The organism is Pelagibacterium flavum, assembly GCF_025854335.1.
Lineage (GTDB): Bacteria > Pseudomonadota > Alphaproteobacteria > Rhizobiales > Devosiaceae > Pelagibacterium > Pelagibacterium flavum.
Window position 1 is genome coordinate 2106146 of record NZ_CP107716.1, and the last position, 56288, is coordinate 2162433.

Annotated in this window: 54 protein-coding genes and 2 tRNA genes (2 of these 56 running past the window's edge); 19 read left to right on the forward strand and 37 right to left on the reverse strand. The window is 61.3% G+C overall.

The features are described from left to right. The 4 genes from pgi to OF122_RS10525 form a co-directional block, all read left to right on the forward strand. Nucleotides 1-1195: the 3' portion of a glucose-6-phosphate isomerase gene (pgi, locus tag OF122_RS10510; protein WP_264224207.1), read on the forward strand. The gene continues 446 nt to the left of window position 1, outside the view; 1195 of the gene's 1641 nt are visible here — the last part of the coding sequence; the start codon falls outside the window, past its left edge; its stop codon occupies nt 1193-1195. 3 nt (nt 1196-1198) lie between these two features. Next, complete coding sequence (gene map / locus OF122_RS10515; protein WP_264224208.1) at nt 1199-1957, forward strand: type I methionyl aminopeptidase; 759 nt, start codon at nt 1199-1201, stop codon at nt 1955-1957. Nucleotides 1958-1976: 19 nt separating this feature from the next. Beyond that, complete coding sequence (locus OF122_RS10520; protein ID WP_264224209.1) at nt 1977-2786, forward strand: helix-turn-helix domain-containing protein; 810 nt, start codon at nt 1977-1979, stop codon at nt 2784-2786. Nucleotides 2787-2860: 74 nt separating this feature from the next. Further along, on the forward strand, nt 2861-3202 hold the full coding sequence (locus OF122_RS10525; RefSeq protein WP_264224210.1) for a VOC family protein: 342 nt from the start codon (nt 2861-2863) through the stop codon (nt 3200-3202). 21 nt (nt 3203-3223) lie between these two features. On the opposite strand, the gene OF122_RS10530 is transcribed toward OF122_RS10525, so the two are convergent. From OF122_RS10530 to motA, 5 genes are all read right to left on the reverse strand, one after another. Further along, nucleotides 3224-3754, reverse strand: coding sequence for a hypothetical protein (locus OF122_RS10530; protein ID WP_264224211.1), 531 nt, complete (start codon nt 3752-3754; stop codon nt 3224-3226). A gap of 110 nt (nt 3755-3864) precedes the next feature. Beyond that, nucleotides 3865-4392, reverse strand: coding sequence for a hypothetical protein (locus tag OF122_RS10535; RefSeq protein WP_264224212.1), 528 nt, complete (start codon nt 4390-4392; stop codon nt 3865-3867). A gap of 3 nt (nt 4393-4395) precedes the next feature. Continuing rightward, entirely contained in the window at nt 4396-4845 is a 450-nt protein-coding gene (locus OF122_RS10540) for a hypothetical protein (protein WP_264224213.1), read from the reverse strand. Nucleotides 4846-5097: 252 nt separating this feature from the next. After that, complete coding sequence (locus OF122_RS10545) at nt 5098-5994, reverse strand: flagellar motor protein MotB (protein WP_264224214.1); 897 nt, start codon at nt 5992-5994, stop codon at nt 5098-5100. 38 nt (nt 5995-6032) lie between these two features. Further along, nucleotides 6033-6896: a flagellar motor stator protein MotA gene (motA, locus tag OF122_RS10550; protein ID WP_264224215.1), complete on the reverse strand. Its 864-nt coding sequence runs from the start codon at nt 6894-6896 to the stop codon at nt 6033-6035. A 266-nt stretch (nt 6897-7162) separates the two neighbouring features. Between motA and OF122_RS10555 the strand changes: the two genes are divergently transcribed. Further along, nucleotides 7163-7459 carry an EF-hand domain-containing protein gene (locus OF122_RS10555; RefSeq protein WP_264224216.1) on the forward strand — a complete coding sequence of 99 codons (297 nt, stop codon included), beginning with the start codon at nt 7163-7165 and terminating at the stop codon, nt 7457-7459. 118 nt (nt 7460-7577) lie between these two features. Here the strand turns inward: OF122_RS10555 and OF122_RS10560 are convergent, their stop codons facing one another. From OF122_RS10560 to OF122_RS10570, 3 genes are all read right to left on the reverse strand, one after another. Further along, nucleotides 7578-7778 (reverse strand): hypothetical protein, encoded by a 201-nt coding sequence (locus OF122_RS10560; protein WP_264224217.1) that lies wholly within the window; start codon nt 7776-7778, stop codon nt 7578-7580. Nucleotides 7779-8023: 245 nt separating this feature from the next. After that, nucleotides 8024-8099 (reverse strand) — tRNA-Lys (locus OF122_RS10565). A gap of 88 nt (nt 8100-8187) precedes the next feature. Continuing rightward, nucleotides 8188-9003 (reverse strand): hypothetical protein, encoded by an 816-nt coding sequence (locus OF122_RS10570; RefSeq protein WP_264224218.1) that lies wholly within the window; start codon nt 9001-9003, stop codon nt 8188-8190. A 158-nt stretch (nt 9004-9161) separates the two neighbouring features. On the opposite strand from OF122_RS10570, the gene glmU reads away from it, so the two are divergent. The 4 genes from glmU to OF122_RS10590 all read left to right on the forward strand — a co-directional run bounded on the left by glmU (nt 9162) and on the right by OF122_RS10590 (nt 13640). Then, nucleotides 9162-10508: a bifunctional UDP-N-acetylglucosamine diphosphorylase/glucosamine-1-phosphate N-acetyltransferase GlmU gene (gene glmU / locus OF122_RS10575; RefSeq protein WP_264224219.1), complete on the forward strand. Its 1347-nt coding sequence runs from the start codon at nt 9162-9164 to the stop codon at nt 10506-10508. A gap of 11 nt (nt 10509-10519) precedes the next feature. Next, nucleotides 10520-12346, forward strand: coding sequence for a glutamine--fructose-6-phosphate transaminase (isomerizing) (gene glmS / locus OF122_RS10580; RefSeq protein ID WP_264224220.1), 1827 nt, complete (start codon nt 10520-10522; stop codon nt 12344-12346). 33 nt (nt 12347-12379) lie between these two features. Next, entirely contained in the window at nt 12380-13009 is a 630-nt protein-coding gene (locus tag OF122_RS10585) for a nucleotidyltransferase family protein (RefSeq protein WP_264224221.1), read from the forward strand. A 268-nt stretch (nt 13010-13277) separates the two neighbouring features. Next, nucleotides 13278-13640 (forward strand): DUF4180 domain-containing protein, encoded by a 363-nt coding sequence (locus OF122_RS10590; RefSeq protein WP_264224222.1) that lies wholly within the window; start codon nt 13278-13280, stop codon nt 13638-13640. 24 nt (nt 13641-13664) lie between these two features. Here OF122_RS10590 and OF122_RS10595 read toward each other — a convergent pair whose 3' ends face one another. The 11 genes from OF122_RS10595 to OF122_RS10645 all read right to left on the reverse strand — a co-directional run bounded on the left by OF122_RS10595 (nt 13665) and on the right by OF122_RS10645 (nt 24783). After that, nucleotides 13665-15080, reverse strand: coding sequence for an MFS transporter (locus OF122_RS10595; RefSeq protein ID WP_264224223.1), 1416 nt, complete (start codon nt 15078-15080; stop codon nt 13665-13667). A gap of 36 nt (nt 15081-15116) precedes the next feature. Continuing rightward, nucleotides 15117-15941: an MBL fold metallo-hydrolase gene (locus OF122_RS10600; protein ID WP_264224224.1), complete on the reverse strand. Its 825-nt coding sequence runs from the start codon at nt 15939-15941 to the stop codon at nt 15117-15119. Further along, entirely contained in the window at nt 15938-16720 is a 783-nt protein-coding gene (locus tag OF122_RS10605; protein ID WP_264224225.1) for a TatD family hydrolase, read from the reverse strand. The genes OF122_RS10600 and OF122_RS10605 overlap by 4 nt, the downstream gene beginning before the upstream one ends. Next, entirely contained in the window at nt 16720-18273 is a 1554-nt protein-coding gene (gene metG, locus OF122_RS10610; RefSeq protein ID WP_264224226.1) for a methionine--tRNA ligase, read from the reverse strand. The genes OF122_RS10605 and metG overlap by 1 nt, the downstream gene beginning before the upstream one ends. 7 nt (nt 18274-18280) lie before the next feature. Then, on the reverse strand, nt 18281-19312 hold the full coding sequence (locus OF122_RS10615) for an AAA family ATPase (RefSeq protein ID WP_264224227.1): 1032 nt from the start codon (nt 19310-19312) through the stop codon (nt 18281-18283). Continuing rightward, nucleotides 19309-20055, reverse strand: coding sequence for a dTMP kinase (gene tmk / locus OF122_RS10620; protein ID WP_264224228.1), 747 nt, complete (start codon nt 20053-20055; stop codon nt 19309-19311). The genes OF122_RS10615 and tmk overlap by 4 nt, the downstream gene beginning before the upstream one ends. Next, a complete protein-coding gene (locus OF122_RS10625) occupies nt 20055-21221 on the reverse strand; it encodes a D-alanyl-D-alanine carboxypeptidase family protein (RefSeq protein ID WP_264224229.1) in 1167 nt (388 codons plus the stop codon). Before OF122_RS10625 ends, tmk begins: the two co-directional genes overlap by 1 nt. Before the next feature lie 49 nt (nt 21222-21270). Next, nucleotides 21271-22329: a septal ring lytic transglycosylase RlpA family protein gene (locus OF122_RS19675; protein WP_319019359.1), complete on the reverse strand. Its 1059-nt coding sequence runs from the start codon at nt 22327-22329 to the stop codon at nt 21271-21273. Nucleotides 22330-22502: 173 nt separating this feature from the next. Next, a complete protein-coding gene (locus OF122_RS10635; protein WP_264224230.1) occupies nt 22503-23234 on the reverse strand; it encodes a 5-oxoprolinase subunit PxpA in 732 nt (243 codons plus the stop codon). Next, nucleotides 23222-24124: a 5-oxoprolinase subunit C family protein gene (locus OF122_RS10640; RefSeq protein ID WP_264224231.1), complete on the reverse strand. Its 903-nt coding sequence runs from the start codon at nt 24122-24124 to the stop codon at nt 23222-23224. The genes OF122_RS10635 and OF122_RS10640 overlap by 13 nt, the downstream gene beginning before the upstream one ends. After that, nucleotides 24121-24783 (reverse strand): 5-oxoprolinase subunit B family protein, encoded by a 663-nt coding sequence (locus OF122_RS10645; RefSeq protein WP_264224232.1) that lies wholly within the window; start codon nt 24781-24783, stop codon nt 24121-24123. The genes OF122_RS10640 and OF122_RS10645 overlap by 4 nt, the downstream gene beginning before the upstream one ends. 99 nt (nt 24784-24882) lie before the next feature. Between OF122_RS10645 and OF122_RS10650 the strand changes: the two genes are divergently transcribed. The 4 genes from OF122_RS10650 (at nt 24883) to OF122_RS10665 (ending at nt 26626) form a co-directional block, all read left to right on the forward strand. Beyond that, the gene (locus tag OF122_RS10650) at nt 24883-25086 is read left to right on the forward strand and encodes a hypothetical protein (protein WP_264224233.1); all 204 of its coding nucleotides are present in this window, start codon (nt 24883-24885) and stop codon (nt 25084-25086) included. A gap of 16 nt (nt 25087-25102) precedes the next feature. Continuing rightward, on the forward strand, nt 25103-25411 hold the full coding sequence (locus OF122_RS10655) for a hypothetical protein (protein WP_264224234.1): 309 nt from the start codon (nt 25103-25105) through the stop codon (nt 25409-25411). Between the two features lie 61 nt (nt 25412-25472). Further along, a complete protein-coding gene (locus tag OF122_RS10660; RefSeq protein WP_264224235.1) occupies nt 25473-26354 on the forward strand; it encodes a patatin-like phospholipase family protein in 882 nt (293 codons plus the stop codon). Between the two features lie 26 nt (nt 26355-26380). Further along, a complete protein-coding gene (locus OF122_RS10665; RefSeq protein WP_264224236.1) occupies nt 26381-26626 on the forward strand; it encodes a hypothetical protein in 246 nt (81 codons plus the stop codon). A gap of 16 nt (nt 26627-26642) precedes the next feature. Here OF122_RS10665 and OF122_RS10670 read toward each other — a convergent pair whose 3' ends face one another. After that, nucleotides 26643-27548, reverse strand: a complete 906-nt coding sequence (locus OF122_RS10670) for a LysR family transcriptional regulator (protein WP_264224237.1) — start codon at nt 27546-27548, stop codon at nt 26643-26645. 102 nt (nt 27549-27650) lie between these two features. Between OF122_RS10670 and OF122_RS10675 the strand changes: the two genes are divergently transcribed. Then, nucleotides 27651-28832: an MFS transporter gene (locus OF122_RS10675; protein WP_264224238.1), complete on the forward strand. Its 1182-nt coding sequence runs from the start codon at nt 27651-27653 to the stop codon at nt 28830-28832. Nucleotides 28833-28843: 11 nt separating this feature from the next. Further along, nucleotides 28844-29878 carry an aldo/keto reductase gene (locus OF122_RS10680; RefSeq protein ID WP_264224239.1) on the forward strand — a complete coding sequence of 345 codons (1035 nt, stop codon included), beginning with the start codon at nt 28844-28846 and terminating at the stop codon, nt 29876-29878. Between the two features lie 22 nt (nt 29879-29900). On the opposite strand, the gene OF122_RS10685 is transcribed toward OF122_RS10680, so the two are convergent. The 5 genes from OF122_RS10685 to OF122_RS10705 all read right to left on the reverse strand — a co-directional run bounded on the left by OF122_RS10685 (nt 29901) and on the right by OF122_RS10705 (nt 33852). Then, nucleotides 29901-30587, reverse strand: coding sequence for a CPBP family glutamic-type intramembrane protease (locus tag OF122_RS10685; RefSeq protein ID WP_264224240.1), 687 nt, complete (start codon nt 30585-30587; stop codon nt 29901-29903). A gap of 101 nt (nt 30588-30688) precedes the next feature. Beyond that, a tRNA-Ser gene (locus OF122_RS10690) sits at nt 30689-30778 on the reverse strand. 45 nt (nt 30779-30823) lie between these two features. Beyond that, nucleotides 30824-31747 (reverse strand): aromatic amino acid exporter YddG, encoded by a 924-nt coding sequence (gene yddG, locus OF122_RS10695; protein WP_264224241.1) that lies wholly within the window; start codon nt 31745-31747, stop codon nt 30824-30826. 69 nt (nt 31748-31816) lie between these two features. Further along, a complete protein-coding gene (locus OF122_RS10700; protein WP_264224242.1) occupies nt 31817-32785 on the reverse strand; it encodes a quinone oxidoreductase family protein in 969 nt (322 codons plus the stop codon). An 8-nt stretch (nt 32786-32793) separates the two neighbouring features. Next, nucleotides 32794-33852, reverse strand: coding sequence for a TerC family protein (locus tag OF122_RS10705; RefSeq protein WP_264224243.1), 1059 nt, complete (start codon nt 33850-33852; stop codon nt 32794-32796). A 156-nt stretch (nt 33853-34008) separates the two neighbouring features. Here OF122_RS10705 and OF122_RS10710 point away from each other — a divergent pair, with 156 nt between their 5' ends. Then, a complete protein-coding gene (locus OF122_RS10710) occupies nt 34009-35163 on the forward strand; it encodes an FAD-dependent monooxygenase (RefSeq protein ID WP_264224244.1) in 1155 nt (384 codons plus the stop codon). A gap of 51 nt (nt 35164-35214) precedes the next feature. Here OF122_RS10710 and OF122_RS10715 read toward each other — a convergent pair whose 3' ends face one another. The 3 genes from OF122_RS10715 to OF122_RS10725 all read right to left on the reverse strand — a co-directional run bounded on the left by OF122_RS10715 (nt 35215) and on the right by OF122_RS10725 (nt 39791). Then, nucleotides 35215-35892 (reverse strand): invasion associated locus B family protein, encoded by a 678-nt coding sequence (locus tag OF122_RS10715; RefSeq protein WP_264224245.1) that lies wholly within the window; start codon nt 35890-35892, stop codon nt 35215-35217. Nucleotides 35893-36031: 139 nt separating this feature from the next. Beyond that, nucleotides 36032-39514, reverse strand: a complete 3483-nt coding sequence (gene mfd, locus OF122_RS10720; protein ID WP_264224246.1) for a transcription-repair coupling factor — start codon at nt 39512-39514, stop codon at nt 36032-36034. A 4-nt stretch (nt 39515-39518) separates the two neighbouring features. Next, the gene (locus OF122_RS10725) at nt 39519-39791 is read right to left on the reverse strand and encodes an FAD assembly factor SdhE (protein WP_264224247.1); all 273 of its coding nucleotides are present in this window, start codon (nt 39789-39791) and stop codon (nt 39519-39521) included. Between the two features lie 127 nt (nt 39792-39918). Here OF122_RS10725 and recG point away from each other — a divergent pair, with 127 nt between their 5' ends. Together recG and mazG are read left to right on the forward strand one after the other, a co-directional pair. Next, nucleotides 39919-42024: an ATP-dependent DNA helicase RecG gene (gene recG / locus OF122_RS10730; RefSeq protein ID WP_264224248.1), complete on the forward strand. Its 2106-nt coding sequence runs from the start codon at nt 39919-39921 to the stop codon at nt 42022-42024. A 69-nt stretch (nt 42025-42093) separates the two neighbouring features. Then, a complete protein-coding gene (gene mazG, locus OF122_RS10735) occupies nt 42094-42909 on the forward strand; it encodes a nucleoside triphosphate pyrophosphohydrolase (protein WP_264224249.1) in 816 nt (271 codons plus the stop codon). On the opposite strand, the gene hflX is transcribed toward mazG, so the two are convergent. The 9 genes from hflX to dusB form a co-directional block, all read right to left on the reverse strand. After that, nucleotides 42901-44256, reverse strand: a complete 1356-nt coding sequence (hflX, locus tag OF122_RS10740; protein WP_264224250.1) for a GTPase HflX — start codon at nt 44254-44256, stop codon at nt 42901-42903. The two genes, mazG and hflX, sit on opposite strands and share 9 nt — an antisense overlap. After that, nucleotides 44253-44498 (reverse strand): RNA chaperone Hfq, encoded by a 246-nt coding sequence (hfq, locus tag OF122_RS10745; RefSeq protein ID WP_014130571.1) that lies wholly within the window; start codon nt 44496-44498, stop codon nt 44253-44255. Before hfq ends, hflX begins: the two co-directional genes overlap by 4 nt. Nucleotides 44499-44656: 158 nt before the next feature. Next, nucleotides 44657-46096 carry a potassium transporter TrkG gene (locus tag OF122_RS10750; RefSeq protein WP_264224251.1) on the reverse strand — a complete coding sequence of 480 codons (1440 nt, stop codon included), beginning with the start codon at nt 46094-46096 and terminating at the stop codon, nt 44657-44659. Nucleotides 46097-46213: 117 nt separating this feature from the next. Next, nucleotides 46214-47590: a Trk system potassium transporter TrkA gene (gene trkA / locus OF122_RS10755; protein WP_264224252.1), complete on the reverse strand. Its 1377-nt coding sequence runs from the start codon at nt 47588-47590 to the stop codon at nt 46214-46216. Nucleotides 47591-47645: 55 nt separating this feature from the next. Then, nucleotides 47646-49022 carry a nitrogen assimilation response regulator NtrX gene (gene ntrX, locus OF122_RS10760; RefSeq protein ID WP_264224253.1) on the reverse strand — a complete coding sequence of 459 codons (1377 nt, stop codon included), beginning with the start codon at nt 49020-49022 and terminating at the stop codon, nt 47646-47648. Next, nucleotides 49023-51338, reverse strand: coding sequence for a sensor histidine kinase NtrY-like (locus OF122_RS10765; RefSeq protein ID WP_264224254.1), 2316 nt, complete (start codon nt 51336-51338; stop codon nt 49023-49025). Between the two features lie 354 nt (nt 51339-51692). Beyond that, nucleotides 51693-53141, reverse strand: a complete 1449-nt coding sequence (gene ntrC / locus OF122_RS10770; protein ID WP_264224255.1) for a nitrogen regulation protein NR(I) — start codon at nt 53139-53141, stop codon at nt 51693-51695. Nucleotides 53142-53145: 4 nt separating this feature from the next. Continuing rightward, the gene (locus tag OF122_RS10775; RefSeq protein WP_264224256.1) at nt 53146-54261 is read right to left on the reverse strand and encodes a two-component system sensor histidine kinase NtrB; all 1116 of its coding nucleotides are present in this window, start codon (nt 54259-54261) and stop codon (nt 53146-53148) included. After that, nucleotides 54258-55187, reverse strand: coding sequence for a tRNA dihydrouridine synthase DusB (gene dusB, locus OF122_RS10780; protein ID WP_408636222.1), 930 nt, complete (start codon nt 55185-55187; stop codon nt 54258-54260). Before dusB ends, OF122_RS10775 begins: the two co-directional genes overlap by 4 nt. A 255-nt stretch (nt 55188-55442) precedes the next feature. On the opposite strand from dusB, the gene OF122_RS10785 reads away from it, so the two are divergent. After that, nucleotides 55443-56288, forward strand: the 5' portion of a protein-coding gene (locus OF122_RS10785) for a bifunctional 2-C-methyl-D-erythritol 4-phosphate cytidylyltransferase/2-C-methyl-D-erythritol 2,4-cyclodiphosphate synthase (RefSeq protein WP_264224257.1). It continues 339 nt past the right edge of the window; the window shows 846 of its 1185 coding nt (coding positions 1-846); it begins with the start codon at nt 55443-55445; its stop codon lies beyond the right edge, outside the window.

Sequence of the window (56288 nt, forward strand, 5' to 3'; positions counted from 1 at the left end):
TATCGGGATCGGCGGGTCCGATCTCGGGCCGGCGATGGTGACGCTGGCGCTGGAGCCCTATACACGGGCCAATCTGCGGGCGCACTACGTTTCCAATGTCGATGGCGCGCATATGCACGACACGCTCAAGGGGCTCGATCCGGCGCGGACGCTGTTCATCGTCGCGTCCAAGACCTTCACCACTGACGAAACCATGACCAACGCCCACACCGCCCGCAAGTGGCTGGCCGATGCGCTGGGCGAGCAGGCCGTCAACGACCATTTCGCAGCGGTTTCGACCAATATCGAGGGCTGCCAGGCGTTCAGCATACGCGAAGATCGCATCTTCGGGTTCTGGGACTGGGTTGGCGGGCGTTATTCGGTGTGGTCGGCCATCGGCTTGCCGGTGGCGATTGCCGTAGGATACGACAATTTCGAGGCGTTCCTGCGCGGCGCCTATGAGATGGACCAGCATTTTCTCACTGCGCCGCTGGAAGAAAACCTGCCGGTCATCATGGGCCTTTTGGGCGTTTGGTATCGCAATGCCTGGGGTTTTGCGACCCATGCGGTATTGCCCTATGACCAGCGGCTCTCGCGCTTTCCGGCCTATCTTCAGCAGCAGGATATGGAATCGAACGGCAAGTCGATGACGCTAAACGGCAAGGCCGTGCCGTGGGAAACTGGACCTGTCATCTGGGGTGAGCCGGGGACGAATGGGCAGCACGCCTTTTACCAACTGATCCATCAGGGGACCTCGGTCATCCCGTGCGATTTTCTCGTGGCGGCCAATCCGCAGGAGGATCTGCCGCCTCATCACGCCAAGCTGGTCGCCAATTGTCTTGCGCAATCGGAGGCGCTGATGCTGGGCAAGACCGAGGATGAGGTGATAAACGAGCTCAAGGGTACCGGGCTTTCGAAAGACCAGATCAAAGCGTTGACCCCGCACAAGGTGTTTCCCGGAAATCGGCCCTCCAACACCATCATGTATTCCAGGCTCGATCCGGCGACGCTGGGTAAGCTGGTGGCGCTTTATGAGCACAAGGTGTTCGTTCAGGGCACGATCTGGAACGTCAATTCCTATGACCAGTGGGGCGTGGAACTGGGCAAGCAACTGGCCAAGGCCCTATTGCCCAAGGTGGAGGGTGCCGAAACGGCCGAGAGCCATGACAGTTCGACCCGCGGCCTGCTTGATCACTTCCGTGCCCTGAAAGGCTGAGCGATGACGATTACCTCCGAGGAAGAACTCGAGCGGCTCAAGGTAATCGGCCGTATCTGTGCGATTGCACGCGATACGATGGCAACGGCGCTCGAGCCGGGCATGACGACCAAGGAACTCGATGATATTGGGCGCAAGGTGCTGGACGATCACGGCGCGCGTTCGGCGCCTGAGGTGACGTACCAGTTTCCAGGTGCGACCTGCATTTCGGTCAATGAAGAGGTTGCGCACGGGATTCCGAGCAACCGTGTCATCAAGGCGGGTGATCTGGTCAATATCGACGTTTCGGCGGAAAAGGACGGGATATTCGCCGATACGGGTGCGTCCTATATTGTACCACCGGGCTCTGTGCGCCGGCTCGAGAAGCTTTGCAGCGATGGCAAGAAGGCCATGTGGGCCGGCATCAGGTCCGTGCGGTCTGGAGGCAGGATTGCAGACATTGGCGACGCTATCGGCAAGTTTGCGGGGACGAATGGCTATACGCTGATCCGCAATCTCGCCAGCCACGGCATTGGCTATGGTCTGCATGACGAGCCCGGGGAAATCCCGACCTGGCCGGATCGGTCGGAGCGCCGGCGGATCGAGGATGGGCTGGTGTTCACCGTCGAACCGTTCCTCTCGATGGGCGGGCAGATGGCCGAGGAAAAATCCATGGACGACCCGTGGACGCTGGTGAGCGTACCTTCGGCGCCTTGCGTGCAATATGAGCATACGATCGTCGCCACGCGGCGTGGGGCAGTCGTTGTAACGCTGGCGGCCTGAGAGCGAATGGTACCCGGCTATGCGGTACGAGACCTTCAAGCCGGCTCCCGATCTTGCTGATATCGTTGAGCATTTCTGGGCTGTGGAAAATCGGATCGCGCTCGACCGGCACCGAGAAATCCTGATCCCCAACGGGCGTCCCACTGTGCTTGTTTGCCTTGGCGAGGCGGGCATTAGAATTTTGCCTGATGGATCATCGTTTCGTAATGAAAGCAACATCGCCGGTCCTCTGACACGCCCTATCGTGCTCGAACAGAGCGGCGTTTCGAGCTATGCAGCGGCGCAATTGCAGCCCTGGGGGTTGGCAGCACTTTTGCGTGAGCGTTTGCTGGATGCGGTCCTGCCGCTGGACAATCTCGGAAAATCAAAAAGAATATCGCAGCTCGCGACCGAATGTGCCGATGCCCCGTTTGGGTCGGCTCGCGTGGCTCCCATCGCCGACTGGCTGGTTGGGCTGCGGCGAGACGTTCATCAGGAGCGATTGGAGCGCATTCGCAGCGCAGTGGCGCTTGTCGATGCGGCTCGCGGGCAAATCGATGTGGCTGATCTGACCGGGAGCATGGCGATCGGTTATGACGCACTTTACCGGCTGTTCAAGGCGATGACTGGGCTATCACCGAAGCAGTATATCGGGATCATCCGCCACTATCATTTTACGGGCGAGTTGCTGAAGGGCGAATTCGGTTCGCTGGCCCTGCTGGCCAATATGCAAGGCTATTACGATCAGGCGCATGCCTCAAAGGAATTCAAGCGCTTCACCGGTATCGGACAAGCCGAATTCAAGAGGCGACTCAATGGGATAGCGAGACTCATGCACAAAGGTCGATGACTGCCAGATTTATACAATACGGCGGTCTGGCGGCTCTCTAGGCTTTGTTTATTGTCAAACAAAGGAGCTGCACCATGTCTCGTCTGGTTCATTTTGAAATTACGGGAAATGATCCCGAAAAACTGGCGGAATTTTACGCTCGAGCGTTGGAAGTGCGATCTGAGCCGTCGCCATTTCTGCAACAATATCATATGCTTGTCGGTGATACGCAACTCGGCGCAGTGATGGGCCGGAACTATAAGGATCAGGTGGCGATCGCGTGGTTCGAGGTGGGGGATCTCGAGGCGGCGGTTGGACGGGTCGTTGCCGGAGGCGGAGCGGTTGCGGGAGACAAAAACACCATACCCGGTGAGGGTTTGGTGCAGTACGTCGCCGACCCCGAAGGTACTATCTTTGGACTCAAACAGCCGGTGTGACGCCCAGTGGACCCCCGGTGATCACAGCCCGTCACGCCCACTGGACAGGTGCTGGGCGCGGATATCGTCGGCGTTTTCCGCGATATGGGCCTGCAACTGGTTCAGGCCGGCAAGGACATCGGTGCGGACGGCAGAGCAGTCGGCGTCAGGTGCGTAGCCATTCGGCGTCGACTGGTCCCACTCGATGACGGCGTCGATTGTGTCGAGGAGCCGGTCAAGATCGCCAAAGGCATAGTAGTTGATCTCGGATCCGATGACCTCGCTCAGCGCGCTGAACAAGGCGGGGTCGCCGTCGGGTGGGAGATCGGGATTGCAGGCGAGGTGGGTGCGATAGCGGAGCTGGCCCGCGTAGAACCAGAAGACCGCCTCGTCCTTATCGCCTCGGTCGTACAGCCGTGAGGCGAGGACGTAGTAGGCGGATGGGTGGGCATTGGGCGCTTCGGCCCTGAGCTGGTCGACCGGCATGGAATGGAAATCCTGCGCGACGGCAGGGACGGTGGACAGCAGAAAGAAAAAGACAAAGGGAGAAAGGGCGCGATAGAGGGCGGCCATGATGGTGCTCCTTGAACTGGCGCCATTGGCAACCTGCAATGCGACGCAAGTTTGGCGGCAGGCCGGGCTGCGTCAGGATGTGACAAACACCAGCGACCTTGTTTGTCACGTCAGGGCAGATGGACCAGCATAAGAGGCGCGGCAATCAGGAGCGCCAGGATGGCGACGATGCGAAAGGCCCATGAAGAGCGCAGCCGGGTGGGTGAGAGCAGGGAGACGCCGAACACGACAAGCGGAGCGATAAGGGCGGATTGAAGGAAATCGAGCCGGAGGAAGTTCTCGTAGCCTGCAAGGCGGAGCAGGATCCAATAGCCCGCAACAAAGCCGGCCAGCGCTGCCATGAGCATGAGAAGGACGTCGGCGAAGATGGCGATCATCTTGTCGAGATAGTTGCTCGAGAACACAAGCACGATGGCCGAGGCGACCAGGAAGGCCGCGGTGAGCGCGACAGGCAGGCGAAGATCGGACAGAACCGATATCGTATCGTGCGGGTGATAGGCCGTGAGTGCGAGACCGCCGGGCACAGTGAAGGGCAGGGCGGCAAGACCCCAGATCACCCCCAGCAGAGCCAACCCGCTCAGGGCGAAAAAGGCAGCGGTGACGGCGATCGCCTTGAGCCTGCTTGCAACAGGATTCATGGCCTACTCGGTCCCTTCCACGAATACCGAATAGGCGGTGTAGCAATAGGCTGCATCGCAATCGACCAGATCGAGCTCCAGCGCGATGCGGCCATCCTCCTCGGAAACAAAGGACACAATGGGGTAGTAATCCTCGAGGCGATCTTCGCCGAGCAGCTTGCCGGCGCCGTTATAGATGCCGAGATCGAGGTCGATGCAATCCTCGTCGCAATCGCCCATGATTTCGACTGCAGTGTTGGTGGGAACATCGAGTTCGATGCGCGTTTTCCCGCCCTCGTTGAGGCGGATAACGCCAAAGGAATCGAGATAAAATCCCGGCTTGGTGTATTCGATGTTTTCCAGAACCTGCTCGTAAAGACGCGAGATATGGACGTTCTGGCCCATGGCCGGAAGCGCAGCCAGCGACAGGCCGGCGGCGGAAAGCGCTGCGATGACGGGCTTTGAATTCAACATGGATTGGGCGTCCCTCGTCCTCTTTTGAGCCCGTCGCGCGGGGGGTGGTAGAATCCAGCAATAATGGGCCCTTGCGGTAACGGCAAGCCTGTGGAGGCTGGAATGGTGGCCAGATCATTTCACCGTTTCACGGAAACGAAGCGGCGCCTGTAGATATTTCTTTGACCCCAAGTGTACTGGATCCCGGCTCAGGGCCGGGATGACAAGTGGTGGGTCTGGCAAGGCCGGGGCCCCGCCCGATCTCGATTCGGCCTAGGGCACCATGTTGAGGGGGATGGGGGAGGGTTCGTTGATGACGGTGATCCTGATGCGCTCATTTGCGGCAAGATAGGGGTCGTTGGCAAAGAACGGCTCGCTGGTGGCCCGGCCGACGACCGAGTGGATGTGTTCATCGGACAAGCCGAATTCGCCCAGCAGGGAACGTACGGTGTTGGCGCGGTCGCTGGAGAGCTCCCATGCGCCATAGGCCGGATTGGAATAGACGACGCCGGCAGCGGTGTGGCCGGACACGCGGACCTGGTTTGGCAGGCGCTGGAGGGTAGGCGCAACCGCTGCGATGGCGCCGCGCATCCACTCATAGGGATATTTCGAGCCTTCCTGGAACATGGGCCGGCCGCGCTGCTCGACGATCTGGATGTCGAGCCCGTTTTCGGTCACCTCGACGATCAGATTGTCGGAGATCTCGGTGATATCGGGGAGGGCTTCCCACGCCTGACGGATGCTGGCGGCAGCGCTATGGAACATTTGCGGGTCGGAGGCGGAAAGATCGAAGGCCGAATCTTTCTCGGCGGCATCGCCTTCACGCACGTTGCCGGCTGCCGGATCGGTCGAGGCGTAGTTTTCCACGCCTATGCTCGCAATGCCGTTGGCTTCGATATTGGAGGTTAGCGAACCCTGATCGTCCATCGCGCGGCCGCCCATTGCTCCACCCGACCCCGAAGTGCTTTCGCTGATGTTGGGGGGCGCAAAATAGTTGGCGAGGCCCTCTTTTTGCTCGGGCGTGGTCATGTTGATGAGCCAGAGGAGCAAGAAGAAGGCCATCATGGCCGTCACGAAATCGGCATAGGCGATTTTCCAGGCACCGCCATGATGGGCGTGTCCGGCTTTTTTGACCTTCTTGACGATGATCGAGCCCTGCTGACGCGACATGGCAAATGCTCCGGAGAATAAAGGTTAGGGTCCAGCCCCTAGATGGCAGCCTTGAGATCGGCCGTTGCGCGATCGACTTCGGCGAAGCTGGGGCGATCTTCGGACATGACCGCCTTGCGGGCGAATTCGACGGCGATAACCGGCGGGTAGCCCGATACGTGAGCGAGGAGGCCGGCCTTCATCGAGAGGAAATATTTGGACTCTGCTTCATTGGTGTTGCGCAGGGCCTGGGCCATCGGGCCAAAGAAGCCGTAGGCGACGAAAACCCCAAGGAACGTACCCACAAGCGCACCACCGATCAGGTGGCCGAGGACTTCGGGCGGTTCGGAAATGGCGCCCATGGTCTTGATGACGCCCAGCACGGCGGCCACGATACCCAGCGCTGGTGTGGCATCCGCCAGAGACTGGACGGCGGTTACGACACGCTCGGTTTCCTGGTGGTGGGTCTCAAGTTCTTCGTCCATCAGCGCTTCGAGTTCATGGACCGCGTAGGTGCCCAGCGTGATCATGCGCAGGTAGTCGCACATGAATTCAACCGCGTGATGGTTCTTGGCAAAGGTGGGGAAGCGCTTAAAGAGATCGGACTGCTCTGGATTTTCAATGTGCTGTTCGAGGACCAGAAGTCCCTTGGACTGAACGAGCTTGAAGATCGAAAACTGCAGCCCCAAAAGTTCGACATAGGACTGCTTGTTGTAGCGCGGTCCCTTGAACAGAGTGCCGAAAACTCCAAGGCTTTGCTTGAGAATGGCTTTTGGATTGCCGATGATGAAGGCGCCGACGGCAGCGCCCAGGATGATGACGGCTTCAAAGGGTTGCCAAAGGACTTCCAGATGGCCGCCCATGGCGGCATAGCCCCCAAGAACCGAGACAAAAACTATTACGGCTCCGGCAATCAATCGCATGCGTTCTGCACTCCCGAGGTATCGGCACCATTCTGCACCGCATCCCTCTATACCGGGGCAAGGTTACCGAACTCTAAGCCGATCCCGATTGCGAGTAATTTCCGGGGCATGGGCCGTGGGAGTGCCTGCCCTCAAAATGCCGCTGCTTTTCCACGCTTCGGACCTATTGCCGCCTTGGTAACGAGTAGGCTCTTCACAGTCTCGTGAACGACGGGACACGGGTCGCAGGCTCCGCGTGCGGCCCTTACCGAAAACGGAGAACACACATGAAAAAGACCATTTTTGCTATTGCTTCCGTCATTGGCCTCTCGATTTCGGGCGCCGCTCTCGCTCAGGATCTCGACTTTGCAACGCTTGACGCCGACGCCAGTGGCGGCGTGAGCCTTGAAGAGCTGCAGGTTGCCTTGCCCGAGCTCACCGAGGAAGAGTTCGCTTCCTATGACCTCGATGCCAGCGGCGAGCTTTCGGAAGACGAACTGGCGGCAGTGGCCGATGCTGAAGCCGACGCCGACGCGATGACCATGGAAGGTGACGTGGACGCCGAGGCACCCGCCGCGCAGTAACGAGCCTCTGAAAAGGTTTCATCGTTGGGCCGCTTCTCCGAAAGGAGAGGCGGCCTTTTGTTGCGGATGGACGAGCCCCCGGCTTTCAAAAAGCCGGGGGCTTAGTCATGGAACCGCTCTATCGCCGGGGGCGGAGAGGCACGACGTTCGATACGGGCCTGGTGGCTCTTGCCAGTTCGGCAATGCGCCATTGGGTCAGCAAAAAGAGCTGGTCGAGCTGATGATCGTAGTCAGTGCTTTGCTGGATTTGCTGCTGGAGTTCGGCAAGACGCCAACCGGCGTCGAGAAGCATGTCTCGCTGGGGATTCTGATTCATCATACGCAATACCGATTCGATTTTGGCCCGAGAGGTTCTTCTCGCGATCGATGGGCTTCCTGCGCATCGGCAAATGTGGGGGAGGGGATCGTTTGGCATGGGGGCTCGCTGACCCGCCTCCCATCGGTTTCGCACCGATGGTCCAAGAATACGGCAGGCCGCCTGTCCGGAACAAGCGGAGTTTTTTGCCCGAAATTGATTCGGGGCCAGACTGTGGGCCGAGTGTTGGCGGGGTCATCTGGTGAATTTGGTAGGCTCGCCGGGATTCGAACCCGGGACAACTCGATTAAAAGTCGAGTGCTCTACCAGCTGAGCTACGAGCCCTTACCGAAGCGGTCCATATCGACCGGCTGGAGACGCGCGGAACATAGTGCGTGGCCCCGCCGAGTCAACCCGTTTATTGGCCGCGCTTTCAAAGGGGCAGCGGTTCGCCAGCATATGGGGCCGGTTCGCAGGGCAGATCAAGCCGTTCAATGCGATCACACAGGGCCTCGGCCGACGAGAGATTGGGCAGTGGGCCGAGGACAATCCGGCTCTGATCGGTTCCTTCCGACATCGCCGCGAGAGGAGACGTGCCAAGCAAGAGCATGCCGGCCGCCTGGGTTATTTCGGCATAGAGAGCGCCAGATTCAGCAAGTGGAACGCTGCGGCCGATTGCGACGCCCTGGAGGGCGAGATCAATTGCCGGCATCGATGAGGCTGGTGTTGGCGGTTCGGCGGCAAGCGGCGGCGGCATGGGCTGATCCGCGGCTGGCGCGGGTGCCGCGCCGTCGAACAGCGGGCTGTAGCGCACGACCATCGTGCCGTCGTCGAGCTCATAAATTTCTTCTGCGGATTCGGTGATCGATGCCGTGAGCAACGAGCGATCGATGTCGCTGGAGAGGGGAAGGGATTCGATCAGAAGTGGAAGGCTCTTTTCGAGGGCGCCCAGGCGACTGATGGTTTCTCCGCTGTCGTCGTCGAGCAGGTTGAAGCGGGCCTGCAGGGCACGGTATTGCTCCATGATGCGGTTTCGATCCTCGGCCAGTTCGGCCAGTTGGCTGCGCATCTGATAATAGTTGGCGCCATCCCGGTAGGGCATGTGCAGACCACTCAGGACATTGGCTGGCAGCAGGGCCGAGATATTGACCGCAACGACGGCCAGCGCGCCGCAAACAAGCGCAGCGATGCCCCAGGGAGCAGCGTCGGCCTGGTCAGTCGGCAGAGAAAACCGTTTTGGCTTTTGCACCTAAATATGTCCCGCTTTACAGGCGAATCAGATCAAAGCAGATTTTAGGCATGCAAATGTAAACGGAGCGGTTACGCGGGTCTGTTAGGGGTTCTGCCAACACCGTGCTGCCATAAAGATGCGCGAGAGGGGCGGCAACCACAGGCTGGGGGAATTTCATGACCGATCTTATGGCAATCGTTCTGGCGGCGGGTGAGGGAACGCGGATGAAGTCCGCACACCCCAAGGTGCTGCACAAGGTTGGCGGCCGGCCGATTGCCGGACACGTTCTGGCGGCGGCGCGCGAGGCGGGTGCGAGCACAATCGCCATGATCACCGGGCCTGGACATGACGCCGTGCGCAAGGCGATGGCCGGTATCGACCCCGATGTGGCATTCTTCGAACAGACCGAACGCAAAGGCACGGCGCATGCCGCTTCCATGGCGCGACCGGTGTTCGCTGAGGCCAAAGGGTATGTGGCCGTGGTCTATGGTGACCATCCCTTGCTGCGCGGCGCGGATTTTTCGCGGGTGACCGAGCGGCTCGATGCGGGGCTGGATGCGGCGATCCTGGGATTTGAGCCCAAGGACCCCACCGGATATGGCCGGTTCATTACCGATGGTGAAAAGCTGCTGGCCATTCGCGAGCACAAGGATGCAAGCGAAAGCGAGCGGGCCATTGGGCTCTGCAACGCGTGCATTCTGGCGTTTCGGGCCGAAGTTTTCACCGCGCTTATCGACAAGGTGGGCAGCGACAATGCGCAGGGCGAATATTACCTGACCGATCTTGTGGAACTGGCCAATGCCGCCGGGCATAAGGTGGGCTATGCCGTGGCGCCGGAAGACAATGTCATGGGCGTCAATGACCGAGCGCAATTGGCGCGGGCAGAAGCGGTATTCCAGCAATTGCGGCGCGAGGATTTCATGGCGGCGGGGGTGACGCTGCACGATCCGGCAAGCGTCTATTTTTCGTTCGATACGAAAATCGCGCCGGACGTGGAAATCGAGCCCAATGTGGTGTTCGGGCCGGGTGTCGAAATCGAGCGCGGGGCGGTAATTCACGCGTTTTCCCATATCGAGGGCGCGCATATCGGCGCTGGCGCCAATGTGGGGCCTTTCGCGCGGCTGCGGCCGGGCGCGAATCTGGGCGAAGGGGCCAAGGTGGGCAATTTCGTCGAGGTGAAAAACGCCGGTATCGGGCAGGGGGCCAAGGTAAGCCATCTGACCTATATCGGGGACGCGGACATCGGGGCGGGCGCCAACATCGGCGCGGGAACCGTGACGTGCAATTACGACGGCTACAACAAGGCCAGGACGATCATTGGCGAGCATGCCTTTATCGGGTCGAATTCGGCGCTGGTGGCGCCGGTGGAGATCGGGGACGGGGCGTATGTGGCGTCGGGATCGGTGATTACCGAGCCTGTGCCGGCGGACGCGTTGGGCATCGGGCGCTCGCGGCAGATCAACAAGCCCGGTTATGGCAAGGCGCTGAACGCGCGGTTCAAGGCCATCAAGGACAACAAGTAAGGGGCGGCGGCATGTGCGGCATCGTTGGAATCATCGGAGTCGAGCCGGTCGCCGACCGGCTCGTGGACGCGCTGCGGCGGCTCGAATATCGGGGCTATGACAGTGCGGGTATCGCTACGCTGACCGGGGGCGGTCTCGACCGGCGGCGGGCAGAGGGCAAGCTCAATAACCTTGCGGCGAAACTGGCTGCCGAGCCGCTCGAGGGGATCATCGGGATCGGGCATACGCGCTGGGCGACGCATGGCGGGGCGACGGAGGGCAATGCCCATCCGCATTTGGCGGGGAAGGTCGCGGTTGTCCACAATGGGATCATCGAGAACTTCAAGGACTTGCTGGAAGATCTTGCCCGAGATGGATATTTTCCTCAGAGCGAGACAGATACTGAATCCGTGGCGCTGTGGGTGACGCGGGAGATCGAGCGGGGGGCAACGCCGCGCGAGGCGGTTGCGAACACGCTGCCGAAGTTGCGTGGTACGTTCGGGCTGGTGTTCATGTTCGCGGGCGAAGACAAGCTACTGATTGCGGCACGGCAGGGTTCGCCGCTGGCGGTCGGACATGGCAAGGACGAGATGTATCTGGGGTCGGACGCCTTTGCCCTGGCGCCGTTCACCAACCAGATAACCTATCTCGAAGAGGGTGACTGGGCGGTGATTACGCCGGGAAAGGTCGAGATTTTCGATTTCGACGGCAATGCGGTCGAGCGGGCACGGCAGGTGTCTTCGGCATCGGCGGCACTGGCCGACAAGGGCAATCATCGCCATTTCATGGCCAAGGAAATTTACGAACAGCCCGAGACGGTGTCGCACACGCTGGCCCATTATCTCGATCTGGCCGGCGAAACGGTCAAGCTACGGGAGCAATTGCCGTTCGATTTCGCAAAGCTGTCGCGGCTGACGATCACGGCGTGCGGGACGGCCTTTTATGCGGGGCTGGTGGCAAAATACTGGTTCGAGCGTTACGCGCGGCTGCCGGTGGATGTCGATGTGGCGTCGGAATTCCGCTATCGCGAGCCGCCGTTGCCCGAGAACGGGCTGACGCTGGTGATTTCCCAATCGGGCGAGACGGCAGATACGCTGGCGGCGCTGCGCTATGCGGCGAAAGAGGGCCAGCACATAGCGGCGCTGGTCAATGTGCAGGAATCGACCATTGCCAGGGAAAGTCATGTGATTTTTCCCACGCTGTGCGGACCGGAAATCGCCGTGGCTTCGACCAAGGCGACGACGGCCCAACTCTCGATCCTGGCGAGCCTGGCGATTGCCGCCGGGCAGGCGCGCGGGGTGCTCAGCCCGTCTGACGCGCATGCGCTCGTGCGGGCGCTGATCGAATTGCCACGCAATATCTCGGAAATGCTGCGATCTGAAGGGCGTATCGAAGAAATTTCACGTAACCTGGCAAGAGCCAAGGACGTGCTTTATCTGGGGCGCGGGCAGCTATATCCGATCGCGCTCGAGGGCGCACTCAAACTCAAGGAAATCTCCTATATCCATGCCGAGGGCTATGCGGCGGGCGAACTCAAGCACGGGCCGATAGCGCTGGTGAATGAGGAGATGCCGGTGATCGTGGTGGCGCCATCTGACGAGCTGATGGAAAAGACGCTCTCGAACATGCACGAGGTTGCGGCGCGCGGCGGCAAGATCATCCTGATTACCGATGCCGAGGGAAAGGCGGAGGCCGGGGGCGGCATACAGGACATCATCGAGATGCCGCGCGTTCATCCGTTCGTCGCGCCCATTCTTGCGGCAGTGCCCGTGCAGCTTCTGGCTTATCACACGGCGGTTTTCATGGGGACCGACGTCGACCAGCCCAGAAATCTGGCGAAATCGGTGACGGTGGAGTAGGGCGCAGGCGCCAACTCCGGTAGGCTGGCTAGCATGTCGGATCATTTGCGATATGCGAAAGCCACACCGGATGAGCAATTGGGCGCGCTGGAAACCCTTGTGCGCGGCAATGAAGCGCTGATGAGCGTTCTGGAGATCTTGCGGGCCGCAGAGCTGCCGCAAGCACTGGTGGGTGGTGGTGCGGTCTATCAGACGGTGTGGAACGGATTGACGGGGCGCCCGACCTGGTATGGCGTCAAGGATATCGATGCCATCTATTTTGACGACACCGATCTAAGCTATGCAGCGGAGGACGCCGTGATACGGCGGGTTGGGGCGCTGCTGTCGGATGCGCCGGTGCCTGTCGAAATCCGCAATCAGGCACGCGTGCATCTGTGGTTTGGCGAGAAGTTCGGGTTTGACGTGCCTCCGCTTAAATCATCGGCCGAGGCACTGACGCGGTACGCCTCGCGCACGCATGCGGTTGCCGTCGCGCTGGATGACGGTGGCGGTCTCACGGTCGAGGCGCCGTTCGGGCTCGACGATCTGTTTGCTTTCCGTGTGACACCGAACCGGCTGGGCAAGAGCCGGCAGGCCCATATCGAAAAGGGCGAGAGGGCCAAGAGTGTGTGGCCCGAGGTGGAAATCGTGTCCTGGTCCGAGGATGGGACCGGGCTGGTGTAACAGGGCGGGTCCAAAGATGGCGGCCATCGCTAATATCAGATTCGCATAATATATATTATGGAACTTTTGGATATAAGAGAATGGCCGATTTGCTGGGGTTTGGCCGTAGGTGCCACGCAAACCGCTCTCGATCCCGCCGATAGTGCACGCTCTTGTCCGCGATCCCATCGACCGTGCGCGGTCTTTGCCAGACTGCTTCGGAGGCGAACTGGTCATCGCGTCGACCGGCTGATACAAGCGCGCCTCGTTTTGAAAGGAGATCCCACATATGTCCCGGACTGTTGTTGAGCTCGCAAATCGCCATGTTCTTGTTCTCGATGCTTCGCATGATCTGGCAGCGGCGACTTTGGCCAACGATCTGATCGGGCTGGCGTGGGAACATGAAGTGGAAATCATTGCGGTGCCCGTAGAGTGCCTGCCGGGCGAAGTGTTCAGCTTGCGCTCCGGGATACTCGGCGAAATGGCGCAGAAGGCTGCCAATTACCGGGTGCGGATGGTTATCCTTGGCGATGTCTCCGGCCATGTGGCAGCGAGCAAGGCTTTCCACGATTATGTCTATGAGACCAATAATGGGCTGACACTCTGGATGGTGCCGGATATGGCAGCGCTGGAAGCGCGGCTCGGAGCATAGCGAGTTCAAGACGCGCCGGCGGGGTCAGGCGGTTTCGGGTGCCCTGCTCTGTTGTCCCTTGTCCTTGATCGTTGCGGCGGCCGCCAGGGCGCTGGCGAAGGCCAGGCAGGCTGCGGCGGCCATGATCCAGCGATAGGACATGCGCAGGGCCTCGGGCGGCAGGGTTGAAAGGTCGGAACCGCCAAATGCAAAGCCGAGGGCGGCGACGGCGACGAGGCCGCCGATGCGCGAGGCGGCATTGTTGATGCCCGATGCGGTGCCGCCGGCATCGTCGGGAGCGGCATCGAACACGGCCGTCGTGAGCGGCGCGACGGTTATCGTCATGCCCACCCCGATGACGACGAGACCCGGGAAGAAGGCCAACCAATAGCCGCCCATATCGACCATGATGGCGAGGACGACATATCCGGCGCCAGTGGCGGCCGGGCCGGCGATCAGCATGATGCGGGTGCCGATGCGCTTGGCGAGCGCCCCGGCATAGCGCGAGCCAAGACCGAGCAGGATCGAGAACGGCAACAGCGCGGCGCCGGCCATGGTGGCGCTGTAGCCGTTCGCGTAGATCAGGACGAAAGGCAGGATGAACAGCGAGCCTGAAAGCGAGGCGTAGAGGGTTACTGTAAGCAGGTTTGCCCCGGAAAACTGGCTGCTGGCGAACAGCGTCATGGGGACGAGCGGCTCATTGGCGCGGCGTTCGATGAAGAAAAAGCCGATGGCAAAGGGAATTGAAGCGGCAATGGCGAGGCTGCCGACGGTTGTGTTGCCCTCCCCGGCGGCGATGAGGCCGTAAGAGAGCAGGCCGAGACCTGCGACCATGGCAATTGTGCCGGCAATGTCGAACTCGCGATAGGTGCGGCCAGCGGGCGCCGCGGCGATGCGCCAGCCCATGGCCAGCGCGGCGGCGGCAATGGGAATGTTGATATAGAAGATGGCCCGCCAGCCGACCGTATCGACCAGCCAGCCGCCGAAAGGCGGGCCGAGTGCCGTTGTCAGCGCACCGGCCGCGGCCCATGTGCCGATGGCCTTGCCGCGGGCTTCGCCAGTGAAGGCCGAACCGATCAGCGCCAGGCTGGATGGCACGAGAAAGGCTGCGGCAATGCCCTGGATGGTCCGCGCGGCGACAAGCGCCAATGGGGATGGCGCGAGGGCGCAGGCGACGGAGGCAATGGCAAAGCCGACAAGACCGAACAGGAATATCCGGCGCTGGCCGAAACGGTCACCGATGGTGCCGCCGAGCAGAATGAGGCTGCCGAGCATGAGCATGTAGCCATTGACCACCCATTGGGCGGTCGACAGACCAGCATCGAGATCGGACTGAATGGCGGGCAAGGCGACGTTGACCACCGAGCCGTCGATAAAGCCCAGGCTCGAGCCCAGGATGGTGGCCGGGAGCACCCAGCGCGTGTCGCGGATTGGCGTTTCGGCACTGTCGGGATTGCTCATGACGGACGCTCGCGTGAGACGAAAACCGTATCGAACCTAAAGCCTGATGTCGATCTCCATGCCGTCGAATGCCGGGGTGACGTGGTCCGGCGTTTCGGCTTTGAGGGTCACGTAATCCATATCGACGTGGAGATTGGTGAGCACGGCTTCCTGCGGCCGATGGGTTTCGATGAGCGCCAGCGCCTGTTCGAGGTCGAGATGGCTCGGATGGGGCGTATAGCGCAGGGCGTCGAGGATCCAGGTATCGAGGTTCTCGATGGCCCAATGAGATGTCTCGGGAATGCCCGACAGATCGCAGGAATAGGCAAGTTGACCTATACGGAAACCGAGCGAGGTGATCGATCCGTGTTGCTGCTCGAAGGGCCTTATCGTGATCGCGCCCCCTGCCCCTTCGACAACAACTTCCTCGCCATCGGCAATGGAATTGGTGTTGAGAATGGGCGGGTATGAGCTGTTTTCGGGGGCCGTAAAGCAGTAGCCGAACGCTTCGCGGAGCCGGACTTCGGTAGCGATCGACATGTAAGCGTCCACCCGGCGCCTTGCGTTGAGGGCCAGGACGCGCAGATCGTCGATACCGTGGGTGTGGTCGGCATGTTCGTGGGTGAAAAACACCGCATCGATCTCCGGCACGTGGGCGGCGAGCATTTGTTCGCGCAGGTCGGGTCCGGCGTCGATGAGAACGCGGGTTATGCCGTCGGTGTCGTCGCGCGTGCCGGTGACCAGCAGTGCGCAACGCAGGCGGCGGTTTTTGGGGTTTTGGGGGTCGCAGGCGCCCCAGACATTGCCGATACGCGGCACGCCGCCGGACGAACCGCAGCCCAGGATGCGGGCGGTCAGCCGGGTGGCGGGCTTGTCGGTCATACGGTCAGCCCCGTCTTTGAAAACAGCCGGGCGAAATTGCGGGTGGATTGTTCGGCGATGGTTTCGAATGGAACGTTGCGCAGTTCGGCCAGCTTTTCGGCGGTGTGGCGCACGAAGGCCGGCTGGTTGGGTTTGCCCCGATGGGGAACCGGCGCGAGGTATGGCGCGTCAGTTTCGACGAGGAACCGGTCTTCGGGGACGAATTGCGCTACCTGCTGGATTTCGGCGGCGTTCTTGAAGGTAACGATGCCCGAAAAGGAAACATAGCCGCCGAGCGCCAGACCGCGACGGGCCAGTTCGGCGCCGGAGGAAAAGCAGTGCAGGACGAAGGGGAAAGCCCCCTGCCCGGTTTCCTCTTCGAGAATGGCAATCATGTCTTCATCGGCGGCGCGGGCGTGGATGACCAGCGGCAGGCCGGTCTGGCGGGCGACGGCGATGTGATTGCGGAAGCCCTGGGCCTGGGCATCGCGGGGCGAGGAATCGTAGTGGTAATCGAGCCCGGCCTCGCCGATGGCAACACATTTTGGATGTTGCGATAAAGCGATTATTTCATTGATGCTTATATCGAGTTCTTCATGCGCATTGTGCGGATGAGTGCCGACTGAACAGAAGACGTTCTCATGTTTTTCGGCAATGGCCAGAAGCGTGGCGAAGCGGCGGATGCGGGTGGAGATGGTGACGCAATGGCTCACGCCGTTTTCTCGCGCGCGCGTCAGAACGCCGTCGATATCGTCGGCGAGCACGTCGAAATCGAGATGGCAGTGGCTATCGACAAGCATCAGGCCGCGCCTTCATCCTTTTCCACATAGCGGGGAAAGACGCCTTCGGGAGGGGGCAGCGCGGTGCCGGGCACGAGGCGGCCATAAGAGCCCAATTGCTCGAAAGAGCGGCCCTGAGCGTGGAGTCCCAGAAGATCGAGCAGCTTTTCGCTCGAGGCCGGCATGACAGGCTGGGCGAGAATGGCGACCTGACGGACGACCTCGATGGTGACGTAAAGCACCGTGGCCATGCGGGCAGGATCGGTCTTGCGCAGCGCCCAGGGCTCCTGCCCCGCGAAATAGCGGTTGGCATCGGCCACGACCTGCCAGACGGCATTGAGCATTTGGTGGATGGCCTGATCGTCCATCGCGGCGCGTGAGGTGTCGAGCAGGGCGTCCGCGGCGCCGAGGATGGCCCGGTCCTCCGGGGTCAACTCGCCCGGCGCAGGAACCAGCCCCTCGCAGTTCTTGGCGACCATGGAGAGCGAGCGCTGGGCGAGGTTGCCCAGATCGTTTGCGAGGTCGGCGTTGATGCGGTTGACGATGGCTTCGTGATTGTAAGAGCCGTCGCTGCCAAACGACACTTCGCGCAGGAAGTAATAGCGCATGGCGTCGAGGCCGTATTTTTCGACAAGCTCGATGGGATCGACCACGTTGCCAACCGATTTGCTCATCTTTTCGCCGCGGTTGAACAGGAACCCATGGGCGAAGACGCGCTTGGGCAGTTCGATATCGGCACTCATGAGGAAGGCGGGCCAATAGACGGCGTGGAACCGCACGATGTCCTTGCCGATCATGTGGAGGTTGGCGGGCCAGTATTTCCAACGCTCATCGCTTTCGTCGGGGTAGCCGGCGGCGGTGAGGTAGTTGGTGAGCGCATCGACCCAGACATACATGATGTGCTTGGGGTCGTTGGGCACGGGCACGCCCCAATCGAACGTGGTGCGCGAAATCGAAAGATCGCGCAGGCCCGATTTGACGAAGCTGGCGACTTCGTTGCGCCGTTCGGCGGGCAGAATGAAACCGGGGTTGGCCTGGTAGTGGGCCAGAAGTTTGTCGCCATAGGCCGAGAGGCGGAAGAAATAGCTTTCCTCCTCGACCCATTCGACGGGCGAGCCGAGCGGTTCGCGGCGGATGCCGTCCGCACCGAGCGTGGTTTCCTTTTCGTCGAAGAAGGCTTCCTGACGGACCGAATACCAGCCGGAATAGGAGTCGAGATAGATATCGCCCTTTTCGACCATCTTGTTCCAGATGGCCTGCGAGGCCTTGTGGTGCCGCTCCTCGGTGGTGCGGATGTAGTCGTCGTAGGAGATGTTTAGGGTGGCCCAGAGGTCCTTGAAGGCCTGCGAATTCCTGGTCGCCAGCTCGATCGGTGCGATCCCCTCCTTTTCAGCGGTCTGTTGCATCTTCTGGCCATGCTCGTCGGTGCCGGTCAGAAAGAACACGTCCTTGCCGTCCAGCCGGTGAAAGCGCGCGATGACGTCGCTGGCGATGGCGGTATAGGCATGGCCGATATGGGGGACGCCGTTGGGGTAAAAGATCGGCGTGGTGATGTAAAAGGTCGGGCGGCTCATAGGAAAATCAGCTCACGGGCGTGGTTCTGCGCACATGGTCGCGCAGGAAATCAAAGATTGCGACCAGCGTTTGCCGCCGGTCAAGATTGTAGATATCGGCATCGGCGATAAGGGCGTTGGCCTTCTCCCACAGGCCATTGGCCGAAGCAAGGCGGAAACGTGCGGCAGGGCCCACGCGGGCGGCGGATTCGGCCTCGGTGGCGAGCCAGTCGCGGATCATGTCCTGGGCAAAGCCCAACTCGGCTCCCCTGGAGGCGGCCAGCCCGTCGGCAATCTTGAGATGGGCGCGGGTCGGGTGAGCGGCGGGGTTTTGGAGCCAGGTTTGAAGGGCGTCGAGAACGTCGCCCTCCTCGAGCATGAGGGATTCAAAGCCGCGGCGGGGGCGACCAGCGGCAAAGCTGACGGCGCGGGAGACATCTTCGGACGCCAGATCGGGGCGGACGCGCGCTATCACCTGTGCGGTATCAGGATCGGCGAGCGGGCGCAGGCCAAAACTCTGGCAGCGCGAGCGGATGGTGGCCAGCATGCCGCCGGGGCGATGGGACAGCACGATGAACATGGTGTCGGCGGGCGGTTCTTCCAGCGTCTTGAGCAGCGCATTGGCCGAGTTGGCGTTGCAATCGTCCACGCTGTCGATGATGGCGATGCGGTAGCCCGCCCTGCCCCGGGTCTGGTGCAGGGAATCGCGCATGGCGCGCACGTCGTCGACGCGGATGGCCGAATAGTACTTTTCGGAATTGGCGGGATCGGTGGTGCGGCGCAAAAGGAACAGGTTCGGGTGGGCCAATGCGGCGACCTGAGCACTGATCCGTTCCTCGGATTCGTCGGAGGTGCGTGAGAGAACCTGACGGGCGATCTCGAAAGCGAAGGTCGCCTTGCCGATGCCACGCGGGCCATGCAACAGAATGGCACTGGGCAGGCGATTGCGGTCGAGCGCACCCAGCAGCGAGGCGTGCGCCTGGCCATGACCGACGAGCGTGCCGAATTCGGGGGCCGGCACGTTGGCGATCTGGTCGGCTTCGCGACGCTCTATACTCACTCGGCCATTCCTTCGCGGGCGAGATCGGGGAAATGGTCGAGAACGGCGCGCCAGATGGCCTCTGTGAGCACCTCTTCCTCAGTATCGGCGGATAGCACGACGCAGCGGCCCGGATTGGAAATCGCGATGGCGAGGAAATTGTCGCGCAGGCGGCGATGGAAGGCGAGATCCTCTTTTTCAAAGCGATCGGCGACCGCCGGCATGCCATCTTCCATGGCGCGTTTGCGAACGCGCTCGAAGGCGATATCGGGATCCATATCGAGGATGATTGTCAGATCGGGCGTGTGCCCGTTGAGGGCGAGATGTTCGAGTGCGTCGATCAGTTTGTCATCGACCCCACCGGTCAGGCCCTGATAGGCGCGGGTGGAATCGGCAAAGCGGTCGCAAATCACCCACTTTCCTTCGGCCAGCGAGGGCGCGATCAACTGGTTGACATGGTCGAGGCGGGCGGAGGCGAACAGAATGGCCTCGGCGCCTACGCCCCAGCTTTCCGGTTTGCCCTGCAGGATGAAGGAGCGGACGGCCTCGGCCTTGGGCGTGCCGCCGGGCTCGCGGGTGCGGACAACGGAAATGCCGAGCTCCGACAGCCGATCGGCCAGGCGGCGGACCTGGGTGGATTTGCCTACGCCCTCCCCACCCTCGAATGTAATGAATCGGGGTGTGATCGATCGGTGCTGATCTGCCGCCATCGTGTCCGTATCAAATCCTGTTGCGGCCGCCAGACCACCATAAGCTGCGTTCACTAAAACCAGCCGAATGCAAGTTCCCAAAGCGCGTCGGCTGCCCGGCGCGTGATGCCACCCTGTTCGACGGCCTCTGCCGCGTAAAGCGGAGCGGTCTGAATGATCTGGTCATCGCAAAGTATGTTGAGTTGCGCAAGCCTGTCGCCTGCTCGAACCGGCGGAAGGATGGGGGCGGCGTAGGTGATGCTGGCCGAAAGGCAGCGACGGTTGCCGCGCGGCAGGTAGATATCGATGCTGCCCTCGCCGACGAGGCCGACGCTGGCCTGTTCGCCGCCATAAACGCTGGCCTGTCCGACGATTGCGCCATCGGCAAAGGCGGGGATGCGCTCGAAGCTGCGGGCGCCCCATGTGATGAGGGCCCGCGCCTGTTCGTTGCGCTGGTTCACGCTCTCCATGCCATGCAGCACGGCAACGAGACGACGTCCGCCCTGGGTGGTGGAAGCGGCAATGCCGTAGCCGGCAGCCTCGGTGTGCCCGGTCTTGAGGCCGTCGACCCCGATGCCCAGGCCCAAAAGGCCGTTGCGGTTGGATTGCCGGATGCCGTTCCAGGTGAATTCCTCAATGGCGAAGACCGGGTAGTAGTCTGGAAATTCACGGATGATGTAGCGGGCAAGATTGGCCAGATCGCGGGCCGTTACGTACATATCGGGATCGGGGAGACCGCTGGCATTGGTGAAATGGGAATCGGTGAGCCCTATGTCCTGGGCAAATTCATTCATGATGTCGGCAAAAACCGGCTCGCTGCCCGCAATACCTTCGGCCAGCGCGATGGACGCGTCATTGCCCGACTGGATGATGACCGAGTGCAACAGATCATCGACACTGACCTGCGAACCAAGCTCGGCAAACATCGCCGAGCCGCCGGACGGCGCGCCGCCTGTGCGCCAGGCGTGCTCGGAAATGAAAAACTGATCGCTAAGGCTGAGCGCGCCGCGTTTGACCATGTCGAGGACAACCGCGACGGTCATCAATTTGGCCATGCTGGCCGGCTCGATCCTTGTATCGGCTTCCTTCTGAAAAAGGACGGTGCCCGATTCATGATCGACCAGAATGGCGTATGGAGCGCTGGTATCGAAATCGAGCTGTGAATAGGCCGGGTGGGCCAGAGCGGCAATGATGGCCAATCCAACAAGAATTACGCGCCAGGTACGTTCCAGACGAACCATGAGAACCAGCCGCGCCGTGGCGCCCCTATTTTATTTAAGTCTTGTTCCCTCAATACAAAATTGGGGACGGCAAGCCAAGGGACGTTGCCATGTCCGTGGCATCGGTCGCGGTCACACCTTCGCGAAGATGGGTCAGCATCAGGTGAGTGACCGTTTGGTCGCCCTCAACAAGGGTGGTCGTATCGACGGCACCAAGGATGGCAAATCGGGTCGCGATGTCGCGGGCAATCGTTTCGTCGTTCCATGTGCCCAATGCCATGCGGATCGGCGTTCCATTGGGCTCGGACGCCGTTTCGAGGCTGGTTGCACCGGCGTAGGAGAGCACCTGAAATGGAATATACTCAGGCGCGGCAATACTGCCTGCCGCCTCCGATGCCGTCGTGGGGCGCGGAACAGGCGTCGGCGCCGCAGGAGCCGCAACCGGCGCGGGAGCTGTCTCGGCGACCTGAACCGGCTCCTGGTAGGCCATACGTGTGTTGTTCTGGATCTCGTAGGGCGTCAGTTGGTTGATCGAGGCAACCAGGAATTTGGTGTCGTCCCCGTTGAGCGGGGCCGGCCCGATATATTGCACGCGAACATCGGCCGTGCCCTGCTGCTGGAAGCCGAGAACTTCGGCGGCGCGGCGCGACAGATCGATGGTCCGCTCATAAGAAAAGGGGCCGCGATCATTGATGCGAACGATGGTCGATGCGCCATTTTCGGTATTGGTGACGCGCACATAGGATGGCAGCGGCAGCGTCGGATGGGCCCCCGACAGTGCATACATGTCAAAGACTTCGCCATTGGCCGTAAGGCGACCATGGAATGCAGGGCCGTACCAGGAGGCTCGGCCCGTCACGTCGAGATCGGGCTGCTCGCGCGGAACAAAGCGATTGCCGGCCACTGTATAGGGCTGGCCGACCACATAGCGCCCGCCACCCTTTGGGACGTTGCGCGAGGTGGTGACCCGTGGCGAGGCCTTCACGCCCATCGAGGATTCGGAGAAAAACTCATTACCTGCGAAAAGGTCGGCACCGCTACAGCCGGCCAGCAAAACAGCGGCGGCAACGGAGGTGCCAATGGCGGCAAAAAGAGAGCGGCGACGCGCCGATCCGATCTTCGAGCTCATACAATCTGACCCAATACCAACAAGATTGTTGCGCTTTCGAACCGCAAAACCGGTTCCACTATTGCTGAAAGCACGCCCGCGGACTTGCGGTTCTTTCGCATATCGAACCTTCCAGAAACCACAGGTTTGTGTAGGTTTTCTTAACGTCCGGGCAGTCTTTTGGAGCGGAGCGGCTACATCAGGCCGCGCGTCTTGAGCGCGTTGCGCACCGCGCGGGCATGGCCGATGGCGCCCGGGGTGTCTCCATGCAGGCAGATCGAACGGGCGCTGGATTGGAAAACCGTTCCGTCTATCGCGACGATTTCACCGTGCTCGGCGAGCCGAAGGCATTGGGCGACGACGGAAGCGGTATCCTCAAGCACGCTGCCAGGCAGGTTGCGGTCTGCCAGCAGTCCGTCAGGCGTGTAGGCACGGTCGGCATAGGCTTCGGCGATAATCGGAAGCCCGAGTTCTTGCGCGGCCTTTTCCTGGGCTGAAGCCGCGAGGGCGAGAATGGCGATGCCGGAATACCGTTCGGCCACGCCTGCGAAGATGGCGCGCGAAAGGGCTTCGTTTTCTGCAGCCATATTGGCGAGAGCGCCGTGGAGCTTGAGATAGGCGATGGAAGCCCCCTCCTCCGCCGCGACGGATGCCAGACGGGCTATCTGGGCCAGAACCTGGCTACGGACCGTTTCGAAGGGCAAATCAAGGCGGCGGCGACCGAAATTGTCGGGATCCTCGAAACCTGGATGTGCGCCGATGCGGACGCTATTGGCAAGCGCGCCCTTTATGGCGGCGCGCATTGTTTGCTCATTGCCGGCGTGGCCGCCGCAGGCAATGGAGGCGCTGGTGACGATTTCGAGCATGGCAAGGTCGTCGCCTATGCCCTCACCCAGATCGGCGTTGAGATCGATCAGGGCTTCCATTTGGAGATCCTGTGCGCGTGCGCGACGGTAACGGGTTCAAAGCGCACCATTTTTCCCGCGCGGAGCTGGGCGAAGCGGTCCAGATCGGCATCGATGACCGTGCCGATGCGTGGATAGCCGCCAGTGGGCTGGTTGTCGCGCATGAGAACAATCGGGGTGCCATCGCCGAGGATCTGAATGTCGCCGGGCACGACGGCGTCGGAAACGAGATTGAGCAGTCTTGCATCGGCAAAAACGGATTCAGTGTCATCGAGCCTGACGCCCATGCGATCCATGCGCGCGGAGATGCGGAAACCGGACGCGGTGAAAGCTGCGCGGATCGCGGCGGAAAACAGGTCCGCGTGGATGCCCCAGACAAAGCGGATGGGGTCGCCCGGCGCGGCGGTTGCGGGGCGGATCGGGGCAATCGGGGTGTCGGTCAGCTCATCGAGGTCAAGTTCGTCGCCGGCAGCGAGCATGCGGCCATCGAGGCCACCCAGCCCAACCGTTGCGTTTGTGGATCGGCTGCCGAGAACAACGGGAACACCGATTTCCGCTGCAAAGCGCAGATAGGCATAATTGCCGTAGGGGCCGGGTTTTATGGAAATTTTCGCCTCTTCGACAAGGTCGATGCGGGATGGCCAGGGGCGGGCATCGCCATCGACGGTCAGCGTAAATGAGCCGCCGGCCGCACCGGTCGCCAGCGGGGCGCCGTGATAGGTGAAATCGAGGCCCAAGGGGCCGATCTCGATTGCCGCCCCACATGGTATCTCAGCTGTCGCGGCGGCAAGCGCGTAACCGGCCCGATCCATGGGGCCAGAGGCACCGATACCATGGGCGAAAAGCCCCGGACGCCCGGCGTCCTGAATTGTTGTCATCGGGCTGACGCGGGTGAGAACGACGCGGCTCATCGGGCGGTCTCGAAGGTGATCGTGTCCCCCGCCCGCAGCCGGGTGGGCGGGGACGCGGCGGGATCGAAATTGATAAGGCTGGTGCGGCCGATCACAGCCCAGCCGGTGGGGACGGGCGTGGCGGTAATGGCCGTCTGGCGGGCCGCGAAAAGAATGCTGCCAGCGGGAACAGAACGCCTGACCTCCTTGCGGCGTGGCACGAGAAGATCCTCGGCATGCATGCCGCAGTAAACGAAGCCCGGCGCAAAGCCGACGGCAAGGATGTGCAGCGGACTGTACCTGTGGGCATCGATGAAGGCGGGAACTGTCAGTCCGAGTTCACGTGCCACAGCTTCGATATCGGGGCCCTCCTCGCCGCCATAGGCAATGGGAATCGTATGGCGGGCCGGTTGCGCATCGTGCTGGCCGACCCGGTCGATGAGCCTCAATTCGCCGCTGAGCGTAGCGTAGCCGATGCGCTGCGGGTCGTAGCGCACCAGGACGGAGACAAGATTGGGGACGATTTCGACAATGCCGGGAATGGGGCGGATTTCGAGGTTTCGTGCAAAGGCAATGGCGGCCGCGTTGGCGCTCAGGTCGAGACGATCGGCAAAGCGTACGAGAATGCCGCTGTCGCCGAGCGGCATAAGCGTTGGAACGATCTCGACAATGCCATCCACTGCGTATCCTGCCCCTTTTCCGATGCCTGTGAGGGCGTAGCGGGGAGTGCTTGCATTGGCAAGTCAAACACGACACGATGATTAGGGTCTGGAGGCATCATGCGGATTTTTATCATTGCGGCCAGTCTTGTGATTCTGGTTGTCGCGCTGTTGACGCTGGGGCTTTCGGCGGCCGAATTCGGGTTCGTCATGCTCGGGGGCGCACTGGTGGTTGCGGTTGTGATGTACATCATCACAAGGCGGCGGTATCAGCGCATGAGCGACAGCGACAAGAACGACCGCGAGCCTCCCAGCCTTCCCTAGAGATTGATCGGGCGCGGTGCGATTTATTCAATTTTTCCGCGATGCGTTTGCCGGGCTTTGGCAACTTGATGATCAAATGGGCCCCATGAAGCACATGAGATCACAGACATTACAGCAGCGCGCATTGTGCGGCCAGGTCGAAGCGGTCCTGGAAAATCTTGACCGCTCGCAGAGTCTGCCCAGTTGCCTTAGCCTGTCGATCGAGGAAATCATCGAACGGGCCTGGGAAATGGCCTATCGTTCCAGCCCGGAAGCTACCTGTGGCAATGTGATCGTCGTGCCGCAATGGGCCTTCCGTCACAAGAGTGCGACCGAAACGCTCTAGCCGTTGCACCAAGGCCGATGCCTGCCTAGATTGACGCTGCATTGGCAAACGGGGCGCGGCCATGGACGTTGAGATTGCCCGGACTTCATCTTCTCCACGCATCGGTGTGGCCCTGGGCGGCGGCGCGGCGCGCGGGCTTTCCCACATACCCTATATCGAGGCGATGGACGAGCTTGGCCTTAGGCCATCCCGGATATCGGGCTGTTCCATCGGCGCGCTGATTGGTGCGGGCTGGGCGAACGGGATGACAGGCGCCGAGTTGCGTGAGTACGCCTACAGCGTCCTTGGCAGCTTTCAGCTGGTCGCCGGAACCGTATGGTCGGCACACCGGCCCAGCCTGATCGGCATATTGCAGAACGGGCTGAGCTTTCAGGTCGATGCCGAGAGCATAACCGACGCCTTTCTGCCTGACGGGTTTCCCGAGGACTTTTCCGAGCTCAAGGTGCCGTTTTCGACAGTAGCCGCCGACTATTACAGCTGGGAACAGGTGGTGTTTGATTCCGGTCCGTTGCGGATCGGAATTGCTGCTTCGCTGGCCATTCCAGCTGCGTTCAAGCCCGTTCGTCTGGACGGCCGCACCTATATCGATGGCGGTGTCATCAATCCCGTTCCAGTCGATCAGGTCATGGCCGAGTCCGATATCGTGGTTGCCGTTGACGTGAACGGAAGCCCAGAGCCTCCGGCCCAGGAAGCAGACCCTGGAATGGTCGATCTCGGGTTCGTGGCCACGCAGATCATGATCCAGACGATCGTGCGCGCCCAGTTGGAACGCTATCCCCCCGATATCTATATCCGGCCGGCTGTAAATCCCTTTGGCTTGATGGAGTTCTGGAGGGTCAAGGAACTGCTTGAGGCCTGCGATCCAGACAAGGACAGGTTCAAGCGCGTCATGGAAGAAAAGCTGGAAAACTTCCATCGTTCGGGGCATAGAATCGACATCTGACCGGTTGATGAGACGGACCCAAAATAATGAAAATTCTTGCCGCGACGCTTTGCCTGCTGGTTCTTGCAGCGTGTTCGTCCACCTCGTCGGGGAGCCCCGAGCTCAGTGTCAGCCAGAAGACCAAGGTCGAGTGCGTGGCGAGCAATTTCGAGCCCAATGGGTGCACGACTTCACATGAACTCGGCGTGGCCGCTACGCTGACCACAAATCCGGGCGCTCTGCCGAGCGCCGCCGATTTGCGCGTGCCGGGGGCTGGAGAATCCGAGTTTTAGCCGTAGCCAGGGTTCGTCAGGAGACCCTTCCGTGCCGGGCGAGGAAATCGAGCAGCGCCCTGACGCGTGACGGTAGTGGGCCGCCCTGCCCGACATAAACGGCGTGGAAGGTTTCCTTGTCGCCGGTCTGGAGGTGGTCGAGCACCGGCACAAGGCGTCCCGCCGCGATGTCATCGCGAACGGTAAAGCCAGCCAACCGGGCCAGACCCACGCCCGACAATGCCAGCTGGCGCACGCCCTCGCCGTCACTCGCCTGCACCCGGCCGCTGACCGGGACGATGGTGGTTTTTCCCTGTTCCCGAAGCGTCCAGCCATCGACCGAGCGGGCATAACCGAAGCCAAGGCGATCATGGTTTTCGAGATCGGCGATGCTAAGCGGTTCTCCGCGGCGCTCGAGATAGGCTGGCGCCGCAACGATCACCAACGGCGTTTCGCCGAGCTTGCGGGCAACAAGGCTTGAACTCTTTAGCGGTCCTGCGCGGATTGCCACGTCCATGCGCTCGGCCAGCAGATCGACCACGGCGTCGGTTTGCACGATGTCGAGCGTGATACCCGGGTGGCTTGCCAGAAATTCGGGGAGCAATGGTGCCAGGATATGAGTGGCATAGGACGCGCTGGTGTTGATACGCACGCGGCCTACAGCCGCCTCGCCCATGCCCGCTGCCCGTTCAGCGTCTTCCAAATCGGCCAGCACGCGCGTTGCCCGTTCATAGAAGGCGCAGCCCTCGGGAGTGAGTTGGAGCTGGCGCGTCGAGCGATTGAGCAGTCTGGCACCGAGGCGCGCTTCGAGCCGGGCGATCAGCTTGCTGACTGCCGATGGCGTCATGCGCGCGGCGCGGGCGGCCGGAGAAAAGCCGCCCAGTTCGACCACTCGCACGAACATCTCCATCTCGCCTGATCGATTCACGTCAATGCGGGCCATGATGATTTGAACTCACAAGTGCTGTTCCAATGCGCATTCTATTTCATCGCATACTGAAGGTCTATCTTTCGGAAATCAGTTTCGAACGAATAGAGATTTCACATGCCTTTGGCACTTTATGCCCTGACCGTCGGCGCTTTCGGCGTGGGCGTTACCGAATTTGTCATCATGGGCCTGCTTTTGGAGGTCAGCCGTGAATTGAACGTCACCATCGCGGCCGCGGGACTTCTGATCTCGGGCTATGCGCTTGGGGTTACCGTCGGCGCCCCGGTTCTGACCGTGCTCACGGCACGCTGGCCCCGCAAGCGCGTGCTGATCGGGCTGATGGTGATTTTCGTTGTCGGCAATGCCGCGTGCGCGCTCGCCCCCACCTATGGTTGGCTGATGGCGGCGCGGGTGCTGACGGCGCTGACCCACGGTACGTTCTTCGGGGTCGGCGCGGTGGTAGCCACAGGGCTTGTTTCCGAGGACAAGCGCGCGTCGGCCATTGCCATCATGTTCACTGGTCTAACGGTGGCGACAGTGCTGGGCGTGCCTTTCGGCACCTGGCTTGGCCAGCACTTTGGCTGGCGGGCAACCTTCTGGGCCGTCACGGGAGTCGGGCTTGTTGCTATCGTCGTCATGGCCTGGCTGGTGCCGGAAGACCGGACGCGGCCGCAAGCATCGGACTGGCGTGCAGATCTGCGCGCCATAGGCCGCCGCCCCGTGCTGCTTGGTCTTTTGACGACTGTGTTCGGGTATGCGGGCGTTTTTGCCGTCTTTACCTATATCGCGCCCTTGCTGACCGAGATTGGCGGGTTCGACGACGGTGCCGTCTCCCCGATCCTGCTGGTGTTCGGAGGTGGTCTGTTCGCGGGAAATTTGCTGGGCGGCAGGCTGGCCGACCGTGGCCTTGTTCCCTCCATATTGGGAACGCTGGCGGCGCTCACTCTCGTCCTGGGTCTGATGACCTTCACATTGGGCAATCAAGTCACCGCCGTGGTTTTTACCGGCTTTCTTGGTGCGACGGGCTTTGCCACGGTCGCACCCCTGCAGATGTGGGTGCTGTCAAAAGCCGAAGGGGCCGGACAGAGCCTCGCATCGAGCTTCAACATCGGTGCCTTCAATCTCGGCAATGCTGTTGGTGCGTGGACTGGTGGCGTGGTTATCGATCACGGACCGGGGCTCGCCCTCGTGCCGGTCGTCGCCGCACTGTTTCCGCTTCTCGCCATAGCGATCGCGCTGATCGCCGTTCGTCCAGGCAGGCGGCCTTTGTCGACGCCCGCCTGCAACCCCATTCACTAAGGAGTACTTCCATGGACTACAGACCGCTTGGCAAATCAGGCCTCAAGGTACCGGCTCTCAGCTTTGGTGCCGGCACGTTCGGTGGAACCGGCCCGCTTTTCGGCAATTGGGGCACTTCAGACGCCACTGAGGCACGGCGACTCGTCGACATTTGCCTCGAGGCCGGTGTCAATCTGTTCGACACCGCCGATGTCTATTCAGACGGAGCCTCCGAGGAGGTGCTCGGCGAGGCTATCAGAGGCAAGCGCGACTCGGTACTGATCTCGACCAAGGCCAGCCTTCCGATGGGCGACGGCCCGAATGATGGCGGTTCGTCCCGTTTCCGGCTGATCGGGGCGGTCGAGGATGCGCTGCGCCGTCTTCAGACAGACTATATCGACGTCTTTCAGCTCCATGCGTTCGACGCGGGTACACCAATCGAGGAGGTGCTTTCAACGCTCGATATGCTGGTTCGGGCCGGTAAGGTCCGCTATGTCGGTGTCTCCAATTTCTCGGGCTGGCAGGTGATGAAGTCACTGGCCGTGGCCGACCGCCACGGTTGGCCGCGCTACGTCGCCAATCAGGTCTATTATTCGCTGGTCGGGCGCGACTATGAATGGGAATTGATGCCACTGGGCGAGGATCAGGGCCTTGGGGCGCTGGTCTGGAGCCCGCTGGGCTGGGGCCGGCTGACAGGGAAGATCCGGCGCGGGACGCCTTTGCCGGAAAGCAGCCGGCTGCATGAGACCGAAAGCTTTGGCCCGCCAGTGGATCAGGAGCTTCTCTATCGCGTGGTCGATACACTCGATGGGATAGCCGAGGAAACGGGCAAGACGGTTGCGCAGGTCGCGCTCAACTGGCTCCTGCAGCGCCCGACGGTGTCTTCAGTGATCATTGGCGCGCGCAATGAAGAGCAATTGCGCCAGAACCTGGGCTCTGTGGGCTGGAATCTGACGGTTGAACAGATTGCCAAGCTCGATGAGGCGAGCACGGTCAACGCGCCCTACCCCTATTTTCCCTATCGTCGACAGGACGGCTTTAAGCGTCTCAGTCCGCCGATGGTGTGAGGTGACACCGGCTGTATCTGTCTCAGTAGAGCGTAAAGATCACAACCGAGGCAATCACGTTCCAGCCGACATGCGCGGCGATCGGGGCGGCGAGGCGCCCCTTTCGCCACCAGTAGAGAAGGCTCAACAGGAGGCCGCCGTAAAATCCCGTGTCAATGATGCCCGCCCAGCCCTGGTAGCCGTGGCTGAGGGCGAACAGCACGACAACAACGACCGTAGCAAGGATACATGCCGCTTTCCCGCCACCAAAAACCGAGGCTACACCACCCAGCAGCAGTCCGCGGAACAGCAGCTCTTCACTTGTCGAGCCCAGCAAGGCCAGGATCAGCATGCCGACCAGGCCCGTAGGCGCTTCCCCCATCTGCGCCGCATTGGCGATGATGTCGGTTCGCTCGGCCCCGCCTGTGGCCGGAATGATCACCAAAAACTGCAAGATGGCAAAGAGGACGGCAATTGTCAGACCGGCGATTACGTCTGGTCCGATGCGATGAATTGTCCAGCCAACATCGGCGGGACGCAATCGGGCGAAGCGAAGCGCCAAAACAATGGCGCCACCACCCAGCACAAACTCCGCCGCTCCGAGAAAGGCAAAACGGGCGCCAGTCGATAGTTCCAAGATATTGACGAGGACATAATCGGACGCGATCACTATCGCGTACCAGGCGACAAGCCCAAACAAAAGCGCGGCGATCTGGCGGACAATCAACATGGCGGCGCTTGTTTGAGCATGGTGGCCCAAAGTTCGCAACCCTTTCCCCTGTCTGAAGAAATTCTTCTCTGGGGTGGAACTCGAGCGCGCATTTTTCTGCTTGGCGGGTGGGGGGAGATTCGAACTCCCGAGACGCTCTCACGCCCGCCGGTTTTCAAGACCGGTGCAATCAACCACTCTGCCACCCACCCGTTGAGCCGCAAGCCCTAGCAAGGGCTGGTCGATTGATTTGCGGTTTACCGGTTCGGCGCGGGGCTGTCCAGAGGATCGGGCACTGTTATGGGCGGTTTGCGGCGAGGGCGGGAGATCATGTCCTTGGAGGCAAGAACGGCGCCGCCGGTGATAAGCAGGCAAGCAATAGCGATGGGGGTGGTCAGGGCCCCTATCCCGAACAGGATCAGCAGCAAGGTCGAAAGGAGCGGTGCGGCATAGCTGGCGGCGCCCAAAACCTGAATATTGCCGTGCTTGACGCCATAGTCCCACACAAAAAACGCTCCGCCCACCGGCATGAGTCCCATGCCGAGCACGGCCAGCCACTGCATCGCGTCGGCGGGCATCACCGTTTGCTCGAGCGCAAGATGGCACGCCAGAGAAAGCACGGCAGCGGCGGCGCAGTACCAGGTGACCATACGGGTGGGGACCTGAGCGAAACGGCGCGAGATGAGCGAATAGCCGGCCCAGGTGACCGCCGACAAAATGCTGATGAGATAGCCGAACAGGTATTCGACCTCGAAGGCAAAGCGACCGCCGTCGGAAACGATAAGCACGGTTCCCGCCAATCCGAGCAAGGCACCGGTCACATGGTGCCAGCGCAGGCCCTCGCCCGGCATCAGCGCCGAACCGAGCACGATCAGCAGCGGCCAGAGGTAGTTTATGAGATTGGCCTCAATGACCGGGGCGTTCCGGACGGCGGTAAAATACAGGAAGTGGAAACCGAACAGCCCCAGTACGCCAACGACCCACGCCATGGGCGGAACTTTGACGGCGGGCGCCTGAGACTTGCCGCGGCGTCCGGTTGCCACAAGGCCGACAAGCGTCGCCACGGCGAAGGAGAAGGCACACAAAAGGAACGGCGGGACCTCGCCCGACAGGCTCGAGAACAGCGCCAGGAGCGACCACATAAGGATCGCCGAAAATCCGATCAGCGTTGCACGAACCACTGTTTTTTCCTTCGCCCCTGTTGGGTGGACAGAAGCCGTATCACGACCTTTGCACCAGCAATAGGGGTTTTAGGGCAACAGAATGGTCGAACCGACGGTCTGGCGCCCCTCGAGCGCGCGGTGAGCGTCGGCGGCTTCCGACAGGGCGAAGCGCTGGCCGATATGGGGTTTTACGGCGCCCGATTCGACCGCGGCAAACAGTGCCTTGGCGCCGGCAAGCAGCGCGGGACGCTCGGCGAAGTAGTGAGCACCCGTCGGGCGCGTGACAAACAGCGAGCCCTTGCGGGCCAGGATCCCCAGATCGGGGACGGATACCGGGCCGGTGGCGTTGCCATAGCTGACCATGAGGCCCATTGGCCGCAGGCAATCGAGCGATTTTTCGAAGGTGGCCTGCCCTACCCCGTCATAGACCACGTCAACGCCCTTGCCGTTGGTCAATTCGCGAACCCGTAGGGCGAAGTCTTCCTCGGAATAATTGATGACCTCGTCGCAGCCATTGGCCTTTGCAAGCGCCACCTTATCGGGATTGCCGGCGGTGCCGATGACGCGGGCGCCGATGGACTTTGCCCACTGGCAAGCGATGAGGCCCATGCCGCCGGCGGCGGCCTGGAACAGGATGGTTTCGCCCGAGCGCACGGGCCAAGTGAGAAACAACAAATAGTAGGCCGTAAGGCCCTTTAGCATGATGGCGGCAGCGGTTTCGTAATCGATCGAATCGGGCAGCAGGACGGCCTTTGCCGCCGGCATGATGCGCTCCTGGGCGTACGAGCCGATGGTGCCCTGATAGGCGATGCGGTCGCCTGGCTTGAAACCTGTAACGCCGGCACCGACCGAAATCACTTCGCCAGCGCCTTCGGAGCCGGGGATCAAGGGCAGCGGATTGGGGTAGAGACCGGTGCGGTGATAGGTGTCGATGAAATTGACCCCGATGGCGTGATGACGAACGCGAATTTCGCCGGACCCGGGTTCCCCGATCTCGACATCACGGAAATCGAGGGCCTCGGGGCCACCATACTGGTCAACGATAATGGCTTTCATATTCCTGCCTATTCTCTTCTTCTGGCCGTGCGCAGCCTTTGGGGGCGGCGCCGGAGGAGGACGGGTTTTTTCCGGCGGGACTTTTGCACAGCGGTATCGTCTTCGCCAAGGGGCGGTTCGTCGCTGTCTGGGGATTCATCTTCCAATGTCTCTTCGGGTGTTTCCGGCTTCTCCTCGGATATAGGCTCCGTCGCGGCAGGCTCGGGCTCATCAATGGAGACCTCAGGAACCAGCGTTTCTGGTTCGAGGCTCGGTTCGGTGCGGTCGATAAAGGGCGTGGCAGCTGCCGGCGGGGCGGCGTGCGCCGACGGCTCAAGCTTTTGTGCCGCCTGCGGACGATGGATGAATTTGGAGAACACCAGAACCGTGACGCCGATGCCCACGGCGATATGGAGATATTCGCGCAGGACAGGCATGCCCAGGCCTTCGGCGATCAGCACGGTGCCCACGACGAACACAATGCCCAGCGCCACGGCTCTTATCGCCGGGTGGCGGGTGATAAACCCCGCGATGGAGGCAGCCGCAAGGAACAAGAGGGCGCTAGCCACAATGATGGCGATGACCATAGCCTGGACGTAGGCCGTCATTCCGACGGCGAGGATAATCGAATCGACCGAAAAGATGACGCTGAGCGCGACGAGTTGGCCAATGGCCAGGGAGGGGCGTTCTGATAGGCCGGCGTCGGGCTGTTCGTCGGGAGCCAAACCGGGCTCGACCAGTAGATGGAGCTCGGTAACGGCCTTGTAGACAAGAAACAGGCCGCCGCCGAAAAGGACGACCTGACCCCAAGTGGGAGACCAGCCGGCCAAGGTGAAGGCGGCCCGGTCAAGGCCGAGGAGCCAGAGGACAATGGCCAGAAGAGCCAATCGGACGATCGTGGCGAAGGCGGCGCCGAAAAGGGCTGCGCGCCGACGCTGCTCTTCGGGCAACATAGCGATGCGGTTAGCGGTCAGATTGGCGTTTTCGGTCCCGAGCACCACTTCGATGCCAATCAGGAGGATAAGGCTGGCCCAGAAGGCCGGTTCGACGACGAAATCCAGCATTTTTGCCCTCAGCGGTTGGGACATGGACACTCTTGGGGCCCATGGCAAGATCGGCGACCGCCCCGGCGCGCGAAGTGGGCACATTTGCGGGCAACAACGGCAATAAAGCGGCAGACCGTTTCTCGCCGCTTGCGAGGGCGGCCATGGCGGCCTACATCTTGAGTAATCATCGAGGTGAGCATGGCCAATCACACGCAGATCGCCGTCATCGGTGGAGGGCTCGTCGGCAAGGCAACGGCGGTTGCTGCTGCCAATGCCGGGTTTTCGACACTTCACGTGGCACCCGAGGCGCCGGTGGATCGGCGGACGTCGGCGCTGATGGGGCCGTCGGTCGACTATATGACGGACGCGGGGCTGATCGGCGATCCTGAAACGCTCGGTGTCGCCCTCACCCGCATCCGAATCATCGATGCGACCAAACGGCTTTTGCGCGCTCCGGAGACGGTGTTCAGTGCATCGGAATTCGGGTATCGCGCCTTTGGCTGGAATTTTGCCAATGCGCGGCTTGGCGAGAGTTTTTCGCAGGCGGGGCTCGTCAATAAAAACCTAGCGCTTCGCGCGGCGACGCTCAAATCGGCCAGGAGGGTCGATGGCAACTGGCATCTCGAACTCGATGATGGCGACACGCTGACGGTGGATCTGCTGGTGGGCGCCGATGGCAAGGGATCGAGCGTGCGCAAGGCTGCCGGAATTGCTGTAAAGGAGCGCAAATTCGATCAGGCGGCGCTGGTGTGCGATCTGGAGCTGGGTCGGGGGCTCGACGGGGAGTCGGTGGAATTTCACTATCCCAACGGGCCGTTCACGCTGGTTCCGGCTGGTGGCAATCGCGCCAATCTGGTGTGGATCGACAGGCTGGACACGCTTGAGGATGCTCGAAGCGAGCCGGGGCGTTTCGTTTCAACGCTCAACGAAAAATCGCGGCACCTTTTTGGCGCCATCGAGGTGGCCAGTCCCAATTTCGTATTCCCGCTGTCTGTTCTGTCGGTGGATGTGGCGGGCAAAGATGCCGCGGTGCTGGTAGGAGAATCGGCGCACGCGTTTCCGCCTATCGGCGCGCAGGGGCTCAATCTGGGTCTTCGGGATGTCGCCAGTCTCAACGCATGCCTGAAGGCAGCCAATCCTGGATCGTATGGCTGGGCCGATGCCGTTGCACGCAGTTATGGCGTCGCGCGGCGGACCGACCTGATGCGAACCGGGGCTTTCGTGGATGGGCTGTTTACGTCCCTGCTCTCACCGCATATTCCCGCGCAGGCCTTGCGGAGCGTCGGGCTTTGGGGGCTCAAGACATTCCCCATGTTGCGAAAGCACGCAATTTCCTTCGGCATGGGCAAATAAAAAAGGCGGACCGAATGGTCCGCCTTTTCGATATGGGAGTTCGGCAGCGCCTTATTGGGCGGCCGGCGCCTCTTCGGTGGCAGGGGCAGCCTCGCCCCCTTCCATTTCCTCGCGAAGCTGGTTGGCGCGGTCCTGCAGGACCTGCTCAAGAACGTTTTCGGTCGAATTGGCCTGGTTGAGCTCTTCGATCGAAATGCCTTCAGGGTTGTCATAAACCGCGGTGAACCCGGCGAGGTTGATATCGATGGTGATATCTTCGTTCTGGCGGTTCTTGGCGGTCAGGGTGAGGGTGCTGCCGCGCTTGAGGCTCTGGATGTAGGATTCGTTGATGACCAGCTGAGCCGAACAGGCCTGGGGGTCGCACAGCATGTAGGGTACGCGCACGGGCTTGCCGCTGTCGATCTGCCATGTAAGGCCAAAGGGCAGCAGCACGCCGATCGGCACCGAGGCGACCGCAAGGAGACGGCTTTCCTGGCTGGGATCGTCGCGCAGAAGGAACGAGCCGGTGAATACGCCGGTGTTGCTGACCACCTGGCGCATGATGCACGCTTGGCTGCCGTCGTCGAGATCGCTACAGACCTTGAGCCAATTGTTCTCGGCCGGGCCGTCGGATGCTTCGGCCTGGTCGATCATTCCCGCGTCTGCGGACTGCGCATGGACAGCACCAGCCATTGAAAAGGCCAGTCCCGTGGCAACAGCGCCGGCAAGTATCGCGTTTTTGAGTTTCATGGACATTCCTGTTGCTCTGGGCAGGTGGACCCCGCCGGAATCATAAGGTTCAAATACGTTCAAGAGCGGCGAAATCGGGCAATAGCATGACGTTGGTGCACTGCCAATGCGCTTGGGCCGCTCGTGTTGCTCAAAGACGTCACTGGCCAGCTGCGAGACCGGCCAGCCGCGAGAGGATCGCGGCGCTGCCCTTGAGGCGCTGCTCGGCAGTCGGCCAGTTGCGCGCGAACATGATCTTTTGATCGGGGCGCAGCCGGGCCGCCTGTCCGGGGTCTGCGATATGACGCACCAATCCGGCAGGATTTGGGAAGACGCCGTTGCGCAGGGTGATTAGTGCGCCCTTGGGGCCGGCATCGACCTTCTCAACATTGGCGGCACGACACAGAGATTTGATGAGCACGACCTTGAGCAGGGCTTCGACTTCCTCGGGCAGCGGACCGAACCGGTCGATCATTTCCGCGCCGACGCCATCGATTTCGTTGGCATCGGTCAGATCGCCAAGGCGGCGGTAAAGCTGCATGCGGACCTGAAGGTCCGGCACATAGGCTTCGGGAATCATCACCGGCATGCCCAGCGAAATCTGCGGCGACCATTGGCCGGCCTCTTCTTCCTCGGCCGATTGCCCTGCCCTCAAGGATGCCACTGCCTCTTCGAGCATGGACTGGTAGAGCTCAAACCCCACTTCCCGGATGTGGCCGGACTGTTCTTCGCCCAGGAGATTGCCGGCGCCGCGAATGTCGAGGTCGTGGCTGGCGAGCTGAAAGCCGGCGCCAAGCGATTCGAGCGACTGGAGAACCTGCAGACGGCGCTGGGCCTGATCGTTGAGTTTGCGGTCTGCAGGGACTGTGAAAATGGCGTAGGCGCGGGTCTTGGAGCGGCCGATGCGGCCACGGATCTGATAGAGCTGGGCAAGGCCGAACTTGTCGGCGCGGTGCACGATCAGGGTGTTGGCGGTCGGCACGTCGAGGCCGGATTCCACGATGGTGGTTGCGACGAGCACATCGAACTTGCCATCGTAAAAGGCGTTCATGGTGTCATCGAGCTGCTGGGGCGCCATCTGGCCGTTGGCGACCACGAAGCTGACTTCGGGCACGTGGTCGGCCAGGAATTGCGCGATGTCGGCCTGATCGGAAATACGCGGGCAGACATAGAAGGCCTGGCCGCCACGATATTTCTCGCGCAGCAGGGCTTCGCGGACGACGAGCGCATCGAAGGGCGAGACAAAAGTGCGGATGGCGAGGCGATCCACTGGAGGGGTGGCAAGCAGGGAAAGATCGCGCACGCCGGTCAGGGCCAGTTGCAAGGTGCGCGGGATTGGCGTTGCCGAGAGCGTTAACACGTGAACGTTGGCCCGCATTTCCTTGAGGCGCTCCTTGTGCGCCACGCCAAAATGCTGCTCCTCATCGACAATCATCAGGCCAATGTCGCGGAATTCGATCGATTTCGACAACAGGGCGTGGGTGCCGACCACGATATCGACGCTGCCGTCCTTGAGGCCCTCTTTTGTTGCCTTGAGTTCGGCGGCCGGGACGAGCCGCGAGGCCTGACGCACGCGCACAGGCAGGCCGGCGAAACGGTCCGAGAACGTCTTGAAGTGCTGGCGGGACAGCAGGGTCGTGGGCACGACGATGGCGACCTGGCGCCCGCTCATGGCCATGACGAAGGCGGCACGGAGCGCCACTTCGGTCTTGCCGAAGCCCACATCGCCGCAGACCAGCCGGTCCATGATGCGGCCCGAGGTAAGATCTTCGAACACTGCGTCGATAGTGGCGAGTTGGTCCTCGGTTTCTTCGTAGGGAAAACGCGCGCAGAATTCATCATAGGCGCCGGTCTGGACTTCGATGGGCTCGGCGTGGGCCGTCTGGCGGGCGGCAGCAATCTTGATGAGCTGCTCGGCCATGTCGCGTATGCGCTTTTTGAGTTTGGACTTCTTGGCCTGCCATGCCACCCCGCCCAGCTTGTCGAGTTCGGCGCCCTCTGCCCCATATCGCGAGAGCAGCTCGATATTTTCGACGGGCAGATAGAGCTTGTCGCCCTTGGCGTATTCGATCTCGACGCAGTCGTGGGGCGCGCCTTGCACCTCAATGGCCTTGAGGCCGATGAAGCGTCCGATGCCGTGATCGACGTGGACGACGAGATCGCCCGCCGACAGCGCACTCGCTTCGGTGAGCGCGTCGGATGCCTTTTTGCGCCGTGTCTGACGGATGATGCGCTCGCCCAGAATATCCTGTTCGGACAGGACGGCGATATTGTCGGTCAGATAGCCGGTTTCTAGAGGCAGAATGACCAGGCCGAGTTGGCCGACCTTGAGCAGATCGACCTGTTTCCAGTTCTCGAGCTTTTTGACCGCCTTGAGCCCGTGATCCTTGAGCACCTGGCCCATGCGGTCGCGGGTGCCTTCGGTCCAGCAGGTGATGATCGTCTTGCGCCCTGCCCGCGCCTCGGACTTGATGCGCGAAATGACCGCTTCAAACAGGTTGGTATCTGCTGCCTGACGTTCCGCGGCAAAGCTGGGTGCCAGATGCCCGGCGCAGTCGATGACCGGCAGGTTTTCGTCGGCGGGCAGGAAAGGCGAGAGTTCGGAAATCTCGTGACCGCGCGCCAACTCGTATGGCCCCTGCTCCACATTGTAGAGCAGTTCGGGTTTGAGCGGCTTATAGGGAGCGCCGGCGGTGCTGCCCTGCTCGCGAGCTTCCTTGCGGGCGTTGTAGTAGTCGACGATCTGGTCGCGGCGTTCGGCATAGGCCTCGCGCGACTGATCGTCGAAATAGACAGGAGCGTCGCCGATGTAAGCGGGCAGCGTTTCCATCTCTTCGTAAAAGAAGGGCAACCAGTGCTCCATGCCCGCAAAGCGCTGGCCAGCGCTGATGGCGCCATAGAGCGGGTCGTCGGCTGTGTTGCCACCGAAGGCTGTTGTGTAGTTGCGGCGGAACCGGCGGATGGTATCTTCGGTGAGCATGGCCTCGCTCATGGGAACGAGGGTCACCGATTTGACATTGCCGGTGGTCCGCTGGCTTTCGGGATCGAAAGCGCGAATGGTTTCAAGCTGTTGGCCGAAAAAGTCAAAGCGCAACGGTGCGTCATGACCGGCCGGATAGAGATCGACCAGCCCGCCCCGCACGGCGTATTCTCCGGCTTGGCGCACGGTGGGCACGCGCAGATAGCCGTTGTTGGTGGCCCAGCCGATGAGCTTTTCACTGTCGACCATGCGTCCCGCCGCGGCCGAGAAGGTCATGGCAGCGACCACATCGCGCGGCACGACGCGCTGGATGAGCGCGTTTACGGCGGTGAGAACGATGGCGCCTTTGATCGCGGGATCGACCAGTTGCGCCAGTGCCGACATACGGGCGGCGATGGTTACGGCGTTTGGCGAAACGCGATCATAGGGCAGACAGTCCCAGGCCGGAAAGATCAGCACGGGATGGCCGGGCAACATGGTTTGCAGGATATCGGCCATGCGCTGCAAGCGACGACCATCACGAGCGACAAAGACAAGCGCAACAGGGGCTTGCGGTGCATCCTTGAGGCGTTGCTCGATTTCGCGCGCCAACACCGCCGGCTGCATGCCGTCGGGAAGGTTGGCCAGAATCCTTGAGGGTCTGTCGCGCAGCAAATCGTCCATGAAACTAGTTCTGTGAAATCTTGTGGTTGCGGATCGTGTCGATCAGGTTGCGATCGGCATTATCGGGAATGTCGCTCTGGCCCATGAGCCAGGCCTGAAGATCGGTTTCCTCATGGTCCATCAGAGCTTCGAGCCGGTCGAGCATTTCGGCATCGAGCGTATCGAGGTGATCGGCGACGAATCCCCCGATCAGGATATCCATTTCCTGGGTGCCGCGATGCTGGGCGCGGTAAAGCGCGCGCTTGCGGCGCATTTCAATGGCTTTGGGGTCGGTCATGGTCCAGACAGGTGCTAAGGCTTGGGACCGCAGTTATTAGAGACATTTGGTGGCGCTGTCAGCCTTTTGCCGCCGCCCACAAGCATATATTGTTCCGTTTCCGTTCATACTAGCCCAGTTTTGAGTCGTGCCCCGCCCCGATCTGCTGAACCCGCTGTTCAAATCGCTCAAATCGATGAAAGGCGTCGGGCCGCAACTGGGCGCGTTGTTCGCCAAGTTCTTCGGCGCGCCCGACGGGCAGGACGCGGTGGTGCTTGACGTGCTCATGCATATGCCGTCGGGGGTTATCGATAGGCGGGCGCAGAACGGGGTAGCCTATGCACCTGTCGGATCGATCGCCACGCTGAAGCTGCATATCGATGAGCATATCGTGCCGCCGCGCAACAGCCGTGCGCCGCTCCGCATCAAGGCCCATGACGAAACCGGCGAGATCACGCTGAGCTTTTTCGGCGCTCGGGGCGGCTGGGTGGAAAAGCAGCTGCCTGTTGGCGAAATCCGGTACGTCTCCGGCGAGATCGGGTTTTTCGGGCGCGAAAAGCAGATGACGCATCCGGATTATATCGTGGAACCCGACAAGCTTTCGAGCCTGCCGATGGTCGAGCCGGTCTATCCGTTGACCCATGGGCTATCATCGCGCGCGCTGCGCAAGGTGATCGCTTCGGCGCTCGAGTTGGTGCCGATCATTCCCGAATGGACGAGCAAGGACCGGCGCACGATCATGAACTGGCCGGGCTTTGCCGAGGCGCTGCACCATATTCATGCACCGCAGCGGCCGAGTGAGGGCGATATCGTTTCACCCTCGCGCATGCGGCTGGCTTATGACGAATATCTGGCCGGACAATTGGCGCTGTCGCTCATCCGGGAGACCATGGTCAAATCCTCGGGCATCGCGCGGAGGGTGACCGAAGACATAACCGAAAAGGTGGAAGCCGCCCTGCCCTTTGCGCTGACCGATGGGCAGCGGCTGGCGATTGCCGATATCCGAGAGGATCTGGAACGGCCGACCCGCATGTCGCGGCTTTTGCAGGGCGATGTGGGGTCGGGCAAGACGGTGGTTGCGCTGATGGCTATGGCGATGGTGGCCGAGGATGGCGGGCAATCGGCGCTGATGGCGCCGACAGAACTGCTGGCCAGCCAGCATTTCCGGACGCTCCAGCCGCTGGCTGAACAGGCCGGGCTGAAAGTGGTCCTGATGACCGGGAAGATGCCGGCGGCGGAAAAGCGGGCGGCATTGTCGGGGTTGGCCGATGGATCGATCACCATTGCCGTGGGCACTCATGCCCTGTTCCAGAGCGGGGTTGAGTTTGAGAATCTCGGGCTGACGGTGGTTGACGAGCAGCACCGGTTCGGGGTGCATCAGCGGCTGGCGCTGTCGGAAAAGGGCCACAAGACCGACCTACTGGTGATGACGGCGACGCCCATTCCGCGCACGCTGGTGCTGACCCATTTCGGCGACATGGATGTTTCGGTGTTGCGCGAAAAGCCGGCGGGACGGCAGCCGATCGATACGGCGACGCTGCCGATCTCCGAATATGGGCGTGTGGTGGGGCGGTTGGCGTCGCGGCTAGCGGAAGGCGCGCAGGCCTATTGGGTGTGCCCGCTGGTCGAGGAAAGCGACGTGCTCGACGTGGTGGCGGCCGAGGATCGATTTGCCGTACTCAAGAAGAGCTTTGGCGATCGGGTGGAGCTTGTGCATGGGCGGATGAGTGCTGCGGCCAAGCAGGAGGCGATGGCGCGGTTTTCCTCGGGCGACGCGCAGATCCTTGTTGCAACCACGGTGATCGAAGTGGGGGTCGATGTGCCCAATGCGACGATCATCATCATCGAGCACGCCGAGCGGTTCGGGCTGGCGCAATTGCACCAGTTGCGCGGGCGGGTCGGGCGTGGGTCGGCTCGCTCAGCCTGTCTGTTGCTCTATTCCGAGCCGTTGAGCGAAACGGCCAAGCAGCGGCTCGAAGCGATCCGCACGACCGATGACGGGTTCGAGATCGCCGAAAAAGATCTTGAATTGCGCGGCCAGGGCGATTTGCTGGGGACGCGGCAGTCGGGGATGCCCGGCTATCGCATTGCAGTGCCCGATGTCCACAAACATCTGCTGGAGATGGCGCATGATGATGCGCGGGCCGCGCTGGACCGCAATCCCGGGCTAAAGGGACCGGAGGGCGAAGCGCTGCGGGCGCTGCTCTATATTTTCCGCAAGGATCTGGCCATTCCGCTGATCAAGGCGGGATGATCGGGGTAGCGGCAGGCTGGTCCGGCCGATAGAAGTTGCTCTACGACTCTTTCCTTCCAAGGTTTTGCCATGCAGCCCTCCAGCGATATTTCCCGTCTCATCGAGATCATGGCGCGCCTGCGCGACAAGGAGACAGGGTGCCCCTGGGATATCGAGCAGGATTTCAGGTCGATCCGGCACTATACGATCGAGGAAGCCTATGAGGTGGCGGATGCGATCGAGCGAGAGGATTACGACGATCTGCGCGACGAGTTGGGCGACCTTTTGCTGCAGCCGATCTATCACGCGCAGATGGCCAAGGAAGAAGGGCTGTTCGAGATCGGCGACGTTATCTATGCGGTGACTGAAAAGCTGATCCGGCGCCATCCACACGTTTTCGGGGACGATGAGGCGGGCAATGCTGCTTCCAGCGAGAAACGCTGGGAGGCGATCAAGGCCGGGGAGCGGGCCAGAAAGGCCAAGCGGCGCGGCGGAGAAAAACCCCTTTCCCTGCTTGATGACGTTCCCGCTGGGTTACCGGCGCTGACGCGGGCGGGAAAACTCGCCAAGCGCGCGGCTCGGGTGGGGTTCGACTGGCCCGATACTGCATCGGTCATTGCCAAGATCGAGGAAGAGCTTGGCGAAGCCGAGGAGGCGCTTGCGGGGACCGATGAGGCGGCAAAAGCCGAAGAAATTGGCGATTTGCTGTTTGCCGTTGCCAATCTCGCCCGCCATGCCGGGATCGATCCGGAGGCGGCGCTGCGCGATGCCAATGCCAAATTCGTGCGGCGGTTCGAGCATGTGGAGGCCCGGTGCCGCGAGGACGAGATCGAGATTTCCGAGGCGGGGCTTGAGCGGCTGGACCGTTACTGGAACGAAATCCGCAAGACCGACAAATCAGCTTGAGCCGTCGAGCCCGGTAATCCGGCCGGCAAATTTTTCGGAAAACTCGGCACGGTGCCGGGGCAGAACCCGAACCGTGTAGCGCGTGCCTTCATCGTCGGGTTCACCGCGCTCAACGACCTCGGCGTTGGCGTAAAGCCAGCCGGTTTCAGAACTCGATTCGTGCGGGATCAGGACGCTGAACAGGCGAGAATCCTGGGCAAGCGTCTTTTCGATAGCCAGAAGAAGCTCGGGCAGCCCCTGCCCTGTCACGGCTGACACCGGAACGGAGGCGGCGACTTTCCCCGCTGGGGCTATGGTTGCCAATCCATCCACGGCGTCGGCGGGGAGATTGTCGATCTTGTTCCAGACTTCGATGATCGGGGTGGTTTCGCCGGTGACACCGAGCGAAGCCAGAACCGAGAGCACGTCGTTTGCCTGTGCCGGATGGTCGGGGTTGGAAACGTCGCGGACGTGCAAGATGACCTGGGCCTGCGTCACTTCCTCGAGCGTACCGCGAAAGGCGGCGACCAGATCGGTGGGCAGATCGGAAATGAAGCCAACGGTATCGGACAGGATGATGTCGCGGCCATGGGGGAGCGAGGCGCGGCGCACGGTGGTGTCCAGCGTTGCGAAAAGCAGGTTCTCGGCCATGACGCCGGAGCCCGTAATAGCATTAAACAGACTCGATTTTCCCGCGTTGGTGTAACCGACCAGCGCGACCACGGGGAAAGGCACAGAATCGCGGGGGCCGCGCTGGAGTTGACGGGTGCGGCGCACCTTATCGAGCCGGCGTTCGAGAACCAGAATGCGGTCCTGGATCTGGCGCCGATCGGATTCGATCTGGGTTTCGCCCGGGCCGCCAAGAAAGCCGCCACCGCCGCGCTGACGCTCAAGGTGGGTCCAGGAGCGGACCAGACGGCCCTTCTGGTAATTGAGGTGGGCGAGTTCGACCTGCAGCACGCCTTCGCGGGTTGCCGCGCGTTCGCCGAAAATCTCAAGAATCAGCGCCGTGCGGTCGAGGACCTTCACGCCGATTTCGCGTTCGAGATTGCGTTGCTGGATGGCCGAGAGCGGCGCATCGATGACGAGCAGTTCGATGTCTTGTTCCTTGGCCCACTCGGCCAGTTGCTGCACCTGCCCGCCACCGAGATAGGTCGCGGGCTTGATTTCGCGCACACGCAGGATTTCGGTGAACACCAGGTCGAGCGCTATGGCTGCGGCAAGCCCGATAAACTCGGCATGCCGCGCTTCCGCGGGTCGCGAATAGCGGTTGTGTCTGACGTCGGGGGTTACGAGGCCAGTGCGTGTGGGGACTTCGCGGAGGTCCACGAAGCCCTTGCCATCGTCGTCGTCTTCTCTATCGATCAATCGGTGTTGCTCTCGGGGTCGAACAGTTGAATGGGTGCGCCCGGCATGATTGTCGAAATCGCGTGCTTATAGACCAGTTGGCTCTGGGCATCGCGACGCAGCAGCAAACAGAAATTGTCGAACCAGGTGATGACGCCCTGCAATTTTACGCCGTTGACGAGAAAGATCGTCACCGGAACCTTGTTCTTGCGAACGTGATTGAGAAAGGCATCCTGAAGGTTCTGCACCTTTTCACTGGGCATTGTACGGCCTCTTGTTTGCGTCGGGCATGGGGCACCGGTCAGACGCCCCGACCGACTTTTTGTTTGGCAACCAGCTTGGGTGCCGCCCTGCCCGTTTGACGCATTACATGTCAACGACGCAACTATTGCATATCTCTTGGTAGGAGCCTAGAGCACAATTACCAGCGATTTCCTGTAATTGCCGCCAGTACCACGAGGATTTCGATGCGGGCGATCGTCGCGACCGCTGCTATCGTCAGCAAGGTGGCGTCCGACGCGACGCCCTGCGACAGGCCGGGAATAGCGGCGTCGACGAGATTGCCGACCTGCGAAAACGAGCCCGCAGCAATGGCCATGGCGTCCGGCAGTGAATGGCCCTGAGCGGCAAACACCAAAAGAGCCATGGTGAGCGCCAGCACGCCGAGGAAAAACGTACTCCAGACGGATTTGGCGATAACGCGCTGCTGGGTATCGTATTGCACGTCGTCTCGCAGTATGGCGCTGGGATAAACCAGCCGGTCGAGTTCGTTGCCGACGTGCTTGAGCATGGTGAGCAGGCGGAAGGCCTTGATGCCGCCGGCTGTGGAATACGAGCAGCCACCAATGAAAACGACAATGAGAATGGCCTCGAACGGTATGGAAACGCCCAGCCTTTGATCGTGGGTTACGCCCGTCGTCGTGGCGATCGAAATCATATCGAAGACGTAGTTGAAGGCGCTTTCAAAGCCCTGCCGACCCTCAGGAGGGGCGAAAATCGAGGCAAGTGCGGCTATGACCGCCAATGCGCCGACCGCTGCGAGATAACGCATGCCTTCGTGATGCTCGCGCGAACCTTCGCCAGCGCGTGCGATGAGCAGGCGATGCCAGATTATGCTTGTTGCGCCGACAAGCATGAAGACCATCATGATGATTTCGGCAAACCGATTGTCGAGAACGGAAACGGTGGAACCGGGCGGTACGAACCCGTTTGTCGAGAGCATGCTCATGGCGACCACGATGGCGTCGTCAGCCGGGACGCGGACGATGATCAGCAGCATGGCGCAGGCAATCGTCAAGGTCAGATAGGGCACGGCAATCGACTGCAGTGTTACGAGAATGCGGGGGTCATCTTCTGTACGCGCATGCTGGACCTGCCGCAGATTGGCGTTGGGTATTCCGCCAACCCGGTACGGTCCCAATACGTAGACAGCCAGGGTCAGGGTGGTCAGGCCGCCCACCCATGCCACCGTGGCTCTGTAGAAGGTCATCGAGGGCGACAGATCGGCGGGCGGGCGCAGGGTTACCCCAAGCGTCACGGCGGCCGAACTGGCCTCGAAAACGGCTGAGACGAGCCGCTGCCCTTCAACGAGCATGAAAAGGGGGACGGCAGCGACAATCAGCGACAGCCAGACGGTGATGGCCGCCATGAACACCCCTGCTCTATTGAGGGTGCGGGCACGCCGAGTCAGCGACAAGATGGTGACGGCGGACAGAAACCCATAGCCGATGCCGACGAGAAAGATGGCTTCAAGGGCGCGCCAATTGCCTTCGACGAGAGCGACGAACAGCGGCAACACCAATGAGAGGGCGAAAACCCCGAACACACCGGCCGATAAAATTCCGATGGTGGGCAAACCCATCCCCTCTCAGGACACCTAGATCGTGTCAGTGATTCATTGAATCGCTGACACGATCTACCCCTTTTGTTTTGGCGCAAGTCTTATCGGAAAACCGGTTCCCACTTTTCCGGACCTGCTCTAGAAAAAGTCGATGCTGACCCTGAACATCTGCTCGACCTGTCGCAGGCTGGCGGCGAGCGCGAAAACGATGACGAAATCGCCCGCCCGCACAATGGTATCGCCCGTCGGCATGATCGACTGGCTGCCGCGCACGATGGCGCCAATGCGGATACCGGGCGGGAGCTTGAACTCCCGCAGCGGCTTTCCGACCAGCGTCGAGGTTTCGAGCGCTTCGGCTTCAAGAATTTCGGCGGCGCCGTTGCCGAGCGTATAGACGCCGCGGATGCGGCCGCGCCTGACATGGCGGAGAACCTTCGAGACGGTAATGGCGCGCGGATTGATGAAGGCATCGACACCGAGCCTGCGAGCGACGCGGGGATATTGGCTCTGGTTCACGAGGGCAATATTGGCGTGGCAGCCCATTTCGCTGGCGATGACCGAGGACAAAATGTTGGTCTTGTCGTCATTGGTCAGCCCCAGGAACATATGGGCATCGCGAACGTCGACCTCGCGCATGATGTCTTCGGCCAGCGCATCGCCGAACACGACGATGGAATGCTTCATGGCTTCGGCGGTTCGCTGGGCGTTGTCCCGGTTGCTCTCAATGATGCGGATGGACACCGTGGGGTCGGTTTCCTCGATGCGTCGGGCAACGTAACGTCCGACATTGCCGGCGCCGGCGATGACCACGCGGCTGGGCGGCACTTCGTCGCGTCCGAAGAGGCCGAGGACACGCTGGACCTGGTCACGCGCCACGGCCACCACGGCCTGATCGCCGGCGATCATCTGCTCGTGGGAATGGATGACCCGCATTTCGCCGTCGCGCCGCACGCCCATGACCGTGGCCTGGAGGTTGGGAAACAGGTCGGTGAGGTGCCGCAAGGGGGTATCGATTACCGCGCAGTCTTCGGTGACGTTGACCTCGATCACGACGACCTGATCGTCCTCGAACGTCACGATCTCATTGGCGCCGGGATAGGCCATGCGCTGCAAGATGAGTTCGCCCACTTCGACCTCGGGCGAGATGATGACGTCGATGGGCAGATGATCCCGGGAGAACATGTTGCTCCATTCGGGATCGAGATAGCTTTGTGAACGGATGCGGGCGATGCGGGTTGGCACCTCGAAGATCGAATGGGCCACCTGGCAGGCGGTCATATTGACTTCATCGACCTGAGTGACGGCGATCAGCATATCGGCATCACGCGCGCCGGCCTGGGCCAGAACGTCCGGATGGGATCCGTGCCCGTGCAACCCGCGCGCATCGAGCGTGTCCCTGACGCGCTGCACCAGGGCCGGATTGTTGTCGATGACGGTGATTTCGTTGCCTTCGGCCGACAGGCGTTCGGCGATCCCGTAGCCGACCTGGCCGGCTCCGCAGATAATAACTCTCATTTCAGCGTCCCAGATGGAAGCGACGGCGCATGTGTTAGCACGCCATCACCTGTCACTAAAGCCCGAGCGACTTGATCTTGCGGTGCAAGGCGCTTCGCTCCATGCCCACAAATTCCGCGGTTTTTGAGATATTGCCCCCAAATCGCTCGATCTGGGCGATCAGGTATTGGCGCTCGAAAACCTCGCGCGCGTCACGCAGGGGCAGACTCATCAGATGGGCCGATGAATCGGTGTCGCCAATGGTGGGCAGCACTTCGGAAATGTCGGATGGCAGCATGGACGCCGTGATGATCCCGTCCTCGGGCTGCTGATCGCGCACCAGAATCAGCAGGCGCTCAATGGCGTTGCGCAGCTGGCGTGCATTGCCGGGCCAATCCTGCCCCTGAAGCACAGCGATCGCGTCGTCCCCGAACAGAAAGCGCGGCAGGTTGTGCATGCGTGAAAGCTGCGCAACGAAAAGGCTGACCAGGGCCGGAATATCCTCGCGGCGCTCACGTAAAGAGGTGAGCTGGAGCGGTACGACCGAGAGCCGGTGGAACAGATCGGTGCGGAACTTGCCCTCCTCGATCAGGCTGGCGACGTTTTGGGAACTGGATGAGACGATGCGAACATCGACGGGTACCGGACCATGGCCGTCGACGCGGGTGAACTTGTTTTCAACCAAGGCGCGCAGCAAGGAGGTCTGAGCCTCCAGAGGGAGCGAAGTGACTTCGGACAGGTAGAGTGTGCCGCCATGAGCGCGCTCGAGGGCGCCAACTTCGGTGCGCAACCCGTTCTTTTCGCGGACTTCGCGCCCGAACAGCACGACGGGGATTTCATCTGGCGCATAGAGCGAGGCATTGATTTCAATGAAGGGGCCGGCAGCGCGCGGGCTCTTGAAGTGCAGGAGACGCGCACACATGCCCTTGCCGGTGCCTGCTCCGCCGGAAATGAAGACGCGCGAACGCGTACCGGCCGATTTTTCGATCAGGGAACGGACCTGGGCGATGGCGCCGGAGACGCCGACCAGCTCGGTTTCATCTCCGGTTCGCTCCTTGAGGTCAGCGACTTCCGTCCTGAGTTTGCTCGCTTCAATGGCCCGCTGCGTGATCAGCAGCAGACGATCGATCTTGAAGGGTTTCTCGATATAGTCATACGCGCCTCGGCGAATGGCGGAGACCGCGGTCTCCACATTGCCGTGGCCCGAGATCATAACCACGGGAAGATCAGGGTGATCGGCCTGCAGGACATCGAGCAGCTGCAAGCCGTCCAGGCGCGAGCCCTGCATCCAGATATCGAGATAAACCAGATTGGGGCGGCGCTTGGCAATCTCGTTGAGCGCGCCGTCGGCATCGGAGGCCTGTCGCGGCTCGTAGCCTTCATCTTCGAGAATTCCGGCAATCAGCTCCCGGATATCTTCTTCGTCGTCCACAATCAGAATGTCACGAGCCATTTATTTTATTGCCATCGCGGATGGGCGCGATGTCTCCTCTTGGGTCGTTTTATTGTTGCTCTGGCCGGCGCCTTCAGGCCCGGCCGGCTGTTTTCCACGTTCCTGCAACGGCAATGTGAAGGCAAAGCAAGCGCCTATACGGCCATTGCCATCGGGAGCAGCATCGCGCAGGTCGACACGACCGCCATGCTGTTCGATGATCTTTGCGACAATAGCAAGACCGAGCCCGGTGCCCTTTTCGCGCGTTGTCATATAGGGTTCGAGAAGCTGGTGGCGATTTTCCGTTGGCCAGCCTTTGCCGTTGTCGCTGACTTCTACGACGGCTTCGTCACCGTAAACCGAGGCTGAAACGATGACCTCGGGGTCTTCGATCGTATCGATGCCAACGTTCTCAATAGCTTCGACGGCATTTTTAACAAGATTAGTCAGCGCCTGGGACACCAGGCGCGTGTCGAACTGCGCATAGATCGTCTCGTCGGGCAGCACAGCTTTGATATTTATTTCCGGCTGGCGGACGCTTTCGAGAAAGACGGCTTGCCGTATGGTATCGGACAGGTCGGCGCGGACAATGGCGGCGGTGGGCATGCGCGCGAAGGACGAGAACTCATCGACCATACGCCCGATATCGCCTACCTGGCGCACGATGGTCGAGATGCACTTGTCGAAGACGTCGAAATCGTCGACGAGCTTGTTGGCATAGCGGCGGCGCAGGCGCTCGGCCGACAGCTGGATCGGGGTCAGCGGGTTCTTGATCTCGTGGGCGATACGGCGGGCCACATCGGCCCAGGCGCTGTTGCGCTGGGCGGCGACGAGTTCGGTGATGTCGTCGAGGGTCACCACATAGCCTTTGGACTCGGTGATGGTGCCCTCCCGCGTGAGCCGAACCTGATAGGTGCGGCGATCGAAACCGGTCGAAAGCTGCACCTGGTCCTGGACCCTGCCCCGACGGGCCGATTGCGCTCGCTCCACGGTCGGGGCGAGCTCGGGGGAAATCTGGGCGAGTTCCTGGTTCATCAAATCCAGTTCGCTCTGGCCCAGAGCGGCACAGGCGCGTGAATTGACCAGCGTGATGCGGCCAAAGGCGTCAAGGCCGATAATGCCCGCGGAAACGCCTTCCACAACGGCTTCGGTGAATTGCCGGCGCTGGTCGTTGGTCCGGCTCGCCGCGACGAGAGCTGCGCGCTGACTGCGCAACTGGGCCGTCATCTTGTTGAAGCGCACCGCCAGATCGTGCAGGTCGCCGCCGCGTTCAGGTACCGGCAACTGGACATCCAGATCGCCGTTGGAAACGCGGTTCGAGGCGATCATGAGGTTTCGGATCGGGTCGATCAGACCATTGGCCAACGCAATGCCGATCCAGAGCGCCGCCAGCAGGAAAACGAAAGCCACGCCGACATACATCAGCGCGAAGGTAATCTGGAACACCAGCCGGCTGGAATCGTAGAGCCGGTAGTCGGTGATGTTTTCGTCAGTCAGCCGGACATATTCGAGCACTTCGGGGTCGACTGGCCGGGCAACAAAGAGAAAGAGGTCGTCATATCCGCGCAGCTTGACCACCGCGCCGACGAGTGAACTGGAGGCGCCCGGCGCAATAAGAGTGGGTGCGCCTTCGCCAGCGGCCTGAAGAACCTCGTCAGGAACGCGCGGAACGGCGCCTTGCACATTGATCTGGGCGCGCATGACGGTTTCACCGGCCTGGTTGACCAGGCTGGTGAAGGGGAGCGAGCGCGTTGTGGCCAGGGCCGTCAGGATGCGCTGGAAGCGCGGGGCATCGTTGGTGAAGCTGTCGCGTGCCGTTTCAAGCTCGCTTGCGACCCAAATGGTGTCGTCGCGGAGCACCTGCGCGTGTTCGAGCATATAGGAGCGCGCGACAAGGCGGGAGCTCTCCACCATCGAACGCATGCGCTCAGAAAACCATTGATCCAGCCCCTGATTGAGCGAAAGCGTGGCGACAACGGCGACGATAAAGGCCGGACCGGCGGCCACGATGGCGAACATGACAACGATGCGGACCTGAAGCCGGGCGCCTTCCTGCTTGCGTATGCGCGTCTGAACGAGCATGACCAGTTCGGTCAGTACCAGGGCGACCACAAGCGTAATCAGGATCGCGTTGGCGATCCATATCCAGGTCCAGACGTCGGGGCCCGGCTCGATGTCGGTGGCACCGCTCATGATGAGGAACGAGCCAGTGGCGACAATGACCGAGATCAGGACAACAACGAAGCCAACCTGCCGCAGCAGACGGTTGTCGTTGAACAATGGTGCAGATTTGTCCCCTGAGTGCGATATCTGCCGGCTGCCTGCGCTAACCGCCATGCACACCGCCTCTCCTGCCCGACTTGCCGGGCAGCGCGATGGCTCCGGGGCCGCTATGGAGTGCTGCGCTTGAAAGCATGCGATCGTCCGCGCTGACGGTTACAATGGCCGGAAATATTCCGTTCGGGCGAGTCTGACCCAACTCGGCCCTTGGTTCAAGATTATTGTTGCCAAAATGTGACAGGTGCTTGCCCCGTGCGGGGGGCACAGACCCGATGGCCCTCAGCCGAGGTAGGGCGAGAAGGCTGGGTGCGTTTGGACCTCTCCCCGGCCCTTCGCTTGCGCTACGGGCGTTCGCACCACTCCCCTGTCATGTCCGGGACAGACCCGGCGATTTGCCCTTCGGGACCGTGCTCATCCCAATTGCCTTGAGTGCTTTACGATTTCGATCCCATGGCCGCGAATTTTCTTGCGCAGCGTGTTGCGGTTGAGCCCCAGCAATTCGGCGGCCTTGATCTGGTTGCCTGCGCACAGGTTGAGAACGGTCGAAATCAGAGGCACTTCGACCTTGTCAATGATGCGCTGATAAACACCGGCGGGTGGCAGGTTGGGCTCATATTCGCGGAACAGCTCGGCCAGATCGCTTTCAATGACCGTCACGATATCGGCAGGGCCGGGCTTTGAAGAGAAATTGCCCCGATCGGCGAGGTTAAGCTCGTTCTGGACGATTTCGAGCGAAATGACCTCGTCCACATAGAGCGCGGCGAGGCGCCGAACGAGATTTTCCAGTTCGCGGACGTTTCCCGGCCAATGGTACTGCTGCATGAGCTTGAGAGCATCGGACGAGAGAACCTTGGGCGCTTCGTTCTCGCGTTGCGTGGCCTTGAGAAAGCTTGCCGCGAGATCGGGTACGTCGTCGATGCGTTCGCGCAGCGGCGGAAGGCGGATCGGTACAACATTGAGGCGGTAATAGAGATCCTCGCGGAACAGGCCCTGCCGGATCAACTGGCTGAGATCCCTGTGCGTTGCGGCGACGATGCGCACGTCGGTCTTGATGGCTGTGCGACCACCGACCATCGTGTATTCCCCCTCCTGGAGCACGCGCAGCAGGCGGGTCTGGGCATCCATGGGCATATCGCCGATCTCATCGAGAAACAGCGTACCGCCTTCGGCCTGTTCGAAGCGGCCCGATGAACGCGATGTTGCGCCGGTAAACGCCCCTTTTTCGTGGCCGAACAGCTCAGCTTCGATCAGGTCACGGGGAATGGCGGCCATATTGATTGCAACGAAGGGGCCGTTCTTGCGCTTTCCGAAGTTGTGCAGGGCCTTGGCGACCAGTTCCTTGCCGGTGCCGCTCTCGCCGGTAATCATCACCGTCAAATCGGTCTGCATGAGGCGGGCCAGGGCCCGATAGATGTCCTGCATGGCGGCGGAACGACCGACCAGCGGCATGTTTTCGCCCTGCTCTTCCTGGCGGCGATCAGGCGCCGGGCGTTTGGCATCAGCAAGCGCACGGCCAACGACAGCGAGAACTTCTGTGATGTCGAAAGGCTTGGGCAGGTATTCGTAGGCACCCATCTCGGACGCCCGAATGGCCGTCATGAATGTGTTCTGGGCACTCATCACGACAATGGGCAACTCCGGACGGAGCTTTTTTATCTTGGGCATGACGTCGAAGGCGTTGCCATCGGGCATCGAGACGTCGGTGATGAGAATATCGCCCTCGCCGCGCGTCACCCAGTTCCACATGGTCGAAATGTTGCCTGTGGGGCGCACCTCGTAACCGGCGCGCGAGAGCGCCTGATTGAGCACCATGCGGATCGCCGCGTCGTCATCTGCGAGGAGAACTGTCTGTCCGGCCATGGTCTTAGTCCTGGTCTTCGGCTTGGCTGATGTCTGTTTTCTGAGCGACGGGCAAAAGGATGCGGAAGCGCGTTCGTCCCGGTTTGCTGTCGCAATCGATGACGCCGCCATGGTCGCCCACGATTTTTGCTACGAGCGCCAGGCCGAGGCCGGAACCCGAAAGTTTGGTGGTCACGAACGGATCGAAAAGGAACGGGAGGATATCGGAGGGCACGCCCGGCCCGTTGTCCTCGATGACGATTTCGAGCGGCAGGGAGACGCGGTTGCTGTTTCCGGACACGCTGATGCGGATGCCCGGACGGAAAGCCGTCATAATCTTGATTTCAGCTTTTGATGTCCGATCAAGCGCTTCTGCGGCGTTTTTAATCAGGTTCAGGAAGATCTGGATCAGCTGATCGCGATCGCCCAGCACGGGCGGTAGGCTCGGATCGTAATCCTCTGAAAAGGCTATTCCCTTGGCGACGCCGTTTGAGGCGAGGAGTTTCACCCGCTCGAGAATGACGTGGATATTGATCGGTGTCCGCTCGACCGGGCGTTCGTCGCCGAACACCTCCATGCGATCGACAAGATCGACAATCCGGTCGGTCTCGTCGCGGATGAGGCGGGCCAGCGCACGGTCGTCTCCGACGGCGGATTGCTCGAGCAATTGGGAGGCGCCGCGGATGCCAGAGAGCGGATTCTTGATCTCATGGGCCAGCATCGCGGCCAGGCCCGTTACCGAACGCGCCGCGCCCCGCGATACGAGCTGGCGGTCGATCTTGTCGGCCATGGTTCGCTCCTGGAAAATGAGCGTGACATGGCCGGGCATTTCCGGAATGGGGCTGGCATAGACATCGGCCACCCTGTCCTCGATCACGCGGGCGGTGCCGACCTGTACGCGGTACTCGATCATCGGCGCGAGCCGTGACGCGACGCTTTCGATGAGCCCCAGGATAGGTGAGCCAAACGCGATGAAATCAGACAGTTTCTGGCGCGTCAGAATGGACGCGGAAGCATGAAAAAACGCCTCGGCCGCGTAATTGGCAAAGGTAATTGAGCCATCCTGGGCGCAGACGATAACCGGCTGAGGCAGCGACTGGAGTATGGAGGCGTGCAGATCGAGTTCCATGAGCGCGCTCATGCGGCCTGGCTCCAGGTTTGTTCGAACATTTGAGGCATCAGGCGCAGGACGGCACGTGGATCGTTTTCGGTCATGATCGGGCGTCGCTGTGCATTGGAAAGCTCGCCGGCGGCATCGAGATACCAGCCGATATGTTTGCGGGCCATGCGGACGCCGAGTTCGGTGCCGTATTCGGACAGCATATCCTCGTAATGGGCGGCGACGAGGTTCACCAGATCGTTTCCCTCTGGCGTCGCTGGGGCGGGACGTTCATCGAGATGCGCGGCTACCTGGCCGACAATCCATGGTTGCCCCTGTGCGCCACGGCCGATCATGACGGCGTCAGCGCCGGATTGGGCCAGGGCCGTATCGGCCTCGTCCGGTCCGAGGATATCGCCGTTGACGACGACAGGAATGCCAACGGCCTCAGTAACAGGCTTTACCAGATGCCAGCGGGCCGTGCCTTTGTAGAACTGCTGGCGGGTGCGGCCATGTACCGTGATCATCTTTACCCCGGCACTTTCGGCGCGACGGGCGATATCGGCGGCATTGAGGCTGTCGTCATCCCAGCCAAGCCGCATCTTGACGGTGACCGGCAGGTCGGTGGCGCCGACAACCGCCTCGACGAGCGAGAGGGCGATATCGGGCACACGCATCAGCGCGGAACCGGCAAAACCATTGGTGACGCGCTTGGATGGACAGCCGAAATTGATGTCGATGACGTCGGCCCCGGCCTCCTCGGCGATTTTGGCGCCACGCACCAGCCAATCGGCCTCGCATCCGGCGAGCTGGACAATATGGGGCAGGCCATGGCTGGGGGTGAGCTTACGGGCTATTTCCCTGTGCCCTGTCACAAGAGCCGCGCTGGCTATCATTTCCGACACGACCAGCCCTGCCCCGAACCGGGCAGCAAGATCGCGCATCGGGCGGTCTGTGATCCCAGCCATGGGCGCAAGAACTGCTCGATTTGGCAGTCGGATACCGCCTATGCTCATTTCGGAGGCATGCTTTGCCAATTTATTGCCTTAAAACTATACAACGGCTCGAATTTGGTGACAGATTAGTCAAAATTCGGTCCCGTTCAATGCCTCATATGAGATCAGTTTGCTAAAGACAGTGGTGCTGACCTTGTTTCACGGTCCACGGGGCTTTAATTGCGGATGAAGTTTGCGCAACGCATAGCCAGGAACGTGCAGGGTCCTATGAGTGAAGACAAAACAATCGTTGCGCTGGTCGTCGCGGCGGGTCGCGGAGAGCGAGCGGGCAATGTAGGACTGCCCAAGCAGTACCGATCGGTGGCCGGTGAGCCGTTGCTGACAAGGACGCTCAAGGCGTTGCTTGCCGTAAAGGCTATCGATCGGGTGGTGCCGGTGATCGGCGACGGACAGGAAGACATGTTTGCCGCTCTGGGGATCAACGACGCGCGGCTCTCGGCTCCGGTCATCGGCGGTGAAACGCGGCAGGTGTCCGTATTGAAAGGCCTGCAAGCGCTGGCGAGCGACCCTCCCGATATCGTGCTCATCCACGATGGTGCCCGCCCCTTCGTCGAGGCCGAGCTGATCGGCAATGTCATTGGGGCCCTGGCCGACGCCGATGGCGCGTTGCCGGTGACACTGGTGACCGACACAATCAAACGCTCGCTGGACGGGAAAACGGTGGGCGGCACGGAAGATCGGACGCAGCTTTTTGCAGCCCAGACCCCGCAGGGGTTTCATTTCAGCGCCATCTATAATGCCCACAGGCGTGCCATCGAAATGAGCGATGGATTTACAGATGATGCAGCGATCGCCGAATGGGCCGGCTTGAGCGTTGCGCTTGCACAAGGCAATACGCGCAACATCAAGATAACGCTGCCGGGCGATTTCGAACGGGCCGAGCGCATGATGACTGAAGGACAGGCGATGGAAACACGGGTCGGGTCTGGCTATGACGTGCATGCGTTCGCCGACGGCGATGCGGTTGTTCTGGGCAACATTTCAATTCCGCACAGGGCAAGACTCAAGGGACACTCGGACGCCGATGTGGTGCTGCACGCCCTTGCGGATGCC

What these genes read in the sequence shown, in the direction of transcription:
- OF122_RS10715 (WP_264224245.1), bottom strand. Translation starts at nt 35,892, where the DNA reads ATGAAACTCAAAAACGCGATACTTGCCGGCGCTGTTGCCACGGGACTG.
- OF122_RS10595 (WP_264224223.1), bottom strand. Translation starts at nt 15,080, where the DNA reads ATGAGCAATCCCGACAGTGCCGAAACGCCAATCCGCGACACGCGCTGG.
- glmS (WP_264224220.1), top strand. Translation starts at nt 10,520, where the DNA reads ATGTGCGGCATCGTTGGAATCATCGGAGTCGAGCCGGTCGCCGACCGG.
- ntrX (WP_264224253.1), bottom strand. Translation starts at nt 49,022, where the DNA reads ATGGCTCGTGACATTCTGATTGTGGACGACGAAGAAGATATCCGGGAG.
- motA (WP_264224215.1), bottom strand. Translation starts at nt 6,896, where the DNA reads ATGCGATTGATTGCCGGAGCCGTAATAGTTTTTGTCTCGGTTCTTGGG.
- OF122_RS10530 (WP_264224211.1), bottom strand. Translation starts at nt 3,754, where the DNA reads ATGGCCGCCCTCTATCGCGCCCTTTCTCCCTTTGTCTTTTTCTTTCTG.
- OF122_RS10625 (WP_264224229.1), bottom strand. Translation starts at nt 21,221, where the DNA reads ATGGTTCGTCTGGAACGTACCTGGCGCGTAATTCTTGTTGGATTGGCC.
- OF122_RS10600 (WP_264224224.1), bottom strand. Translation starts at nt 15,941, where the DNA reads ATGACCGACAAGCCCGCCACCCGGCTGACCGCCCGCATCCTGGGCTGC.
- hfq (WP_014130571.1), bottom strand. Translation starts at nt 44,498, where the DNA reads ATGCCCAGTGAAAAGGTGCAGAACCTTCAGGATGCCTTTCTCAATCAC.
- mfd (WP_264224246.1), bottom strand. Translation starts at nt 39,514, where the DNA reads ATGGACGATTTGCTGCGCGACAGACCCTCAAGGATTCTGGCCAACCTT.
- OF122_RS10675 (WP_264224238.1), top strand. Translation starts at nt 27,651, where the DNA reads ATGCCTTTGGCACTTTATGCCCTGACCGTCGGCGCTTTCGGCGTGGGC.
- OF122_RS10705 (WP_264224243.1), bottom strand. Translation starts at nt 33,852, where the DNA reads ATGTCCCAACCGCTGAGGGCAAAAATGCTGGATTTCGTCGTCGAACCG.
- OF122_RS10660 (WP_264224235.1), top strand. Translation starts at nt 25,473, where the DNA reads ATGGACGTTGAGATTGCCCGGACTTCATCTTCTCCACGCATCGGTGTG.
- OF122_RS10520 (WP_264224209.1), top strand. Translation starts at nt 1,977, where the DNA reads ATGCGGTACGAGACCTTCAAGCCGGCTCCCGATCTTGCTGATATCGTT.
- OF122_RS10555 (WP_264224216.1), top strand. Translation starts at nt 7,163, where the DNA reads ATGAAAAAGACCATTTTTGCTATTGCTTCCGTCATTGGCCTCTCGATT.
- OF122_RS10585 (WP_264224221.1), top strand. Translation starts at nt 12,380, where the DNA reads ATGTCGGATCATTTGCGATATGCGAAAGCCACACCGGATGAGCAATTG.
- OF122_RS10670 (WP_264224237.1), bottom strand. Translation starts at nt 27,548, where the DNA reads ATGGCCCGCATTGACGTGAATCGATCAGGCGAGATGGAGATGTTCGTG.
- OF122_RS10680 (WP_264224239.1), top strand. Translation starts at nt 28,844, where the DNA reads ATGGACTACAGACCGCTTGGCAAATCAGGCCTCAAGGTACCGGCTCTC.
- metG (WP_264224226.1), bottom strand. Translation starts at nt 18,273, where the DNA reads ATGAGCCGCCCGACCTTTTACATCACCACGCCGATCTTTTACCCCAAC.
- OF122_RS10710 (WP_264224244.1), top strand. Translation starts at nt 34,009, where the DNA reads ATGGCCAATCACACGCAGATCGCCGTCATCGGTGGAGGGCTCGTCGGC.
- OF122_RS10635 (WP_264224230.1), bottom strand. Translation starts at nt 23,234, where the DNA reads ATGGAAGCCCTGATCGATCTCAACGCCGATCTGGGTGAGGGCATAGGC.
- mazG (WP_264224249.1), top strand. Translation starts at nt 42,094, where the DNA reads ATGCAGCCCTCCAGCGATATTTCCCGTCTCATCGAGATCATGGCGCGC.
- map (WP_264224208.1), top strand. Translation starts at nt 1,199, where the DNA reads ATGACGATTACCTCCGAGGAAGAACTCGAGCGGCTCAAGGTAATCGGC.
- OF122_RS10545 (WP_264224214.1), bottom strand. Translation starts at nt 5,994, where the DNA reads ATGTCGCGTCAGCAGGGCTCGATCATCGTCAAGAAGGTCAAAAAAGCC.
- OF122_RS10700 (WP_264224242.1), bottom strand. Translation starts at nt 32,785, where the DNA reads ATGAAAGCCATTATCGTTGACCAGTATGGTGGCCCCGAGGCCCTCGAT.
- OF122_RS10765 (WP_264224254.1), bottom strand. Translation starts at nt 51,338, where the DNA reads ATGGCGGTTAGCGCAGGCAGCCGGCAGATATCGCACTCAGGGGACAAA.
- OF122_RS10525 (WP_264224210.1), top strand. Translation starts at nt 2,861, where the DNA reads ATGTCTCGTCTGGTTCATTTTGAAATTACGGGAAATGATCCCGAAAAA.
- OF122_RS10775 (WP_264224256.1), bottom strand. Translation starts at nt 54,261, where the DNA reads ATGAGCGCGCTCATGGAACTCGATCTGCACGCCTCCATACTCCAGTCG.
- OF122_RS10535 (WP_264224212.1), bottom strand. Translation starts at nt 4,392, where the DNA reads ATGAATCCTGTTGCAAGCAGGCTCAAGGCGATCGCCGTCACCGCTGCC.
- dusB (WP_408636222.1), bottom strand. Translation starts at nt 55,187, where the DNA reads ATGGCTGGGATCACAGACCGCCCGATGCGCGATCTTGCTGCCCGGTTC.
- OF122_RS10560 (WP_264224217.1), bottom strand. Translation starts at nt 7,778, where the DNA reads ATGATGAATCAGAATCCCCAGCGAGACATGCTTCTCGACGCCGGTTGG.
- OF122_RS10640 (WP_264224231.1), bottom strand. Translation starts at nt 24,124, where the DNA reads ATGAGCCGCGTCGTTCTCACCCGCGTCAGCCCGATGACAACAATTCAG.
- OF122_RS10650 (WP_264224233.1), top strand. Translation starts at nt 24,883, where the DNA reads ATGCGGATTTTTATCATTGCGGCCAGTCTTGTGATTCTGGTTGTCGCG.
- OF122_RS10725 (WP_264224247.1), bottom strand. Translation starts at nt 39,791, where the DNA reads ATGACCGACCCCAAAGCCATTGAAATGCGCCGCAAGCGCGCGCTTTAC.
- glmU (WP_264224219.1), top strand. Translation starts at nt 9,162, where the DNA reads ATGACCGATCTTATGGCAATCGTTCTGGCGGCGGGTGAGGGAACGCGG.
- OF122_RS19675 (WP_319019359.1), bottom strand. Translation starts at nt 22,329, where the DNA reads ATGAGCTCGAAGATCGGATCGGCGCGTCGCCGCTCTCTTTTTGCCGCC.
- OF122_RS10665 (WP_264224236.1), top strand. Translation starts at nt 26,381, where the DNA reads ATGAAAATTCTTGCCGCGACGCTTTGCCTGCTGGTTCTTGCAGCGTGT.
- OF122_RS10685 (WP_264224240.1), bottom strand. Translation starts at nt 30,587, where the DNA reads ATGTTGATTGTCCGCCAGATCGCCGCGCTTTTGTTTGGGCTTGTCGCC.
- OF122_RS10540 (WP_264224213.1), bottom strand. Translation starts at nt 4,845, where the DNA reads ATGTTGAATTCAAAGCCCGTCATCGCAGCGCTTTCCGCCGCCGGCCTG.
- OF122_RS10605 (WP_264224225.1), bottom strand. Translation starts at nt 16,720, where the DNA reads ATGCTTGTCGATAGCCACTGCCATCTCGATTTCGACGTGCTCGCCGAC.
- OF122_RS10750 (WP_264224251.1), bottom strand. Translation starts at nt 46,096, where the DNA reads ATGGGTTTGCCCACCATCGGAATTTTATCGGCCGGTGTGTTCGGGGTT.
- trkA (WP_264224252.1), bottom strand. Translation starts at nt 47,590, where the DNA reads ATGAGAGTTATTATCTGCGGAGCCGGCCAGGTCGGCTACGGGATCGCC.
- ntrC (WP_264224255.1), bottom strand. Translation starts at nt 53,141, where the DNA reads ATGGCCGGACAGACAGTTCTCCTCGCAGATGACGACGCGGCGATCCGC.
- OF122_RS10590 (WP_264224222.1), top strand. Translation starts at nt 13,278, where the DNA reads ATGTCCCGGACTGTTGTTGAGCTCGCAAATCGCCATGTTCTTGTTCTC.